Origin of the sequence: Pseudomonas sp. FH1 (assembly GCF_000510895.2) — a bacterium.
Lineage (GTDB): Bacteria > Pseudomonadota > Gammaproteobacteria > Pseudomonadales > Pseudomonadaceae > Aquipseudomonas > Aquipseudomonas azotoformans_A.
Window position 1 is genome coordinate 1 of the sequence record NZ_AOHM01000012.1, and the last position, 57,203, is coordinate 57,203.

Annotated in this window: 53 protein-coding genes and 1 pseudogene (1 of these 54 running past the window's edge); 34 read left to right on the forward strand and 20 right to left on the reverse strand. The window is 61.6% G+C overall.

Annotated elements, in window-relative coordinates; translation table 11 throughout:
• Window positions 1-149 precede the first annotated feature (149 nt).
• From H096_RS05225 to H096_RS05240, 4 genes are all read left to right on the forward strand, one after another.
• Complete coding sequence (locus H096_RS05225) at window positions 150-740, forward strand: antibiotic biosynthesis monooxygenase (RefSeq protein ID WP_033897151.1); 591 nt, start codon at window positions 150-152, stop codon at window positions 738-740.
• Entirely contained in the window at window positions 737-2,575 is a 1,839-nt protein-coding gene (locus H096_RS05230) for an amidohydrolase (RefSeq protein WP_033897152.1), read from the forward strand. Before H096_RS05225 ends, H096_RS05230 begins: the two co-directional genes overlap by 4 nt.
• A gap of 28 nt (window positions 2,576-2,603) precedes the next feature.
• Window positions 2,604-3,218, forward strand: coding sequence for an isochorismate family cysteine hydrolase YcaC (gene ycaC / locus H096_RS05235; protein ID WP_016980087.1), 615 nt, complete (start codon window positions 2,604-2,606; stop codon window positions 3,216-3,218).
• A 127-nt stretch (window positions 3,219-3,345) separates the two neighbouring features.
• A complete protein-coding gene (locus H096_RS05240; protein WP_033897153.1) occupies window positions 3,346-4,227 on the forward strand; it encodes a LysR family transcriptional regulator in 882 nt (293 codons plus the stop codon).
• On the opposite strand, the gene H096_RS05245 is transcribed toward H096_RS05240, so the two are convergent.
• Window positions 4,214-5,251 carry an AraC family transcriptional regulator gene (locus H096_RS05245; RefSeq protein WP_033897154.1) on the reverse strand — a complete coding sequence of 346 codons (1,038 nt, stop codon included), beginning with the start codon at window positions 5,249-5,251 and terminating at the stop codon, window positions 4,214-4,216. The genes H096_RS05240 and H096_RS05245 overlap by 14 nt on opposite strands.
• A 1-nt stretch (window position 5,252) precedes the next feature.
• The gene (locus tag H096_RS05250; protein ID WP_033897155.1) at window positions 5,253-6,167 is read right to left on the reverse strand and encodes a GGDEF domain-containing protein; all 915 of its coding nucleotides are present in this window, start codon (window positions 6,165-6,167) and stop codon (window positions 5,253-5,255) included.
• 389 nt (window positions 6,168-6,556) lie between these two features.
• On the opposite strand from H096_RS05250, the gene H096_RS05255 reads away from it, so the two are divergent.
• From H096_RS05255 to H096_RS05275, 5 genes are read left to right on the forward strand one after another with little or no spacing between them, the layout of a single operon-like run.
• Window positions 6,557-9,070, forward strand: a complete 2,514-nt coding sequence (locus tag H096_RS05255) for a TonB-dependent receptor (protein ID WP_033897156.1) — start codon at window positions 6,557-6,559, stop codon at window positions 9,068-9,070.
• Window positions 9,071-9,094: 24 nt separating this feature from the next.
• Entirely contained in the window at window positions 9,095-10,960 is a 1,866-nt protein-coding gene (locus tag H096_RS05260) for a phytase (RefSeq protein ID WP_033897157.1), read from the forward strand.
• A gap of 46 nt (window positions 10,961-11,006) precedes the next feature.
• Window positions 11,007-11,699, forward strand: a complete 693-nt coding sequence (tolQ, locus tag H096_RS05265) for a protein TolQ (RefSeq protein ID WP_033897158.1) — start codon at window positions 11,007-11,009, stop codon at window positions 11,697-11,699.
• Between the two features lie 15 nt (window positions 11,700-11,714).
• Window positions 11,715-12,161: a protein TolR gene (gene tolR, locus H096_RS05270; protein ID WP_033897159.1), complete on the forward strand. Its 447-nt coding sequence runs from the start codon at window positions 11,715-11,717 to the stop codon at window positions 12,159-12,161.
• Window positions 12,158-12,883, forward strand: a complete 726-nt coding sequence (locus H096_RS05275) for an energy transducer TonB (protein WP_033897160.1) — start codon at window positions 12,158-12,160, stop codon at window positions 12,881-12,883. Before tolR ends, H096_RS05275 begins: the two co-directional genes overlap by 4 nt.
• Window positions 12,884-12,890: 7 nt before the next feature.
• On the opposite strand, the gene H096_RS05280 is transcribed toward H096_RS05275, so the two are convergent.
• The 11 genes from H096_RS05280 to H096_RS05330 form a co-directional block, all read right to left on the reverse strand.
• Window positions 12,891-13,832, reverse strand: coding sequence for a D-isomer specific 2-hydroxyacid dehydrogenase family protein (locus H096_RS05280; protein WP_033897161.1), 942 nt, complete (start codon window positions 13,830-13,832; stop codon window positions 12,891-12,893).
• Window positions 13,829-15,007: an acyl-CoA dehydrogenase family protein gene (locus tag H096_RS05285; RefSeq protein WP_033897162.1), complete on the reverse strand. Its 1,179-nt coding sequence runs from the start codon at window positions 15,005-15,007 to the stop codon at window positions 13,829-13,831. The genes H096_RS05280 and H096_RS05285 overlap by 4 nt, the downstream gene beginning before the upstream one ends.
• A gap of 10 nt (window positions 15,008-15,017) precedes the next feature.
• On the reverse strand, window positions 15,018-15,701 hold the full coding sequence (locus tag H096_RS05290; RefSeq protein WP_033897163.1) for a peroxiredoxin-like family protein: 684 nt from the start codon (window positions 15,699-15,701) through the stop codon (window positions 15,018-15,020).
• The gene (locus H096_RS05295) at window positions 15,698-17,047 is read right to left on the reverse strand and encodes an LLM class flavin-dependent oxidoreductase (RefSeq protein ID WP_033897164.1); all 1,350 of its coding nucleotides are present in this window, start codon (window positions 17,045-17,047) and stop codon (window positions 15,698-15,700) included. The genes H096_RS05290 and H096_RS05295 overlap by 4 nt, the downstream gene beginning before the upstream one ends.
• 13 nt (window positions 17,048-17,060) lie before the next feature.
• Window positions 17,061-18,035 carry an ABC transporter substrate-binding protein gene (locus tag H096_RS05300; protein ID WP_033897165.1) on the reverse strand — a complete coding sequence of 325 codons (975 nt, stop codon included), beginning with the start codon at window positions 18,033-18,035 and terminating at the stop codon, window positions 17,061-17,063.
• A 156-nt stretch (window positions 18,036-18,191) separates the two neighbouring features.
• The gene (locus H096_RS05305; RefSeq protein WP_033897166.1) at window positions 18,192-18,557 is read right to left on the reverse strand and encodes a ferredoxin family protein; all 366 of its coding nucleotides are present in this window, start codon (window positions 18,555-18,557) and stop codon (window positions 18,192-18,194) included.
• Window positions 18,554-20,080: an FAD-binding protein gene (locus H096_RS05310; RefSeq protein ID WP_033897167.1), complete on the reverse strand. Its 1,527-nt coding sequence runs from the start codon at window positions 20,078-20,080 to the stop codon at window positions 18,554-18,556. Before H096_RS05310 ends, H096_RS05305 begins: the two co-directional genes overlap by 4 nt.
• A gap of 10 nt (window positions 20,081-20,090) precedes the next feature.
• Entirely contained in the window at window positions 20,091-22,544 is a 2,454-nt protein-coding gene (locus H096_RS05315) for a TonB-dependent receptor (protein ID WP_033897168.1), read from the reverse strand.
• A gap of 96 nt (window positions 22,545-22,640) precedes the next feature.
• A complete protein-coding gene (locus tag H096_RS05320; protein ID WP_033897169.1) occupies window positions 22,641-23,471 on the reverse strand; it encodes a TauD/TfdA family dioxygenase in 831 nt (276 codons plus the stop codon).
• 94 nt (window positions 23,472-23,565) lie between these two features.
• Entirely contained in the window at window positions 23,566-25,149 is a 1,584-nt protein-coding gene (locus H096_RS05325; RefSeq protein ID WP_033897170.1) for a rhodanese-related sulfurtransferase, read from the reverse strand.
• Entirely contained in the window at window positions 25,146-25,757 is a 612-nt protein-coding gene (locus H096_RS05330) for a cysteine dioxygenase (RefSeq protein ID WP_033897171.1), read from the reverse strand. Before H096_RS05330 ends, H096_RS05325 begins: the two co-directional genes overlap by 4 nt.
• A 212-nt stretch (window positions 25,758-25,969) precedes the next feature.
• Here H096_RS05330 and H096_RS05335 point away from each other — a divergent pair, with 212 nt between their 5' ends.
• Together H096_RS05335 and H096_RS05340 are read left to right on the forward strand one after the other, a co-directional pair.
• Window positions 25,970-26,875, forward strand: coding sequence for a LysR family transcriptional regulator (locus H096_RS05335; RefSeq protein WP_016980074.1), 906 nt, complete (start codon window positions 25,970-25,972; stop codon window positions 26,873-26,875).
• A gap of 107 nt (window positions 26,876-26,982) precedes the next feature.
• A complete protein-coding gene (locus H096_RS05340; RefSeq protein WP_033897172.1) occupies window positions 26,983-27,777 on the forward strand; it encodes a class II aldolase/adducin family protein in 795 nt (264 codons plus the stop codon).
• Window positions 27,778-27,817: 40 nt separating this feature from the next.
• Here the strand turns inward: H096_RS05340 and H096_RS05345 are convergent, their stop codons facing one another.
• The gene (locus tag H096_RS05345; protein WP_033897173.1) at window positions 27,818-28,900 is read right to left on the reverse strand and encodes an LLM class flavin-dependent oxidoreductase; all 1,083 of its coding nucleotides are present in this window, start codon (window positions 28,898-28,900) and stop codon (window positions 27,818-27,820) included.
• 325 nt (window positions 28,901-29,225) lie between these two features.
• Here H096_RS05345 and H096_RS05350 point away from each other — a divergent pair.
• The 3 genes and pseudogenes from H096_RS05350 to H096_RS05360 form a co-directional block, all read left to right on the forward strand.
• A pseudogene (locus H096_RS05350) lies at window positions 29,226-29,996 on the forward strand (ABC transporter permease); the annotation flags it as partial.
• Between the two features lies 1 nt (window position 29,997).
• Window positions 29,998-30,756, forward strand: coding sequence for an ABC transporter ATP-binding protein (locus H096_RS05355; protein ID WP_033897175.1), 759 nt, complete (start codon window positions 29,998-30,000; stop codon window positions 30,754-30,756).
• A gap of 76 nt (window positions 30,757-30,832) precedes the next feature.
• Window positions 30,833-31,453, forward strand: a complete 621-nt coding sequence (locus tag H096_RS05360) for a hypothetical protein (protein ID WP_033897176.1) — start codon at window positions 30,833-30,835, stop codon at window positions 31,451-31,453.
• Here the strand turns inward: H096_RS05360 and H096_RS05365 are convergent.
• Both H096_RS05365 and H096_RS05370 read right to left on the reverse strand, forming a co-directional pair.
• On the reverse strand, window positions 31,405-31,737 hold the full coding sequence (locus tag H096_RS05365; protein WP_033897177.1) for a hypothetical protein: 333 nt from the start codon (window positions 31,735-31,737) through the stop codon (window positions 31,405-31,407). The genes H096_RS05360 and H096_RS05365 overlap by 49 nt on opposite strands.
• Complete coding sequence (locus H096_RS05370) at window positions 31,734-32,042, reverse strand: phosphomannomutase (protein ID WP_241495483.1); 309 nt, start codon at window positions 32,040-32,042, stop codon at window positions 31,734-31,736. Before H096_RS05370 ends, H096_RS05365 begins: the two co-directional genes overlap by 4 nt.
• Before the next feature lie 219 nt (window positions 32,043-32,261).
• Here H096_RS05370 and H096_RS05375 point away from each other — a divergent pair, with 219 nt between their 5' ends.
• The 20 genes from H096_RS05375 (at window position 32,262) to H096_RS05470 (ending at window position 53,940) form a co-directional block, all read left to right on the forward strand.
• On the forward strand, window positions 32,262-32,702 hold the full coding sequence (locus tag H096_RS05375; RefSeq protein WP_051421950.1) for a low molecular weight protein-tyrosine-phosphatase: 441 nt from the start codon (window positions 32,262-32,264) through the stop codon (window positions 32,700-32,702).
• Window positions 32,703-32,824: 122 nt separating this feature from the next.
• On the forward strand, window positions 32,825-35,047 hold the full coding sequence (locus tag H096_RS05380; protein ID WP_033897180.1) for a polysaccharide biosynthesis tyrosine autokinase: 2,223 nt from the start codon (window positions 32,825-32,827) through the stop codon (window positions 35,045-35,047).
• Between the two features lie 73 nt (window positions 35,048-35,120).
• Entirely contained in the window at window positions 35,121-36,455 is a 1,335-nt protein-coding gene (locus H096_RS05385) for a UDP-glucose/GDP-mannose dehydrogenase family protein (RefSeq protein WP_033897181.1), read from the forward strand.
• Window positions 36,452-37,753: a flippase gene (locus H096_RS05390; RefSeq protein ID WP_033897182.1), complete on the forward strand. Its 1,302-nt coding sequence runs from the start codon at window positions 36,452-36,454 to the stop codon at window positions 37,751-37,753. Before H096_RS05385 ends, H096_RS05390 begins: the two co-directional genes overlap by 4 nt.
• Complete coding sequence (locus tag H096_RS34715) at window positions 37,743-38,336, forward strand: acyltransferase (RefSeq protein WP_269465578.1); 594 nt, start codon at window positions 37,743-37,745, stop codon at window positions 38,334-38,336. The genes H096_RS05390 and H096_RS34715 overlap by 11 nt, the downstream gene beginning before the upstream one ends.
• Before the next feature lies 1 nt (window position 38,337).
• Entirely contained in the window at window positions 38,338-39,570 is a 1,233-nt protein-coding gene (locus H096_RS05400; protein ID WP_033897183.1) for a glycosyltransferase family 4 protein, read from the forward strand.
• A complete protein-coding gene (locus H096_RS05405) occupies window positions 39,548-40,870 on the forward strand; it encodes an O-antigen ligase family protein (protein ID WP_033897184.1) in 1,323 nt (440 codons plus the stop codon). The genes H096_RS05400 and H096_RS05405 overlap by 23 nt, the downstream gene beginning before the upstream one ends.
• Window positions 40,871-40,901: 31 nt before the next feature.
• Window positions 40,902-42,047 carry a glycosyltransferase gene (locus tag H096_RS05410; protein WP_033897185.1) on the forward strand — a complete coding sequence of 382 codons (1,146 nt, stop codon included), beginning with the start codon at window positions 40,902-40,904 and terminating at the stop codon, window positions 42,045-42,047.
• Entirely contained in the window at window positions 42,044-42,613 is a 570-nt protein-coding gene (locus H096_RS05415; protein WP_033897202.1) for an acetyltransferase, read from the forward strand. Before H096_RS05410 ends, H096_RS05415 begins: the two co-directional genes overlap by 4 nt.
• On the forward strand, window positions 42,610-43,545 hold the full coding sequence (locus H096_RS05420) for a glycosyltransferase family 2 protein (protein WP_033897186.1): 936 nt from the start codon (window positions 42,610-42,612) through the stop codon (window positions 43,543-43,545). The genes H096_RS05415 and H096_RS05420 overlap by 4 nt, the downstream gene beginning before the upstream one ends.
• A 69-nt stretch (window positions 43,546-43,614) precedes the next feature.
• Window positions 43,615-44,736, forward strand: a complete 1,122-nt coding sequence (gmd, locus tag H096_RS05425; protein WP_033897187.1) for a GDP-mannose 4,6-dehydratase — start codon at window positions 43,615-43,617, stop codon at window positions 44,734-44,736.
• 2 nt (window positions 44,737-44,738) lie between these two features.
• A complete protein-coding gene (locus H096_RS05430) occupies window positions 44,739-45,716 on the forward strand; it encodes a GDP-L-fucose synthase (protein WP_033897188.1) in 978 nt (325 codons plus the stop codon).
• Entirely contained in the window at window positions 45,716-46,924 is a 1,209-nt protein-coding gene (locus H096_RS05435; RefSeq protein ID WP_033897189.1) for a glycosyltransferase WbuB, read from the forward strand. The genes H096_RS05430 and H096_RS05435 overlap by 1 nt, the downstream gene beginning before the upstream one ends.
• A gap of 5 nt (window positions 46,925-46,929) precedes the next feature.
• Window positions 46,930-47,415 (forward strand): GDP-mannose mannosyl hydrolase, encoded by a 486-nt coding sequence (locus H096_RS05440; protein ID WP_033897203.1) that lies wholly within the window; start codon window positions 46,930-46,932, stop codon window positions 47,413-47,415.
• Window positions 47,409-48,818: a mannose-1-phosphate guanylyltransferase/mannose-6-phosphate isomerase gene (locus H096_RS05445; RefSeq protein ID WP_033897190.1), complete on the forward strand. Its 1,410-nt coding sequence runs from the start codon at window positions 47,409-47,411 to the stop codon at window positions 48,816-48,818. The genes H096_RS05440 and H096_RS05445 overlap by 7 nt, the downstream gene beginning before the upstream one ends.
• Before the next feature lie 180 nt (window positions 48,819-48,998).
• Window positions 48,999-49,238 (forward strand): hypothetical protein, encoded by a 240-nt coding sequence (locus H096_RS05450; RefSeq protein WP_033897191.1) that lies wholly within the window; start codon window positions 48,999-49,001, stop codon window positions 49,236-49,238.
• Window positions 49,239-49,325: 87 nt separating this feature from the next.
• Window positions 49,326-50,438: a polysaccharide biosynthesis/export family protein gene (locus tag H096_RS05455; RefSeq protein ID WP_033897192.1), complete on the forward strand. Its 1,113-nt coding sequence runs from the start codon at window positions 49,326-49,328 to the stop codon at window positions 50,436-50,438.
• A 12-nt stretch (window positions 50,439-50,450) separates the two neighbouring features.
• Window positions 50,451-51,104, forward strand: coding sequence for a YjbF family lipoprotein (locus H096_RS05460; RefSeq protein WP_277621468.1), 654 nt, complete (start codon window positions 50,451-50,453; stop codon window positions 51,102-51,104).
• Window positions 51,101-51,868, forward strand: a complete 768-nt coding sequence (locus H096_RS05465) for a capsule biosynthesis GfcC family protein (RefSeq protein ID WP_033897193.1) — start codon at window positions 51,101-51,103, stop codon at window positions 51,866-51,868. Before H096_RS05460 ends, H096_RS05465 begins: the two co-directional genes overlap by 4 nt.
• The gene (locus H096_RS05470; RefSeq protein WP_033897194.1) at window positions 51,865-53,940 is read left to right on the forward strand and encodes a YjbH domain-containing protein; all 2,076 of its coding nucleotides are present in this window, start codon (window positions 51,865-51,867) and stop codon (window positions 53,938-53,940) included. The genes H096_RS05465 and H096_RS05470 overlap by 4 nt, the downstream gene beginning before the upstream one ends.
• A gap of 35 nt (window positions 53,941-53,975) precedes the next feature.
• Here H096_RS05470 and H096_RS05475 read toward each other — a convergent pair whose 3' ends face one another.
• The 4 genes from H096_RS05475 to H096_RS05490 form a co-directional block, all read right to left on the reverse strand.
• A complete protein-coding gene (locus tag H096_RS05475) occupies window positions 53,976-55,367 on the reverse strand; it encodes an undecaprenyl-phosphate glucose phosphotransferase (RefSeq protein ID WP_033897195.1) in 1,392 nt (463 codons plus the stop codon).
• A 240-nt stretch (window positions 55,368-55,607) separates the two neighbouring features.
• Entirely contained in the window at window positions 55,608-56,267 is a 660-nt protein-coding gene (locus H096_RS05480; RefSeq protein ID WP_033897196.1) for a winged helix-turn-helix domain-containing protein, read from the reverse strand.
• Window positions 56,268-56,298: 31 nt separating this feature from the next.
• On the reverse strand, window positions 56,299-56,994 hold the full coding sequence (locus H096_RS05485; protein ID WP_033897197.1) for a hypothetical protein: 696 nt from the start codon (window positions 56,992-56,994) through the stop codon (window positions 56,299-56,301).
• Window positions 56,987-57,203, reverse strand: the end of a protein-coding gene (locus H096_RS05490) for a winged helix-turn-helix domain-containing protein (protein WP_033897198.1). Its footprint extends 512 nt past the window's final position; the window shows 217 of its 729 coding nt (coding positions 513-729); its start codon lies off the right edge, out of view; its stop codon occupies window positions 56,987-56,989. The genes H096_RS05485 and H096_RS05490 overlap by 8 nt, the downstream gene beginning before the upstream one ends.

Consider the following 57,203-nt stretch of genomic DNA (forward strand, 5'->3'; position numbering starts at 1 on the left):
GTAAGGGCGGAACCAATACCAGCCGTTACCCAAATAACGGATATGTACTCAACCCAACCCAACCCCAAACAGCACGTACATCCAATTTTCCCAACCCCACACCCCGCAAACTCCCTCATCGCTGAAACATCAAGGCAGAGGGACACCCCATGGACCCAGCAACAAAACCAGCCCCCGACGAAGTCGTCACCCTGGTGGTCAAACACCTCATCAAACCAGGCCGGGAAGCCGACTACGAAGCCTGGCTACGCCGCATCGTACGCATCGCCGGCGACCGCCCAGGCCACCTCGGTGTCGACGTGGTGCGCGGCAAGCAAGGCAACCTTGCGCTGTTCACCTGCGTATTACGCTACCGCTCCACTGAAGACCTCGAAACCTGGCTCGACTCCCCCGAACGCAAAACCCTGGTCGCCGAAGCCACCCCCATGCTCGCCGACGGCGACAACACCGAAATCGGTGCGGTCAACGAATTCTGGTTCAACCCCATAACCGAAAACGCCGCCAAGCCGCCACGCTGGAAGCAGGCCGTGGTCACCCTGTTCGTGATCCTGCCGCTGACCCTGCTGGTGCCGATCATCTGGGGCCCGGTACTGCGCCTGCACCCGTTCCTCTCCCATTACGTGGTCGCCACCTTCCTGATCACCCTGACTATCGTGTTGCTGGTGGTTTACCTGTTGATGCCGGCCGCCACCCGCCTGTTCGCCCCCTGGCTTGAAGCCTCTGCAAAGGAAACCCTATGAACGCCGATCTAATTCTGTTCAATGGCCAGTTCCACACCGTGGACCGTGAAAACCCCCGTGCTACTGCCGTCGCCATTCACCAGGGGCGCTTCGTCGCCGTGGGCACCGACGGTGAAGCCATGGCCCTGCGCGGCAGTGGCACCCAGGTCATCGACCTCAAGGGCCGCACCGTCATCCCCGGCCTCAACGACTCGCACCTGCACCTGATCCGTGGCGGTCTGAACTACAACCTGGAACTGCGTTGGGAAGGCGTGCCCTCACTGGCCGATGCCTTGCGCATGCTCAAGGACCAGGCGGACCGCACGCCGACGCCGCAATGGGTGCGCGTGGTGGGTGGCTGGAACGAATTCCAGTTTGCCGAGAAGCGTATGCCGACCCTGGAAGAGCTCAACCAGGCCGCACCGGACACCCCGGTGTTCGTGCTGCACCTGTACGACCGTGCCTTGCTCAACCGCGCCGCGCTGCGTGTGGCTGGCTACACCAAGGACACGCCGAACCCGCCGGGCGGCGAGATCGTGCGGGATAGCAACGGCAATCCCACCGGCATGCTGGTGGCGCGTCCCAACGCGATGATCCTGTATTCGACCCTGGCCAAAGGCCCCAAACTGCCCCTGGAGTATCAGGTCAACTCGACCCGCCAGTTCATGCGTGAACTCAATCGCCTGGGCCTGACCAGCGCCATCGATGCCGGCGGTGGTTTCCAGAACTACCCCGATGACTACGCGGTGATCGAGCAGTTGGCCAAGGACGAACAGTTGACGGTGCGCATCGCCTACAACCTGTTCACCCAGAAGCCCAAGGAAGAACTCAGCGACTTCAAGAACTGGACCGGCAGTGTCACCCTGCACCAGGGCGATGACTACCTGCGCCACAACGGCGCGGGCGAGATGCTGGTGTTCTCGGCGGCGGATTTCGAGGACTTTCTGGAGCCGCGTCCGGACCTGCCGTTGACCATGGAGCAGGAACTGGAACCGGTGGTACGCCACCTGGTGGAGCAGCGCTGGCCGTTCCGTTTGCACGCGACCTATGACGAGTCCATCTCGCGTATGCTCGACGTGTTCGAGAAGGTCAACCGCGACATTCCGTTCAATGGCTTGCCGTGGTTCTTCGACCACGCTGAAACCATCACACCGAAAAATATCGAGCGGGTGCGTGCCCTCGGCGGTGGCATTGCGATCCAGGACCGCATGGCGTTCCAGGGCGAGTACTTCGTCGAGCGTTACGGCGCCAAGGCGGCCGAAGCCACGCCGCCGATCAAGCGCATGCTTGCCGAAGGCGTGCCGGTCGGCGCGGGCACCGATGCGACGCGGGTGTCGAGCTACAACCCGTGGACTTCGCTGTACTGGATGGTCAGCGGTCGCACCGTTGGCGGCCTGGAGCTGCACGCCGAAGGCCTGCCGCGCCTCACTGCGTTGGAACTGTTCACCCATGGCAGCGCCTGGTTCTCGTCCGAGCAGGGCAAGAAGGGCCAGATCAAGGTTGGTCAACTGGCGGACGTAGCCGCGTTGTCAGCGGACTTCTTCAGTGTCGATGAAGAAGCCATCAAGTGGATCGAATCGGTACTCACCGTAGTCGGCGGCAAGGTGGTCTACGGCGCCGGTGACTTCGAAGATTTCGCACCGCCCCGCGTGCCGGTGCTGCCGGACTGGTCGCCGGTGGTCAAGGTGCCGGGTCACTGGCGCCCGAGTTCGCCGTTGCAGGCTCAAGTTCACCAATGCAGCGGCCCGTGCGGCGTGCATGCCCACGGCCACGAAAAAGCGCGGCTCTCCAGCGTGCCGGTCAGCGACTTCCAGGGATTCTGGGGTGCGTTTGGCTGTTCGTGCTTTGCTTTCTGATTTCCCATCCCCCGTAAGGAGTTGAACCATGGCTAGCCCTCGTTTGAACAAAGATGACGCTGTTGTACTGTTGGTCGACCACCAGACTGGCCTGATCTCCCTGGTACAGGATTTCTCACCCAACGAATTCAAGAACAACGTCCTGGCCCTCGCCGATGTGGCGAAGTTCTTCAACCTGCCGACCATCCTCACCACCAGCTTCGAAAGCGGTCCCAACGGCCCACTGGTGCCCGAGCTCAAAGAGCTGTTCCCGGACGCGCCGTACATCGCCCGCCCTGGCCAGATCAACGCCTGGGACAACGAAGATTTCGTCAAGGCCGTCAAGGCCACCGGCCGCAAGCAGATCATCATCGCCGGTGTGGTGACGGACGTGTGCGTCGCGTTCCCGACCTTGTGCGCCCTGGAGGAAGGCTTTGAAGTGTTCGTGGTCACCGATGCGTCGGGCACCTTCAACGAAACCGTGCAACAGGCGGCCTGGGCACGCATGACCGCCGCTGGGGCACAACTGGTGAACTGGTTCGCGGTTGCCTGCGAATTGCAGCGCGACTGGCGCAACGACATGGAAGGCCTGGCCAACCTGCTGTCGCCGCGCATTCCCAACTACCGCAACCTGATGAACAGCTACTCGGCGTTTACCAAGTAAGCGATTCTGCATCACACCGCTGAACCCTGTGGGAGCCGGGCTTGTGTGAGAGCGGGCTCCCACATTTGCTTTGTGGTGTTGCGACTAACCGGTTATAAAACAGCCCATCGTCCACCGAGAAGCGACAATGAACCCCTTCGAAGACATGCGCCTGTTCTGCCAGGTCATGGAGTCCGGCAGTTTCACCGCTGCCGCCGAGCAACTGGGCCTGTCCAAGCAGTTCGTCAGCCGCCGCCTGATCCAGCTGGAAGACCGCCTCGGCGTGCGTCTGCTCAACCGCTCCACACGCCGCCTGGATGTCACCCCACTCGGCCAGAGTTACTACGAGTCCGCCTTGCGCCTGCTCGGTGAAGTCGAGCAAGTGGAGCAGGGCATCGCCGGGCAGAACAGCGAGCCCCGTGGCACCCTCCGCCTCAGCGCGCCGTTGTCGTTTGCCATGGCCCACCTGGGCTGCCTGTTGCCGCTGTTTCTGCAGCGCCATCCCCAGGTGTCGGTGGAGGTCGACTTGAGCGACCGCCCCGTGGACCTGATCGGCGAAGGCTACGACCTGGTGCTGCGCATCGGCACCCTGGAAGATTCCACCTTGATTGCCCGGCGTATCGCCAGCATCCCACGGGTGTACTGTGCCAGCCCCGACTACCTGGCCCTGCGCGGTACGCCGCAAAAACCGGAAGACCTTGCCGACCACGACTGCCTGCCCTACGGCCATGGCCGCCAGGTGCAATGGCGTTTCAAGGGTAAGGTGCAGGCGCTGAATGTGAGCGGGCGTATGCGCGTGAACAACGGCGACTTGCTGCGCGACACCGCCATCGCTGGCTTGGGTGTGACCTACCTGCCGACCTTTATCGTCGGCGATGCCTTGAAGGATGGCCGCCTGGTCACCGTCCTCGACGAGTTCGCCCCCGAAGCACTGACCTTGTCGGCGGTGTACCCGCAACACCGGCAAAGCTCGCGGCCGGTGCAGGCGCTGGTGGAGTTCCTGCGTGAACGCCTGGCTAGCGGCTGTTGAACAGCTGGCGGATCAGGTTGGGCGTGCTGCCGGTCCAGCGCTTGAATGAGCGGCGAAAGTTCGCCGCGTCGTTGAAGTTAAGGTACGCCGCCACTTCGTCATTGCTGTAGCCCTTGACCTGATACAGGTGCAGCGCCACTTGTTTGCGCACACGGTCGACCTGCTGCTGAAAACCGGTGTCGTGCTTGTGCAGCTTGCGCTTGAGGGTCGCCGGGCTCATGGCGAAAGCGTGCGCGGCGTGTTCCAGGCTCGGCGGCTGGCGCACCTGCTCGCGCAGGTAGTCGTAGAGACAATCCAGAAAACTGCCGGTGAAACCCAGCTGTTCGATCTGCTCGCGCGCTTGTTGGCGCGCCACCTGGCCGGCGGTGGCCGAGGCGCCCGGCCAGGCGCGGGTGAGGTATTGGCGGGGGATGCTCAGCATGTCCAGTGGTCGCTCGAAACGCGTGTCTTCCCCCAAGTTCACCCAGTATTGCTCGACATAGCGCGGCTCAGCATGGCTGAAGCTGGCCGTCCATGGCAGGCGCTCGCCACTGAGCCATTGGCTCATGGCAACCAGTGAGGTCATGCTGGCTTCCAGCAAGAAGCGCCAGTGTTCACCGGCACCGCAACTGTCCAGCCAGTACAGGTAGGCGTGGTGCTCATCCAGTTCCAGTTGCAGCGTCACCAACGGGCTGAGCAGCACCTGTTGCTGGATCAGGATGTCGAGTGCCTGGTGCAGGTTCTGTGCATGGCCCAACGCGTGACTGGCGGCGCCGTAATAGCCGGGCAACAGGCGTTGGCCAAACAGGAAGCTGCTGTCGTCGGCGTCGAGCAGTTTGCGGCTGTTGCCGATCAAACCGAGGAACTGCTGCGGGCTCAGCCGCGCCGTGCCGGCCAGGATGTCTTCGTGGAACAAGCCGGTGCCGCGCAGCAGGCGGTGGCTGTCGATGTCCCGGGACAGGGCCAGGTCGATCAGCGTGGCGGGTTGGTAGTGCCCGGGGATGAAGCGACTGTCCGCTTCATACCAACTGGTCTTGACGGCCATCTCAGGCACTTTTCGCCAGGGGTTGCTTGGCCCTGGCCAGGGCCAGGTTGAGGCGCTTGAGCAAGTCGTGGGGCGGCTCGTCCAGCGCCATGACCACGGCGGTGGTCGCCGCCAGTTGCAGGCGCTCACCGTGCAGCCGGGTCTTGTGGGCCAGGCCGCGCACGGCCTGCTGCAACTCCAGCGCCAGCTCCTTGGCCTGGCGCTCGCCGGTGTTGGGCAACAGCACCACAAACCGGTCACCGGCCAGGCGGCACAGCAGGTCCTGGCGGCGCAGGTTGAGCAGCAGCAAATGGCTGAGCGCCTGCAACACCGCATCGCCTTCGGCATGCCCGTAGGCCTGGTTGATGGCGGCGAAGTTGTCCAGGTCCAGGGCCAGCAACGACAGCGGCTGTTGCTGCGCGTGGCTGTCGTGCAGGCTGTCGGCCAACTGGCGCTTGAGGTAGTCGGCACCGGCCAGCGGCGTGAGTTTGTCGAACAGCCGGTGTTCGCGGAACAACCGCTCGCGCTTTTCCATCTGCGCGCTGATCGCCAGTTGTTCGCGGTGCCAGTGGTAGATGCCGATGGTCAGCAGGATCATGCCCACCGGCATCGGCCCGGACTCCAGCCAGTGATCCCAGGTGATGCTGTCGGGCAGGCGGATGAACTCATCGAGGCTGTCGATCCACCAGGAGAAAAATATGCACGACAGGCCCAGCGCCAGGTAGTTGGTGACGCGCCCGGCAGGGCGGCTTTTCAGCACCAGGCCCAGCCACACCAACGCCAACAGCGCAGAGCCGCCTTCGCCGAAGATATCCAGCCACACCCATTCGCTGAAGCTCTTGAGCTCCCCACAGGCCAGGTGCAGGATCAGCCCGAGGTTGGCGGCGATCAGCAGCAGGGAGAGTTTCCAGCGGTGGGGTTTGAGCACGGAAAACATGGCCGCGAGTCCTTGGGCAAAAAAGCGATGGGCGCCAGCACAGCAGATGGATGTGACGGTTGCGTGACGGTGGGGAGGGGTCGAATCAGCTCATGGCATACACACAATCTCCTGCCAAACACAAAACAAATGTGGGAGCGGGCTTGCTCGCGAATACGGTGGATCAGCCACACATGTGCTAGCTGCAATACCGCATTCGCGAGCAAGCCCGCTCCCACATTTTGATCGAGGTCATTTCAGCTCATTTGCTCGCCGGAACAAGCTAAAAACCGCGATTTACGTGGCTTTGCGCCAACCCCTGTCACAGAACCGTCATCCCCCACCCCTAGCGTGCCCTCCCAGTTGCCGGGCCTCTTGCCTGGCGCCAATGGATTCTTGGGGAGGATTGCATGTACAAGCGCACCGGGCTCGTCGGCTTCACGCTTACTGCCTTGGCCCTGGCGATGGCCAGCGAGCGGCTTTGGGCGGCCGAAGTGGCTAACACCGAGCACGTCGAAGTGGTCGGCCAGGCGGCAGCCATTGATCAGGCGCTCAAGGAGCAACGCAGCGCCGACAGCATCAAGAGCGTGGTGCATGCCGACGGCGTGGCCCAGTTGCCGGATGAGAACGTCGCGGAAGCAGCGCAGCGCCTGCCGGGTATCAGCGTGGAGCGCGACCAGGGCGAAGGGCGCTTTGTCAGCGTGCGCGGCCTCGGCCCGGACCTCAACAGCGTGACCATCAACGGCACCCTGGTGCCCGCCCCGGAAAGCGCACGCCGCGCGGTGGCCCTCGATGTGCTGCCCTCGGAGTTGGTGCAGTCGCTGTCGGTGATCAAGACCCTTACCCCGGACATGGACGCCAACTCCCTGGGCGGCACCGTTGATGTGCAAAGCCTGTCGGCCTTCGACCACAAGGGCCTGTTCTACACCGGCAGCACCGAGGCCAGCTACGACAAGAACACAAGCCAGACCAGCCCCAAGTTTTCCGGCGCCGCCAGTAACCGTTTCAGCCTCGGCGACGGCATCGACAACTTCGGCGTGGCCGCCGCGTTGAGTTGGCAGAAGCGTGACTTTGGCTCGGACAACGTCGAAACCGGCGGCGCCTGGGATTTCACCAATGGTGCCAAGCTCAATGAATTCGAGCAGCGCGACTACGACATCAGCCGCGAACGTGCCGGTGGCGGCCTTAACTTCGACTACAAGCCCGATGACCTCAGCAGCTACTACCTGCGCACCCTCTACAGCCGCTACAAAGACACCGAGACCCGCAACGCCACCAGCCTCGAATTTGCCGACCCCCTAGCGCCCGGCGAGCTGGGCGATGCCGAGGCCAAGCGCAAGCTGAAGAACCGCGAAGAAACCCAGGAGATTCAGTCCTACGTATTCGGCGGCGAGCGCATGCTCGGCCTGTGGACCCTGAGCGGCCAGGCCGGCTACAGCCAGTCCAGCGAAGACAGTCCGGCGCACATCGCCGGTGCCACCTTCGACGGCGGCGACTTTGCCAACAGCGGCTTCTACGACAAGGACAAGCCACGCCCGATCATCGGCAGCGGTTTCTACGACGCGCGCAACTTCACCCTCGACAAGGTCGACTGGGAAAAACAGAACACTAAAGACACCGAGAAAAACCTGCGCCTGGACCTGGCCCGCGACTACGACCTGAGCGGTTATGCCTCCCAGGTGAAGTTCGGCGGCAAGGTCAGTCGTCGCAACAAGGACAACGACCTGGAAGCCTGGGTCTACAAAGACTTCGACACCCTCGGTTTTACCGCCGACCAGCTCAACCTCAGCCAGTTCCAGAAAGGCAACGTCGACTATCGCCTGGGCAACTACGGGCCGGGCATCAGCCCCAGCAGCATCAAGCAGCTGATCGGCAGCCTCAACGCTGCGGACTTCTATGACGAGACCGAGTCCCGGGTCAACGACTTCACCATCCGTGAAGACATCAACGCCGGCTACCTGATGAACACCGTTGATATCGACGACTGGCGTTTCATCGCCGGCCTGCGTTACGAGGGCACCGAGTTCGAAGCCAAGGGGACTGGCGCTACCGATGGTGTGTTCACACCTACCGAGACCAAGCGCCGCTATCACCACTGGCTGCCGGGCCTGCATGCGCGCTACCAGATCGACAAGAACACCCAGGTGCGTGCGGCCTGGACCAAATCGGTGGTGCGCCCGACCTTCGGCCAGTTGGCGCCGGGGTTCGTGATCGACGATGACGAAGCCACTTTTGGCAACCCGGACCTCAAGCCCCTGGAATCGAGCAACCTGGACCTGGGCATCGAACATTTCATGGGCCGCGCCGGCACCGTATCGGCATTCGTGTTCTACAAGGACATCAAGAACTTCGTCTACAACACCGACCTGGCCGGCACCGGGGCCTGGACCAACTTTTCCGAGGCGCATACCTACGCCAACGGCGACAGCGCCAAGCTCTACGGCCTGGAACTGGCCTACTCACAGAAATTCGATTGGCTGCCGGCACCGTGGAACGGCCTGCTGGTCGGTGCCAACACCACGTTCAGCCGCTCCAGTGCTGACATCGAAGGCTTCGACAGCGCCAGCGGCACGAATCGCAAGCGCAATATCAGCCTGCCCAACCAATCGGACACCGTCGGTAACCTGATGCTGGGTTGGGAAAACGACAAGCTCAGCCTGCGTCTCTCGGCCAACTACAAATCGGCCTACCTCTTTGAGCTGGCCTCGATCAACGACAAGGCCCACGACCTGCATGTCGACGCCCAGACCTTCGTCGATTTCAGCGCGCGCTATTCGCTGACCAAGAACCTGCAAGTCAGCTTCGAGGCCCAGAACCTTACCGATGAGTCCTACTTCGTCTACACCGGCCACCGCAGCTACAACGGCCAGTACGAAGAGTATGGCCCGACCTACAAGCTGGGCCTGACCTTCACCCATTTCTGATTGACCCAAGGATTTTGATTGTTCATGAGAATTTCCAAGCTGTACCTGCTGATCGCGTTGGCCGCTTGCTCGCCGGTCATGGCCGCTGACCTGGCGCTGACTCCTTGGGCGCCGAGCCTGAATGCGCAGGCGGTGGCTTTTCTGCCGGGTCGCACTGAACGCGTGGCCACCAGCACCCGCGACGGCCTGCAACTGCTCGACCATCAAGGTGCTGAACTGGCCCGCTTCAAAGGCAATTTCAGCAGCCTCGACACCCGCGGCGCCGGTGCCCAGGTGCTGGTGGCCAGCCTCGACAACGACCGCCAGCAGGCGCTGTTGGTGAGCCTTGATGCCGCGAGCAAGACCTTTGGCAAACCGCTGTACCTGCCCACCCGCGATTACCCGGTCAATGGCCTGTGCCTGTTCCGCGACGCAGCCGCCAACCTGTTTGTATTCCTGGTGGGGGAAGAGGGCAAGGGCGAGCAATGGCTGGTAGGCAACGGTTCGACGTTGTTAGGCGAGCCTCAGCGCGTGCGCGGTTTGCCATTGCCGCCGTCGGCACAGTTCTGCCAGGTGGATGATGCGACCCAGCAGTTGCTGGTCAATGAAGAAAACGTCGGCTGGTGGGCCTACCCGGCGCACCCCGAGGCGGAGGTGAAACGCACGCCGGTAGCACTGTTCGACAACCCCAAACGCGAGGCCGGCGCCATGGCGCTGGTGCCGGGCGGGGTGGTGACGCTGGATCCTAAGACGGCCCAACTGCATCTGTTCCAGCAAACCGGCGAGCGCTGGGTCGAACAGGGCAGCCTGACGCTGCCAGGCTTGAAAGAGCCGGAGCAACTGAGCGTCAACGGCCAGCACGTGCTGGTGCGGGATGACGACACCGGCAGGCTCTACCAGGGCAAACTCGACTGGAAGGCAACGCCTGTGGCCGCCGAGCCGGTAGTGCCGGAAGTCGCTGCCCTGCGCCAGACCGACCCGGTCGGTCGCCAGGGGGATGCGGCGGATGACCCGGCGATCTGGATTCACCCCGAACAACCGGCCAAAAGCCGCGTGCTCGGCACCAACAAAAAGCAGGGCCTGCTGGCCTATGACCTCGACGGCAAGCTGCTGCAGGAACTGGCGGTCGGCCGCCTGAATAACGTCGATGTGCGCCCCAACTTCAAGCTCGGCGCGCAAACAGTCGACCTGGCCGTGGCGAGCAATCGCGATCACAACAGCCTGAGCCTGTTCAGCATTGACCGCCAGAGCGGCGAACTGCGCGAAGCCGGTGAAGTGCCGACGCCGCTCAAGGAAATCTACGGCATCTGCCTGTTCCAGCCTGCCAGCGGTGAGATCTACGCGATCGCCAATGGCAAGGACGGCACCTTCCTGCAATACCGCCTGAGTGCGCCGGACGGCCGAGTGCAGGGCGAGTTGGTGCGCCAGTTCAAAGTCGACAGCCAACCCGAGGGCTGCGTGGCCGATGACCAGCGCCAGCGCCTGTTCATTGGTGAAGAAGACGTCGGCGTCTGGGCGGTGGATGCCCGTGCTGACCAACCGGCCACGCTCACCAGCGTGATCAAGGTCGGCCCGCAGTTGCATGCGGATGTCGAGGGCCTGGCGCTCTACCAGAGCCATGAACGCGACTACCTGGTGATCTCCAGCCAAGGCAATGACAGCTACCTGGTGTTGGATGCCGAGCCACCGTTCGCCACCCACGGCACCTTCCGTGTCGGCCTGAATGCGGCAGCGGGGATTGATGGTGCTTCGGAAACCGATGGTCTGGAAGTCACCGCCATCAACCTCGGCGGACCCTGGAGCAAGGGCCTGCTGGTGGTGCAGGACGGCCGCAAACGCATGCCCGAGCAGACCCAGAACTTCAAGTTCGTGCCTTGGGCTGAGGTGACCCGCGCACTTAAATTGCCGTAGGCGTCATCACCCGGTCATCACTTTTTAATCGAATAGGAGCTTAACCATGCACGCGACGATGGAACATATGACGATCTGGGGTTTGATCAGTGAAGCCAGCCTGTTGGTCAAGGCGGTGATGGTGACGTTGCTGCTGGCCTCCTTGCTCAGCTGGTACCTGATCATCCAGCGCGCCAGTGTGTTGCGCCGCCTGGAGCGCCAGTTGAAGGGTTTTTTGCTGCGCTTTCGTCGCGCTGCGGACTTGCAGCCGCTGTACCGCGAAACCGTGCAGGCGGGCGAGGGCGGCATTGCGCCGATCTTTATCGCGGGGGTGCAGGAGTGCCAGCACCTGCAGGGCCACGATCCGGCCGTGCTGGAAGGGGTCGAGCGCGCGTTGCAGGTAGCGATCACCGAGCAGGAAATCGAGCTGGAAAAGGGCCTGCAATTTCTGGCGACCGTGGGTTCGGTGAGCCCCTACATCGGTTTGTTCGGCACGGTGTGGGGCATCATGAATTCCTTTATCGGCTTGTCCCAAGTGCAGCAGGCCACGCTGTCCACCGTGGCGCCTGGCATCGCTGAAGCACTGATCGCCACCGCCATTGGCTTGTTTGCGGCCATCCCGGCGGTGATTGCCTACAACCGTTTCGCCGCACGTGGCCAGACTCTGCTGACCCGCTACTACGCCTTCGGCAACGAGCTGCAAGTGCGCCTGCACCGCACCTTGCGCGGTACGCCGATCAACCTGGCCGTGGCCGCCTGAGCAAGGAGCAAACCGATGTTGACCAGGCCGCAACGCAAGCACGGGCCCAAGGCCGAGATGAACGTGGTGCCTTACATCGACGTGATGCTGGTGCTGCTGGTGATCTTCATGGTCACCGCGCCGATGCTGACCCAAGGCGTAAAAATCGAGCTGCCCAAGGTCGCCGCCGAGGCCCTGGCCACCGACACCCGCCAACAGATCCTCACGCTGTCGGTAAAGGCCGACGGCGGCTACTACTGGAACCTGGGCGGCGAACTCGACACCACCCACCAGACCGACAGCGCCGTGACCCTCGACGAAATGGGCGCCAAGGTCATGCAGGTGGTGGCGGCGCGCAGCGACACCCAGGTGTATATCCGCGCCGACGACAACGCGGGCTACGGCCGGGTCGTGGCGGCCATGGCGGTGTTGCAGAAGGGCGGTGTCAGCCATCTGGGGTTGGTGACCGAGGCCCCGCAATGACGGCGATGATCATGCACAGTCCGATGCTGGCGGTAGCACCTGGGGAGCCTTCCGGGTTCTGGAGAAACAGCGTGGCGGCCAGCCTCGCGGTGGCGCTGCATGTGGGCGTCCTGGCGGCGCTGATGCTGGGCGGGTCGACAGATAGACCGCCGATGGAAACGCCGAGGGTGATGCATACCCAGTTGGTGATGATGCCGCCAGCGCCGACGCCAGCTCCCGTGCCTGAGCCTGTGGCCGTCGCAGCGCCTGCGCCGGAGCCTGTGGTCGTTCCCGTGCCGGCGAAACCGGTGATCGATCCACAGATCCAGGCACAAAAGCTGGAAAAAGCCGCGTTGGCGAGCAAGCGGGTCGAGGAAAAGAAGCTGGAACAGCAACAGGAGCGCCTGGCCCAGGAGCGCCTCGCTGCGGAACGCGCGCGCCCCACCGCACCGGCCGCCGCGCCGGCCTTCGACAGCCGCCAGTACCAACCCTTGAGCAAAGAGGCGCCGGACTATCCGGAGCGTGCCCTGGACAAAAACATCGAAGGCGATTGTTCGGTGGAGTACACCGTCAACACCCAAGGGCGTGTCGAAAACCCCAAGGTGCTGGACGGCTGCCATCCGCTGTTCATGCGGCCCTCACTGGCGGCGGCGAATACCTTTCGCTACCAGCCGAGGATCGTCGATGGAAAGCCCGTGCCGGTGCCGGCAGTACGCAATACCTTCCACTACCGCATCAAGTAGACGGCGATCAATTGGCGCGGTTGTAGAGCTCAACATTGGCCACATACCGCTCCAGATTCGCCAAGAACGTCTCGGCAATCTCCTCTTTGCTGTTGGTCGAAATGGCCGAGGTATGCGGTGACAACCGCACACGCGGGTGGCTGTACAACCGATGCCCATCCGGCAGCGGCTCCGGCTCGGTCACATCCAGCGATGCCAGCCCGATCTGCCCATTGTCCAGTGCTTCCAACAGCGCCTCCTGATCCAGCAAACCACCCCGCGCGATGTTGATCAGGTGCAACCCCGGCTTGGCGCTGCCCAGCACGTCACGGTTGATGAGCTGCCGCGTGGACTCGGTCAGCGGTGCCGCCACCACCAGGTGATCGGCGCGGGCGAATAGGTCGTGGATGTCGTTGGCAGCTTCTACGCCCGCGCTGAACGGCGCCTGGCTTTGGCGCAGCGCTACGACCTTGATCCCCAGGGCCAGGGCTTTTTGCGCGAGGCGTTCGCCTATCGCACCAAACCCCAGGATGCCCAGGGTGGTGCCCTTCAGTGGATGCAACGCGGTGAAATTCCACTGCGAATCCTTTACCCAGATGTCCGGCAAATGCTTGGAGGCGGCAAAGATCGCGGCCAAGGCAAACTCGGCCAGGTTGTCAGCGGCACTGCCACGGGAGGTGGTCACCGGCGGGCCGTTGAACAGCCATTGCGGATAGAAATCGATGCCCGACGACACCAGGTGCACCCATTGCGCGCCGTACGGCCAACCCGGTGGCGGGGTGTCCGGCGCGGTGTAGCCGCGCACATTGATCGGGCGCAGCAGCAGGATATTCGCCTGGGGCGGCAGGTCGCTCGGTACGCCAACGGGCACGCCGATCACCTGGGCCTCGGGATGGATCTTTGCCAGGCGGTCGCGAATCACTTCATTGAAATCTTCGTCCAGCTGGCTGGCGATAATCACCTGACTCATGTGCGTTCCTTCTGGCGTTGGGCGAAGACGGCTTTGCCGACGCCTTGCAATACGGCGTCGTTCTGCGGGGTATGTACGCGGCTGCACAGCACGTCGCGGTAATGCCGTTGCAACGGGCTATGGCGCGACAGGCCAGGGTTGCCCGAGGCTTCGATGGCCAGCTCCACGGCGCGGATCGCATTGTTGGTCACCAGGTACTTCAACTGCGCCGCATGGGCGGCGGGGGTGTGGCCTTCGGCGGCTGCGTCGAGCAGGCTGCGGTTGGCGAACAGCAGGGTGTCGATATGGCCGACGGTTTCCTGGAAGCGCGGTAAGGTCGACAGGGCAGCACCGAGGTTGGACGGCGCGCGTTCTTCCAGCCAGTTCACCAGCCAGTCCCGCGCAGCCTGGGCTACGGCGTCGTATACCGAGGACAACAACACCGACATCCACAGGAAACCTTCGCCATCCAGCTCCGGCGACGGCGCGCTCCAGGGGCTGACGCTGACGGCGTGGTCCAGCGGCACCAGCACGTTGTCGAGCACCACTTCATGGCTACAGGTGGCGCGCATGCCCAGGTGGTCCCAGGTGTCGATGATGGTCACGCCGGGACTGTTTTTGGGCACCAGCCAGGCGCCTACCAGTGGGTCGGCATCGTCACTGCGGCCCCACACGCTGAACCAGCTCAGGCCATGGCTGCCGGTGGAGTAGATCTTGCGGCCGCTGATGCGCCAACCCTCGGCGGTGCGCACCGCAGTGGTCGCCGGCAGGCCGCCACGGGCCGGGGTGCCAAGGTCGGGTTCGACGCGCAGGGCGTTGATCAGTGCGCCGTTGCGCACGGCGTCTTCGGCCACTTGGGTGCGCAGGTGGGCGGGCCAGGTCTTGCTGTCTTGCAGGCGTGTGTGTTGCAGGTACTGCATCACCAGGATCAGCGCGGTGGACGGTTCGCCCTTGGCAATCGCACTGATGGCCTTGCGCGCCTGGGGCAGGCTGGCACCGCCGCCGCCCAGGGCCTTGGGCACGGTGAGGGCGACCAGGCCATGCTGGTGCAGCAATTGGAAGTTGGCATGGGGGAAGGCGCCGCTTTCGTCATAGACGTGCGCGGTGCTGGCCAGCTCGGTGGTGAGGTGTTCGAGCAGGGCGTCGAAGTGGGCGACTTCCACGGAGCGTAAGGAAGGTTGCGAGGATTGGCTCATGGGGGTGTCCTTAAATCGCGAGTTGCACAGGCTGTTGGGCAAGTAGCTGTTCAACGGCTTGCAACACCGGCTCAGCTTCCGTGCGCACCAACCAATCCGGGCTCACTTCCACAAACGCCACGCTGCCATCCCTGGCAATCACCACCACCGTTGGTTGCGGCAATTCCCAGGTGCCGGTACCCGTGGTTTCTCCGATGGGGTTGCCCTTGGCCAATGCGGCGTTGCGCGACGCCTCATCAAAACTGTAGAGAATGCCAAGGCGTCGGCCGAGGTTGTTATCGGGGTCGCTGGCCACCAGCAACTGCAGGTTATGACGGGTCTTGATCTCCACCAGGCGCTCCGGCACCTGCGGGCTCACCGCTACCAGCGGCACACCGAGTTCGCGCAAGCGTGGGTAGAGTTGGCGCTCGTAATAGGGCAGGGCGATGTTGCAGGCCGGGCAGCCGGCAAAGCGGAAGAACACCAGCACTGCCGGGCCGTCGGCCAGCAGCAGCTCACGGTTCAACTCGCCGCCTTCTACAGTGAGCAGGGTGAACGGGTCCAGTTCGTCGCCCACCTGTACGTAGTCGTCGGGTCGCGCTTCATCCACCAGGCGCTGGCGCTGGTCGATATTGATCTTCAGCGACTCCGGCGCCCAGGTCGCAACGCGCTCGGCGTGCAGGTCGGCCAACTGACGGTTGAGGGATTCACTCATGCCAGCGCCTCCTGCTGCTCTTCAACCTCGGCGGCGACGCTGTAGCGGTTGACCGGCACCGCCAGGCCCAGGTTGTCACGCAGGGTCTGGCCGCTGTAGTCGGTGCGGAACAGGCCGCGTTGCTGCAACACCGGCACCACCAGCTCGGTGAAGTACTGCAAGCCATCCGGCAGGACCGAATTGATGATGAAACCATCGCTGGCGCCGGTTTCGAACCAGGTCTGGATCGCATCGGCGACTTGCTCCGGGGTGCCGACAAAATCGCGCTTGGGTCGCGAGAAACGCAGGGCCACTTCACGCAGGGTCAGGCCTTCGTCCTTGGCCAGTTGCTTGATGCGGTCGGAACCGCCTTTCTGGCTGTTGGAACCGAGGTCACCGAGTTCCGGGAACGGCGCGTCCAATGGGTACTTGCTGAAGTCGTGGTCGTTGAATGGGCGGCCGAGGGCGACGATCGCATCCTCTACGGTGACCAGGTCCACGGCCTGCTGGTAGCGGCTTTCCACTTCGGCCTCGTCGCGGCCGACAATCGGGCGGATACCCGGCAGGATCGACAGGCTGTTGGCGTCGCGCCCAAAGCCTTTGGCACGGCGCTTCAGGTCTTGGGCATAGGCCAGGCCTTCCTCGATGCTGTCCACATGCACAAAGATCGCGTCGGAGTTTTCTGCGGCGAAGTTGCGGCCATCTTCGGAGGTGCCGGCCTGAAAAATCACCGGCTGGCCCTGACGTGAACGCGCGATATTCAGCGGGCCTTTTACCGAGAAGAACTCGCCCTTGTGGTTCAGCGCATGCAGCTTGCTTGGAGTGAAGAATTCGCCGGATTGCTTGTTGTAGGCAAAGGCGTCGTCTTCCCAGGAATCCCACAGGCCCTTGACCGCGTTCACGTGTTCCTTGGCGATGCGGTAGCGCACGGCATGGGGTGGGTGCTCGGCCTTGCCGAAGTTGTCGGCGGTGCCGCTCAGCCACGAGGTGACCACGTTCCAGCCAGCGCGGCCGCCGCTGATATGGTCCAGGGACGAGAACTGGCGCGCCACCTGGTAGGGCTCGGTGTAGCTGACGGTCACGGTCGCCACCAGGCCGATGTGGGTGGTGATCGCTGCGAGCGCCGACAGAATGGTCAGCGGCTCGAAACGGTTGAGGTAATGCGGGCTGGATTTGGCGTGGATATGCAGGCTGTCGGCGATGAACACGAAGTCGAACTTGGCAGCTTCGGCCAGTTCAGTCTGCTGTTTGTAGAAACCAAAGCTGGTGCTGGCGTTGGGTTGGGCGTTCGGGTGGCGCCATTCGCCCCAGCCGTGACCGACACCGTGGACCATTGCACCCAATTTTAAATGGCGTGGCTTGCTCATGTTCTGCTCCTGATTAGCGCGAGGCTTGGGAAAGGGGGACACGCTTGGCGTTGAAGCTCTTGTCGAAGCCCTGTGACACGTCGATATGCTTGAGCAACAGGCCTTCTTTTTGGTAGGTGTCGGCGGTCGCTTGCAGGCCGCTGATGACCGCGTCGTCGATGGCGACTGGGGTCAGGTGGGTGTCCTTGGCGACTTCCACATGCACGGCCAGCGGCAGGCCGGTGATCTTGGCCTGGGCGGCCGCGTATTCATTGGGGTGCACGTTGGCCCAGGCATAGGCGCGATCAAGACGGGCGACAAAGTCATCCAGTTGCGCGCGCTTGTCGGCGATAGCCTGGCTGGTAGCCGCGAGGTACAGGTGATTGCTCAACAGCTTGTTGCCGCTGATCAGCACGCGGGCCTGGCTTTGCGAGGTGACCACGGTGGTGTACGGGTCCCAGGTGGCCCAGGCGTCGGCGGTGCCGTTATCCAGCACCAGGCGCGACTCGCTCGGCAGCAGGAAAATGAATTGCACATCCTGGGTGGTCAGCCCGGCCGTGGCCAGGGCCTTGATCGCCAGGTAATGGCCGATGGAACCGCGCCCGGTGACGATTTTCTTGCCCTTGAGATCGGCGACAGTTTTGATCGGCGAGTCCTTGGGCACCAGTACGGCCGTGGTGTTGCGGCCTTCGGCGTGAATGATGCTGACCACCTTGAGCGACGCACCGGCCCCCAGGGCGAACACGTAGGGCGCGTCACCGAGGGCACCGATGTCCACGGCGCCAGCGTTCAGTGCTTCGCCCAGCGGAGAGGCAGAAGGGAACTCCGACCATTGAATCTGATAAGGCACATTTTTGGCTTCGCCGGAGACTTCCAGCAGCGCCTTGATCGTGGATTTCTGATTGGCCACGCGCAGCGGTTGCAGGTCGGCGGCATGGCTGCTGCCGATCAGCCCGAAGGCGAGGGCGGTGCCCAGGAGCAGGCGCTTGAAGGGGGTGGTAAAGACCATGGGATACAGGCTCCAGGCAGATCAAGAAGGGGTTCGTTTACCTCCGCCTGGAGAAGGGGTCGGTGAGTGAGTTAACGTTATTCCCATAAAAACCCGCTGTGAAGTTCTTTTTGGTTATATGTTAATTATCAAAATAATTCATTATGAGTTGATTGATTATTCACTAATTGCATTTGTTGATGGGGTGCGGGCGAGCGCGAAGATGCCATCCATGCGCCAGTGCTCGTTGCGATGGGCAGGATCATCGGCCCATTCGTCCCACCCGGAGTCGCGGCGGTATTGGCCGAGCAAGCCGGCTTCACGCACTGCCACGGGGTCAGGATGACGCAGGTGTTCGACGTCCGGGTCGACGTACAGCGCGTCGCTGCTGCAATACAGCTCGCACATGAAGCAGGTCTGGCAGGCGTGTTGGTCGGCAATCAGCGGTTTGCCGGCTGTGTCGGCGGCAAGCACATTGGTGGGGCACACCGCGACGCATTGGCCGCAGCCGTTGCACAGGTCGGAGTAGATCAGTTCGATCATTGGGGTTGGCCTAGATGGATTGAGTCAAAGCGCGCCTGTATCTGGTCCACGCCCGACAGCCGCAGATGCGCGTCGTACTGCGAGCGCTGTCCAGGCGTATCGCTGCGCTGATGCATGCCACGACTTTCCTTGCGTAGTGCGGCGGCGGTGTAGCACCAGCGCGCAGTGGCAGCCATGGCGGCGGTTTCGCGGGCGCGCAGGGGGTTGCCGGTGAGGGGCGTGGATTGCAACTGGTCCCAAACGTTGTCGAGTTCACGCAACGAACGCTCCAGTTGATGGCCGCTGCGAAACAGATTCTTGTCCAATGGATGCACTTCGGCCTGGATACGCTGGACCAGCTCTGCGCTGCCCCCCGAGGCACCCTCGAACCCGCGTAGCGCGCCGTGATACGCGGCCCTCTGCCGTGCCAGTCGCGCCGCCCCACGGCCCGCCCATTGCCCGGTCGACAGGGCCCACGCCGAGTTCTGCGCACCACCGCCGGAGGTGGCGCCTGCAATCGGTTCACGGCTGGCGGCATCACCGGCGGCGAAAACGCCGGGCACGCTGGTCTGGCAGTCGTCATCCGCCAGCCTCAGCCCGCCGACGCCACGGATGGTGCCCTCAGGGTGGAGGGTCACGGCAAATCGCTCGCGGTAAGGATCAACCCCGCGTCGGTCAAACGGCAGCATCAGGTTCGGCTGGATACTCGGCAGTTGCGCACGGATGTCCGCAGGCACTCTATTCAAGCGGCAATACACCGGGCCATTGAGCAGTGCCTTGGCCAGGTCCTCGGTAAAACTCGGTCCACCATTGATGCTTAACGGACGATCCGCCGCATCGAAGTACTCACCAAAGCTGTACACCATCGAACGGGTCATGCTGCTGCCGGCCACCGCGATGCAGTAGTAGTTGGAGAACTCCATGCCCGACAGTTCGGCGCCGGCTTCGGCCGCCATCAGGTAACCGTCGCCGGTGTTGGTGTGGCTGCCCAGCAAGCGGGAGAGAAACGCACACCCTCCGGTGGCGAGTACCACGGCGCCGGCGCGGATCAACCAGTCGCCGCCGGCCTGGCGCCGCCAGCCACGGGCGCCGACGACGCTGCCGTGGTCGTCGCGCAGCAGTTCCAGGGCGGGGTGGTGATCGAGAATCTTCACGCCGCTGTCCAGCACCCGACGGCGTAGGCCGCGCAGGTATTCCGGTCCGCGCAGGCCACGGTATTGGGTCTGGCCCTGTTCGTTTTGCGGGAAGGCGTAGTAGTCGCTCAAGCCTGGCAGGCTGGTCCAGGTGGTCTCGATGGCGCGGGCCATCCAGCGTGCATCCGCCAGGCCGTAGGCGGTGCCTAGGCGTTTGTCGATGGCGGCTTCGCGGGCGCCGGGTGGCACCCACCAATGGCCAGGCCCGGCGGTGGCGGTGACGCCGCTGGTGCCGCAGTAGCCCTTGTCTACCAGGATCACGCTCACGCCTTCGCGTGCAGCGGCGATGGCGGCCCAGGTGCCGGCCAATCCACCGCCGACAATCAATACGTCACAGCTCAATTCAGTCATCGCCCAGGCCTCAGAAGTTGTACGCCAGGCGCGTGTAGTAATACGCGCCGCCAAAGCCGAAGGGCGAGAACTGCCCGTATTCGTAACCACCAGCCCAGTCCTTGATGCCTTTTTTGTCGGGGTAGACGTCGAACAGGTTGTTGGCGCCCAGGGCGATGGTGAAGTGCTGGTTGATGTCGTAGGCGGCGTCGATATCGCTGATCCACTTGGCGCTGAACGTGCGGTCGTTGATCGGGTTGTTGTCGCCTTCGGTGTAGCTGCCGAAGCGGGTCAGGGCCAGGTTGAGGGTGTAGGCGGTGACTTTCCAGTTGGCCGCCAGGATTAATTTGGATTGCGGTGTGGCGACGGTCAGGTCCTTTTGCAGGCGGCGGTCGAAAATCTGGTAGTTGGCGCCCAGCCCGGCCAACGCGGGCGGGGTGTCCTGGAGTTTTTCGATCTTGGTCTGGTTCCAGTTGTAGGCCAGGCTCCAGCGCACTTGGCCGTACAGGTCCAGTTGCTGGCGGTATTCGTTGATGATGTCGACGCCTCGGGTACGGGTGTCCACCGCGTTGGTGTAGTACTGCGCGTACAACCCGGGCGACAGGCCGTTGGCAACCAGCACCTGGGACACCGCCGGCCCGCCCAGCAGGCTGGTGGACACGATGCGGTCGCGGATGCCGATCTGGTACAGGTCGGTGGTCAACCGGTAGTTCTGCGTGGGTTCGTAGGTGAAGCCGAAGCTGTAGTTCAGCGATTTCTCCGGCTTGAGTTTCTCGGCGCCCAACGCCTGGGCTTCAGGCGTATCCACCGGCAACACCTTGACCGGCACCGAGACCTGCTGGCCGTTGACCACGCCGCCGGAAGTAAAGGTGGATGACGCGTAAATCGTCTGCGCCAGCGAGGGCGCACGGAAGCCGTTGTTGATCGTGCCGCGCAGGGCAAACTCAGGCGTGAGCTTGAAGCGTGTCGACAACTTGCCGCTCCAGGTGCTGCCGATGTCCTGGGTGTAGCGCTCGTAACGCGCAGCGGCGCCGACGTACCAGCGGTCGGTCACGTCCAGGCCCAGGTCGACATAGCTGGCGACGTTGCTGCGGCTGATCTCCCCGGCATCCGCTGTGCTGGTGCCGTTGTACGAGGCCAGCCCCGGCAGCGGCGTCTGCCCGGCGAACGGCCCGCTCGGCAGCACGTAGTTGCCGGGCGTATAGGACGCATAGTCACCGGCTTCGATCTGGTACTTCTCCCAGCGATACTCAAAGCCGAACGCGGTTTGCAGCGGGTGGGCAAGGCCGATATCAAAGCGGCGGCTGAGGTCCAGGTTGTTGGTCCACTGGTCAAAGATCTGCGAGGCCAGGTTGAACGAGGTCGGGCTGGTGGGACCCCAGGACGGGTTCAGCGTGTTGTTGGCATTGAGCGTGGAGTCGTCTTCGCCCCAGGTCGAGCTGATGTCGTAATCCCAACCGCCGACCAAGCCTTTGAAGCCACCGGCCACCTGGAAGTCCTTGGTGCGGTTGCGCCGTTGCGCGTGGATGCCGTCGGGGTAGGGTGTGTTCGGGTCGCCGGCCAGGGCGGTGATTTCGTTGGGGCGGTAGTTGCCGGTGACCTTGGTGGTTTCCAGGTAGCTGGCGGTGGAGAACGAGTAGAACTTGAGGTCGTCCTGCAGCGGCAGTTCCAGGTTATAGCTGGCGTTGGTGACCTTCTCGCGGCCCAGGCCATAGCTGGGGTTCCAGCCGTGGCGGTTGACGGTCTGGTCGCGGCTGTCGGGTGCGGCGGCGGTGCCGTACAGACGCCCGGTGGCGCTGCCGGTACGGTCGAAGGGTTCCTGTTCCTTGACGTCCAGCGCCAGGTTGGCGAAGCCGTCGTTGGGCAGCGCCAGGCCGTAGTTGACAGTCTGGTGCACGGTGTCGCCGTCGCCCGCACCGTAGCGGCCGAACGAGGTTTCGGCGCTGCCACCGCTGTCGTTTTCCTTGAGGATGATATTGATCACCCCGGCGATTGCATCCGAGCCGTACTGGGCGGACGCACCGTCGCGCAGTACTTCGATATGGTCGATGGCCGACACCGGGATCAGGTCCAGGTTGACCGGCACCGCCGCCGTACCGATGCGCGCGAGGTTGTTGATCAGCGCGGTGTTGTGGCGGCGCTTGCCGTTGACCAGCACCAATACCTGGTCACCGGAAAGCCCGCGCATGGTCACGCCGCGGACCGACCATGAGGTGCCACCGCCGTTGATCGCCGGCAGGTTGAACGACGGCAGCAGACGCGCCAGCAGTTCCTTGAGGCCGACCTTGCCGCTGGCTTGCAGCTGCTCGGCGCTGATCACGTCGATGGGCGACGGGCTGTCGGCGAGGGTGCGGGCCTGGTTGCCTCGGTTGCCGGTGACGACGACGGTGCCGAGGGTTTTGTCGGGGTCTTCGGCTTGGGCTGGGAAGTTGATGGCGAGCAGGCTCAGCGCTGCTGCGCAATAGTGAAAGCGCGATGGAGGCATGGGACTATTTCCGAAGGACGAGAGAGCGCCGCCGACCCTTTGTGGGAGCGGGCAAGCCCACTCCCACAGGGGATCTTTGTTGTGGTTGAAAGGGCGTCAGGCCGCGTTGGCCGCTCTTACCCGATGCGGAATATCGTCATAGGCAATCAGCACCCGCTCCATGCGACGTGGGTAGTCGCCATAGTTGTAGACCGGATAATGCAGGGTGGAGCGGTTGTCCCAGAACGCCACCGAACCGGGGCGCCATTTGAAACGCACCTGGTGTTCCGGCTTGTTGAATTCCAGCAGCAGACGGTCGATCAGTTGCTTGCTCTGTTGCGGCGTCCAGCCGATCACCGAAGGGTTCTGCGAGAAGTTGATGAACAGGCCGTCTTCGCCGGTTTCCGGGTGGGTGCGTACCAGCGGGTGGGCGAGGATCGGGTAATCGTAGCCGACCTTGTCCAGGGACTTCTTGAAGTCGTGCACCACGTGCAGGTCGTCGATTTCGGCGCGCAGTTCATCCGGTAAGGCACGGTACACCGCACCGGCATCAGCCCACAGGGTGTCGCCGCCGACTTCTGGCAAATCCACCGCACGCAAGACCGCGCCAAGGGTGGGTTGCAGCAACCAGCTGGTGTCGGTGTGCCAACGGCCACTGATGCGCGGGCCGTAGAGCTTGCGTTCGTCCTGGGCTTCGATCAGGTGCGCGTGCGGCAGCGTCGGGTCGTTCTGCTGGGTGGTGGGATGTACGTACAGTTCGCCGAATTCCTTGGCGAAGGCGATCTGCTGCTCGGTGTTGATCGCCTGATCGCGGAAGAACAGCACCTTGTGCTTGAGCAGCAGTTCGCGCAGCTCGTCACGCAGGGCGGTGGTCAGCGGCTGGCGCAGGTCGATGCCGGCGATTTCGGCGCCGATCGTGGGTTCCAGGCGGGTGATGTGCAGGGTCATGCGGGTGTCCTCTCGTATGTGGGTTCAGCCTCCGCCTGGAGAGGGGTCGGATGTCGGGCCTGCACCCGGTGTGGGGGCAGGCAGGTTGGGTGAGTCAGATCACGTAGAAACCATGGGTGCCGTCGCGGGCCAGTTGGTCGACCAGGCCGAATTCCCAATCCAGATAGGCCTGCATGGCTTCCTTGGGGTTGTCGGTGCCTTCGTACGGGCGGCGGTAGCGGTCGATGCGCGGTGAGGCCAACTGAGTTTCACCTTCTTCCAGCGGCAGTTGCGCGTTGATCCAGCCAGCGGTGCCGTCCTGTAGCAGGAACACTTGCTTGCCGGTGAGGGCTTCGACTTCGGCCACCGCCAGGCGCGCCAACTGGCTGCTGCCGCAGGTCAGCACGTAGCGTTGGGCGGCGGGCACCTTGCCCAGGGCCTGGGGCAGTTGTGCGCGCAGGGCCCACCAGGCACCGGGGATGTGGCGCTTGACGTAGTTGGCGCTTGCGGTGAAGTCCAGCACCACGGTGTCGCCATGGCCGAGCCAGTCGCTGAGGGTTTGCGGGCTGATCAGTTCGGCTTGGGCGGGCGCCGGAACCGGCGCGACCCAGGCGCCTTTCTCGCTGAAGTGCGCCGGTTGCAGGTTATCCAGCACATGCACTTCCCAGCCCAGTTGCGCCAGCCAGGAGGCGGACATGTTGGCGCGCACACCGTCGTCATCCGCGAGTACCAGGCGTGCGCCACGCACACTGGCGACGTGGTCGGTTTCCTGCACCAACTGGCCGCCGGGTGTGGAGCGTGCGCCGGGCAGATGGCCGGCTTCAAATTCTTCCGGCGTGCGTACGTCGAACAGGTAAGTAGTACGCGTCGCTTCCTGCTGCCAGGTGTGCAGATCGGCCAGGGTCGCACGACCCACGCGGGCTTTGTCGGCAACGCGGCGCGCATCGGCGGCGGCGACCTGGCGATGTTCTTCCGAGGTCGGCGCAAAGCGGCGTGACTGGCCATGGGCGAGTTTCTGCCCGGCCAGGGTCCAGCCGATGGTGCCGTTGCGCAGCGCTGACACCGGGTTGGCCACGCCGGCATTGATCAGCGACTGGGTGCCGATAATGCTGCGGGTGCGTCCGGCGCAGTTGACGATAATGCGCGTGGCCGGGTCCGGCGCCAGCTCGCGGGCGCGCAACACCAGCTCGGCACCGGGCACGCTGATGCCGGTGGGGATGCTCATGGTCTGGTATTCGTCGAAACGCCGCGCATCGAGCACCACCACATCGGCCTGGCTGTCGAGCAGGGCCTGTACTTCCTCGGCGGCCAGCGACGGTGTGTGCCGCTCGCTCTCTACCAGTTCGCCAAACGCCTTGCTCGGCACGTTCACGTCGATGAACAGCTCGCCACCGGCCTTGCGCCAACCGTCCAATCCGCCTTCAAGCAGGCTGACCTGGGTGTAGCCCAAGGCGACCAGGCGCTCGGCAGCACGGGCCGCGAGGCCTTCGCCGTTGTCGTAGACGGTGACCTGGGTATCGCGCCGTGGAATGCGCGAATACACCTCCAGCTCCAGTTTGGACAGCGGTATGTTCGCGGCGAACAGCGGGTGGGATTCGGCAAACGGCGCCTCTTCGCGCACGTCGATCAGGGCCACTTCTTGATGGTCCAACAGGGCCTGGCGAAGCTGGGCAAAGCTGCGGGTGGATACAGTCGTCATAGGGCAGGGCTCTTTTCTTTGGACAAATCCCAGATATTCGGGAGGAAGGCGTTGGAATAACCGGAGATAAACAGTTTCTCGCTGCCGTCGGGCTGGTACACCGCCCGGCGCACCGCACCGATATTGGCGCCGTACACATGGATACTGATGGACACCTGGTCGCTGTGGGCATTGCTCACCTGGTGGATGTCGCCGACCTTGGGCGACACGGCTTCAACCTGGCCCGGCACCAACTGGATCGGTTTGCCTTCAGCCACCAGGCGGCCATCCGGCGCGCGCTCGAAGCCTTGGGAAAATTCCGCACCGCGCAGCATGCCGATCAGGCCCCACACCCGGTGGTCATGGATCGGTGTGCTTTGCCCCGGCCCCCACACAAAACTGACGATGCTGAAGCGCTGGCGCGAGTCGGCATGCAGCAGAAATTGCTGATAGCGCTCGGGATCGGGCTGGGCGAACGCATCGGGCAGCCAGTCGTCATGGCTGACCAGTTGCGCCAGTAGCTTGCCGCCACGGTGCAACAGGTCGCCTTCGCGTGGATTGCCGTCGATCAATTCCGCCAGGGCGCCGATGAAGGCTCTGAGTCTTTCGGGGTGCTTGGCCTGGGTCATGACAAATCCATGGTCGGTGGTGATGGGATTATCTAAGCATAATGTTTATAGTTAATATGCTATTTTTTAATGATTAGCTTATAGCTGAAGGTAATTTAGAACCGGTCTGAATAGCGTTAGACGTTATCGATCACAGCGTGGGCTATCCAGACAGCGTTCCTGCAACTATGCTTCGCACACATCTTAATGACTGTTCTCTATGTGCGGCCCAAATGAAAATTGACGATATCGATGCCTTTGTCGAAGTGATTCGTTGCCAGTCCATCAGCCATGCCGCCGAGTCGTTGCAACTGACCCAGCCGGCCATCACCCGCCGCGTGCAGAACTTCGAGCAGGCGCTGGGCGTGGAGCTGTTCGACCGCAACACCAAGCCCCTCAAGCCTACGCTGATCGGCACCCGCGTCTACGAGCAGTGCCGGCTGATCCTGCGCGAGATGGATGCGCTGCGTGAACTGGTGGCGACCGACGCACCGCCCACCGGCGTGCTGCGCCTGGGTGTGCCGCAGACCATCGGTGATGTGGTGCTGCTGGATGCGCTCAAGCACCTGCGTACCGAATACCCGGACCTGCGCGCCCAGGTCGCCACGGGCTGGGGCAGCCAATTGGTCGGCAAGATCGAGCGCGGCGAGCTGGATGCGGCGGCGGCGTTGTTCCCGGCGGGCAAGATCTTCCCGGACAACATCATCGGCGAGTCCATCGGCAAGATGGAACTGGTGGTGGTCTGCGCCAAGGCCCAACTGCCCAAGAAGCCTTGCAAGCTGGCGGATGTGTACCAGAATGGCTGGATCCTCAACCCGGACGGCTGCGGTTTCCGCGCGGGGTTGCAGCGGACCCTGTCCGATCAGGGCCTGGCATTGCGGGTGAACCTGGAGACGTTCGGTACTGAGCTGCAATTGGGCCTGGTGGCGGACGGCCTCGGCCTTGGCCTGGTGCCACGTCCGTTGCTGGAACGCAGCGCACACCGCGAGCAACTGGCGGTGATGCCGCTCAAGGACTTCAAGCCGGTGATGGACCTGTGGCTGATCTATCCGCACTTCCTCGGTAACCTGCAGGGGCCGGTGGATGCGTTTGGCAAGTGGGTCGCGGCCTCGTTGCACAAGATCAAGGATGCAGCCTGATATGAAAAAAAATAATAATTAGCTTAGATTAAAATGTGCTTTTTATTATTTTTTTGCATCCCCTAGGCTTGCCTGGAAGTCCTTAAGGCCATCCAGGAAGTTTTGCCATGAGCAGCGTCACCTCGATTTCCAGCGTTTCCACCAATGTTCGTCAGCGCGTCACTCCGGAAGAATGGGAAGTGCGCGTCAAACTGGCCGCCGCCTATCGCCTGGCGGCCTTGTACAAGTGGACTGACCATATCTACACCCACTTCTCCGCCCGCGTACCGGGCCCGGACGAGCATTTCCTGATCAACGCCTTTGGCTTGTTGTTCGATGAAATCAGCGCGTCCAACCTGGTCAAGGTCGACCTTGACGGCACCATCGTCGACGACCCTACCGGCCTGGGCATCAACTATGCCGGCTATGTGATCCACAGCGCCATTCACGGCGCACGCCACGACCTGCAAGCGGTGCTGCACACCCACACCCGCGACGGTATTGCGGTGTCGGCGCAAAAAGACGGCCTGCTGCCGATCTCCCAGCATTCCATCGGTTTCTCCGGGCGCGTGGCGTACCACGGGTATGAAGGCGTTGCCCTCGACCTTGACGAGCGTGAGCGGCTGGTCGCGGATTTGGGTGATAAGAGTGTGATGATCCTGCGTAACCATGGGTTGTTGACGGCGGGCGTCAGTGTTGAACATGCGTTCCAGCAGCTGCAGCAGTTGGAGCGTGCGTGCAATATCCAGGTCGCAGCGCAGGCTGCGGGGAATGCGGAGTTGATTTTCCCGCCGAGGGAGGTGGTGGAGAAGGTTGAGCAGCAGGCCAAGGTGTTTGCCAGTGGCGAAGGACCGGGTGTGGCGCGGCATTGGAATGCGTTGATCCGGCAGTTGGAGCGCAGTGATACCGACTACAAGAACTGAATCTTCAATGGGGGAGTTGGCTCACCAACTCCCCTGGGGATCAAGCCACTTGCTGGGCCTGCTCGCGTTCAGCGATCAACTGGCGGGTGAGAGGAATCAGGCGCTTGCCATAGTCAATGGCATCATTCAACGGATCAAACCCACGGATCAGGAACGTGGTGATCCCCAGATCGTAGTAATCCACCAACGCCTCCGCGACTTGCTCAGCGGTGCCTACCAGCGAAGTGGAGTTACCCTGTGCACCGAGCAACCCCGCAATCCCCGTCCACAAACGCTTATCCAGCCGCGATCCCTGCGCGGCCGCCGCGAGCAACCGGCGTGAGCCTTCATTCGGCGGTTCACGCCGCACAAAGCCATTTTTTTCGGCCAACTCGGTGGCCTGCTGCAAGATGCGCTCAGCCCGTGCCCACGCCAGTTCTTCGGTCTCGGCAAGGATCGGCCGCAACGACAAACTAAAACGAATCGTACGCCCATGCTTGGCCGCTTCGGCGCGCACCTGGGTCACGATCTCACGCACTTGTTCGTAAGTTTCGCCCCACAACGCGTACACATCGGCGTGCTTGCCCGCCACTTCGATCGCGGCTTTGGACGAACCACCAAAATACAGCGGGATATGCGGTTGTTGCGGCGACTTCACCGTGGAATGCGCGCCTTGGACCTGATAGTAGGTGCCCGAAAAATCGAAGGGCTGTTCGCGGGTCCATTCCTGGCGCACCACGCTCAGGTATTCGTCGGTACGGGCGTAGCGTTCGTCTTTACCGATGTGGCTGCCGTCGGCGCGCAATTCGCGATCATCGCCGCCGGTGATGATGTGCACCGCCGTGCGTCCACCGTTGAACACGTCCAAGGTGGCGAACTGGCGTGCCGCCAACGTGGGCTGGGCGAAACCTGGGCGGTGCGCAATGAGGAATTGAAGTTTTTGGGTCACGCTGGCGGCGTGGGACGCGATCAGCGTGCTGTCCGGGCTGTTGGAGTGGAAGGCCACCAGCGCGCGGTCGAAACCAGCCTCTTCGTGGGCGCGGGCCACGGTCTCCACATAGTCGGGTTGCAGGGTAGGGCCGCTGCGCGGGTGGATCTCGGAAGCGTGATGGCCGCCGATATAGCCGATGAATTCGATGCTCATGGTCTGTCCTTGTCTTGGGTGTGATTGGCACCTCCACCGGGCAGGGGGTCGGTTATTCGCGTCCAAAGTAGGGGCAGGGGGCAGGGCTGTAAAATGCCGATTGGTTCTAACCTAATTATTAAAATGTAGAATCATGATTTAGCTTTTGTATCAGTAATTTGCATTTTGTGCGCATTAGGTTATTCCTACAAAGACTTTCACGTCGGTTTTTTATGCGATTAGCATGACCCTGCAACGGCGTGCCTGGCCGTGACTTTTAGGGAATGAAAGCCTGATGAGCGAGACGATCACCGTCAACAAACGCGAGAGCGCAGCGAAAGTGGTGCGCACCTGGCGCCCTCCCGATGCCCTGCTACGGCTGATCAGTCCTATTGTGTTGTTGCTGCTGTGGGAGCTGGCGTCGCAAGTGGGCTGGATTCCTGCACGAGTCATCGCGGCGCCCTCGCAGATTGGCGGGACGTTATGGGCGATGATCGCCTCCGGCGAGCTGGGCAAGCACCTGCTGGTGTCGTTGCAGCGAGCGTTGTTTGGTTTGAGTATCGGCGTAAGCATAGGTGTGGTCGCGGCGCTGATTTGCGGCCTGTCCAAGCGCGGCGAGGTGGTCCTCGATTCGCCAATGCAGATGCTGCGCACCATCCCGTCCCTGGCCCTGGTGCCGCTGTTTATCCTGTGGTTCGGCATCGGTGAGTTCACCAAGATCGCGCTGATCGTAACGGGCACGACCTTCCCGGTTTATCTCAACCTGTTCGCCGGTATCCGCAATATCGATCCCAAATTGATCGAGGCGGCCAACACGCTGGGCCTCAACCGGCGTGAGCTGATCTGGCATGTGATTCTGCCGGGTTCGCTGCCGTCGTTCTTCGTCGGCCTGCGCTACGCCCTGGGCATTTCCTGGCTGGCCCTGGTGTTTGTCGAACAGATCAACACCACTGCCGGTATCGGCTTCCTCGCCAGTGACGCGCGCGACTTCATGCGCACCGACGTCATCGTCATTTGCCTGTTGATCTACAGCGTGCTCGGCCTGTTGATCGACGGCCTGATCCGCACCCTCGAACGCTTCGCCCTGGCCTGGCGGCCATCCTTTGTGAGGAACTGACATGTCGACGCTAGAAGCTCCCGTACAACTGCGCAACGTGGTTCGCCAGTTCGGCCAGCAGCGGGTCATCGATGGCCTGGACCTGGACATCGCCCCCGGCGAATTCGTGGCCTTGCTCGGCGCCAGCGGTTCCGGCAAGACCACGTTGCTGCGCAGCCTGGCCGGCCTCGACAGTATCGACAGCGGCCAACTGCGTGTGCCCAAGGCGCGAGCGGCGGTGTTCCAGGAGCCGCGCCTGATGCCGTGGAAGCGCGCCTGGAAAAACGTGGTGCTCGGCTTGCGCATTCCCGACGCCAAGGCCCGTGCCGTGCAAGCCTTGACCGAAGTCGGCCTGGCTCATCGCCTGGAGGCCTACCCGGCCACCCTGTCCGGCGGCGAAGCCCAGCGCGTGGCCCTGGCCCGTGGCTTGGTGCGCGAGCCCAAGTTGTTGCTGTTGGATGAACCGTTCGCCGCCCTCGACGCTCTGACCCGCATCAAAATGCACCGCCTGATCATCGAGCTATGGCGCAAGCACACCCCGGCGGTGTTGTTGGTGACCCATGATGTGGACGAGGCGATCCTGTTGGCCGACCGGGTGATCGTGCTGGCGGATGGCAAGGTGGCCGAGCAACTGACGATTGATCTTCCCCGCGCACGGGACACCGGCCAGGACGGCTTCCAGGCCATCCGCGCGCGCCTGCTGCACCTGCTCGGCGTGGAAGTGGGCATACCGGCGGCTCGGCCGACAGCAGTCAGCCTGCGACGGGTGGCCCAAGGCTGACCCTCGATAACGTTGTATTTCCCTCGACACTGAGGTCTGATGGGCGCCGAAAACGGCCACGTCAGATTGGGGATATATGCGGGCAGAACTTGCGCAATATGGCGGTATCACCGTCATGATTCCGGCCGCCATCATCATTGCCGTGTGGCTCAGGTATTCCAACCCTTGGGCGCTTCGAGCCTGGGTCATTACCGTCGGTGTCACGTATTCGATCGTCGCGTTCAGCAAGTTGCTGTTCAAGGGCTGGGGCTTGTCCTTCCAGCACCTGGACATTGCCGTGCTCAGTGGTCATGCCATGAATACGAGCTTGATGGTCACCGTGGCACTCAGCCTGGTGGCGCGCCAGTTCAACCCGGCGCTGCGCTGGCCGGCGGCAGGCGTGGGAGTGTTCGCCAGTCTCTGGTTCAGTGCCTATTGCGTCGCACCTTATATCCATCCACTCAACGAGGCCGTGGCCGGAGGCCTGTTGGGCGCCAGCGCGGCTATTGCGTTTCTGTGGCGTATTGAAGCCACCCCGATCAAGGTGTCACCCTCTTTTATCAGCGGTGGCCTGGTGGTCTTGCTGGTGTGCGCCCTGATGCCCAAATACAACGCCGAGTTGTTGCTCAACCGGGTGGCAATCGCCTTGTCAGGCGCCGATCAAGCCCATCAAGCGCCTTCGTGGCGGTTGGACTCGGCGCACAGAGACGCCGAGTAATTCACCAGGTCCAATGCCCGGTTGCTGTCCACCAACAGTTCCAGCAGCACCGTTTGTGCGTTGAAGCGCCGCACATCGCCTCGACGCCGCGCTTCCTTCATCTGCTTGAACAGCGTGTGGGTGATTTGCTGCGGGGAACTGCCCTGCAGTTGATTGAGCCAACGGCCGATGGCCTGGGTATTACGCCGGTACTGCGCGCCCGCTGCCGGCTCGGCGAAGGCTTCGAACATCCCCGTGAGTTTCCTCAGCGCGTAGCTGCGTATCACCTCATCCAACAGGCTCATGGCCGTTCCTCGGTGCCGGAGATGTTCGCCAGCAACTCGGCCGTCTTGACCTGCATGAACTGGCTATCACCCCGACTTTCCACGCACAGGCATACCGACAACGGGTCACTCACCTGCAACTTGAAACGCCAATCGGCAAACACCATGGACAGCCCGGAACAGGACTCGTCGCTGGCCAGCGAGTTGTCGCTGTACAACACCTGCATGCGCTGGACGACGCACGTCGAGTTATTCACTTCGATATGAATATTCCCCGAAGAGGGGAACAGGCCAATACGTTCTACCAATAACTTTGAAGTGTTCATGGCCGACCCTTGTTGTTACGGATGGGCGGCACTTTATTATGCAAAGGACTAAAAGTACTGGAATGTTATTTTTCGTCGGTGAATACGATTTTGTTATTTTTAGTCTGTTTCGATGAGTGGTCGAAGTTCCTGGCTTGTGAGCATAATCGTCTCGCTGCTTGAAGTAAGGTCATCCCTTTTACTACCGGGTTAATACTGTACGGCGCGTGGGAGGTTGCCTTGTTCAATAGGATTTTGATTGTGTGCGTCGGCAATATCTGTCGAAGCCCCACGGCAGAACAATTACTGCGCAATGCACTTGCGTCCTCCGCCATTGAAGTCAGTTCGGCGGGGCTCGCGGCATTGCGTGACAGCCCGTTGGAGCCCACGGCTTCACGCGTGCTTGAAGAGCATGGTCATGCGCCAGGCTCACACAAGGCGCGGCAACTGACCAGCGACGCGGTCAGTGATGCGGACCTCATCCTGGTGATGGAGCAGCGGCACATCGAAGGGGTGCTCAGTCTCGCTCCGCAGGCGCGGGGCAAAGTGTTTCTGTTGGGTAAATGGCAGTCCGATCGGGAAATCATGGACCCTTATCGTCAGGGCAAGTCGGCCTTTGTTCATGCTTATACGCTGATAGAACAAGCGACACAGGCGTGGGCGCGAAGATTGATCAGTTGAATATTTATGCACGTTAATTGAACGTGTATGTAGTGAGTGAAGCCGTTAAATGTGCATGGAGCCGGGCGACTTATCATCCTGTGCCATTGCTTGACTATCTGTTAGAAAAAAAGAACTGACTTATGCAATCAGCACCTGCAGTAACGTCGCACAACGGCGAAGAAACAGATCTGGATTTCATGATGTTGCTGGGCACTTTGCTGGACCATAAGTGGCTTATCGGTGGGATCAGTCTTGTCTTTATGGCGCTGGGTGTGACCTATGCCGTGTTGACACCTCCCGTCTATCAGGCGACTGCGCTGGTCCAGGTCGAGCCGAAGAAAAGCGACATGCTGGGCTTTTCGGATGTCGGCAGCCTGCTCGGCAAAGAGTCGCCCACCGTCACCGAAATCGAGCTGATCCGCTCGCGAATCACCATTGGTACCGCCGTCGACAACCTCAACCTGGACCTTGAGGTGAAGCCCAAGCGTTTTCCGTTGATCGGTGATTTCATGGCGCGCCGTTTCAAACCTGCACAGGCTGACGCTGTGGCGAGCCCATGGCTGGGTCTGGACAGCTACGGTTGGGGTGGCGAGGACCTGAAGTTCTCGCAGTTTCGGCTTCCAGCAGACCTGTTGGGCCAGGAACTGACCTTGACCGCCGACAGTGGCAACCGCTTTACCCTGACAGATCAGGACAACAGGGTTTTGCTGACAGGGCAGGTGGGGCGCTTCTACGAAAGTAATGGCATCCAGCTGCAGGTCGAGACGCTGCAAGCCAACCCTGGCATGCAATTCAGCGTGGTCCGTTCGCCACGCCTGACCAGTATTCTGCGCTATCAGAAGTTGCTCGATGTCGCGGAGCGCGGCAAGGAATCGGGCATCATCGGCCTGGCGCTGGAAAGCACACGACCGGCCGCGGCCATTCAAGTGCTCAACGAAGTGGCACGCATCTATGTGCGTCAGAACATCGAGCGCACGTCCGCTGAGGCGGCCCAGAGCCTGGCCTTCCTCAAGGATCAACTGCCCCAGGTGCGCAAGGATGTCGAACAGGCCGAGACAGCGCTGAATAAGTTTCAGATCCGCAACAAGACCATCGACATCAGCCTTGAGGCCAAGGCGATTCTTGACCAGATTGTCGCACTGGACGCCAGCATCTCGGAACTCAAGATGCAGCAGGCCGAGATCGAACGTAAGTTCACGCCCCAGCACCCGGTGTATCGGGCACTGCTGACGCAATTGGCAGAACTCACTGCACGTCAGAATGAGCTGGCCAAGAAGGTCGAGAGCCTGCCCACCACTCAGCAAGAGCTGCTGAGCCTGACCCGAGACCTCAAAGTCAGCACCGAGATCTACACGCAACTGCTGAACAAATATCAGGAACTGGACGTAATGCGTGCCGGCACAGTCGGCAACGTGCGCTTGATCGACACTGCCGATGTCGACCTGCGCAACCCGATCAGGCCGCAAAAAGCCCTGATTGTGGTGATCGCCACCCTGCTCGGTGCCTTTGTCGCGATTGCCCTGGTGTTGTTTCGCAAGGCGCTCAATCGCGGCGTTGCCAACCCCAGTGAACTGGAAAAGCTCGGCTTGCCGGTCTATGCGGCGATCCCGTTCAGCGCCATTCAGAAGGACATGGACCAGAAGCTTTCGCGTGGCGGCAAGGCTGACTCAACGCAACTGCTCGCCCTCAGTCATCCAACCGACCTGGCCATTGAAGGGCTGCGCAGCCTGCGCACCAGCCTGCATTTCGCGATGCTGGAAGCCAGCAACAACCGCCTGATGATTTCCGGGCCCAGCCCACAAGTCGGCAAGACATTCGTCTCGGCGAACCTGGCGGCGGTGGTTGCCCACTCGGGCCAGCGGGTGTTGTTGGTGGACGTGGACATGCGCAAGGGCTACTTGCACAAAGTCTTTGGTGTGCCGGCTGACAACGGTCTGTCCGATCTGCTGGCCAAGCGTTGCGAGCTCAGTTCGGTCATCCACCCCACGGCGGTGGAAAACCTGCACGTCCTGGCCCGTGGGCGCATTCCGCCGAACCCTTCGGAGCTGTTGATGCACGCCAATTTCAGCGCGTTCCTCGAACAGGTCAGTGGGCTCTACGACCTGGTGATCCTGGATACGCCGCCGTTCCTGGCCGTCACCGACGCAACCATCGTTGGACGCCAGTCCGGCACCAACCTGATCGTGGCCCGATTCGAACTGAACTCGGCGCGCGAAGTGGAGCTGACGATGCGCCGCTACCAACAGAACGGCATCGAGCTCAAAGGCGCGATCTTCAACGGCATCGAGAAGCGCTCATCCGCCAAGTACGGGTATGGCGCCTACAGCTATTACCACTACGAGTACAAGTCAGACAGCGTTTGATCCCTGATGGCAGGCAATTGAAATCCAACGCGCAGCACGTCTACCACTGGCCGCAGGTTCAAAGAGAAACGTTATGAAAGTCACTGTTTTTGGGATTGGTTATGTGGGGTTGGTCCAGGGCGCAGTGCTCGCCGAAGTCGGCCACGATGTGCTGTGCGTCGACATCGACGCCCAGCGGGTCGAGCGCCTGAAACAGGGACACATCCCGATTTACGAACCCGGCCTGGAGACTCTCGTCAGGGAAAATCATGCGGCCGGCCGCTTGAATTTCACCACCGACGCCGTGGCCGCGGTCCAGCATGGTGAGGTGCAGTTTATCGCCGTGGGCACGCCGCCGGATGAAGACGGTTCGGCCGACTTGAAGTATGTGCTGGCGGTGGCCGAGACCATTGGGCAGCACATGCAGGCGCCGCTGACGGTTATCGATAAATCCACCGTTCCGGTGGGCACGGCTGACAAGGTCAGCGCGCGCGTTGCCGCCATGCTCGCGCTGCGTGCGCGTACCGACTTGGCCTTCGACGTGGTGTCCAACCCGGAGTTTCTCAAGGAAGGCTGCGCGGTGACGGACTGCATCCGGCCGGACCGCATCGTCATCGGCACCGCCAGTGGGCATGCGGAAGCGGTGATGCGCGAGCTTTACGCACCGTTTAATCGCAACCGCGAAAAGATCATCGTGATGGACGTGCGCAGCGCGGAGTTGACCAAGTACGCCGCCAATTGCCTGCTCGCCACCAAGATCAGCTTCATGAACGAGATGGCCAACCTGGCCGAGCGACTCGGTGCGGATATCGAGATGGTGCGCCAGGGTATCGGTTCCGATCCGCGCATCGGCTATCAGTTCCTGTATGCGGGCGTGGGGTACGGAGGCTCGTGTTTTCCAAAGGACGTGCAGGCCTTGATCCAGACCGCCGAGACCCTCGACTTTGACGCCACGTTGCTCAAGGCGGTGGAACGGCGCAACGCTGACCAGAAGAACAGCCTGTTCAACAAGATCTCCACTCATTTCAAGGGTGAGTTGGCAGGCAAGACCTTCGCGCTCTGGGGGCTTAGTTTCAAGCCCAATACCGATGACATGCGCGAGGCGCCAAGCCGTGTGTTGATGGAGGCCCTCTGGCGTGCGGGGGCAAAGGTGCAAGCCTTTGACCCGGAAGCCATGGAAGAAACCCAGCGCCTGTATGGCGACCGCGATGACCTGCGCCTGTGCGGCACCAAGGAGGCCTGCCTCAAAGGTGCCGACGCCTTGCTGATCGTCACCGAGTGGCAGGTGTTCAAGGCGCCGGACTTCAGGGTGATCCAGCAGCAACTCCAGCAACCGCTGATTTTCGACGGGCGCAACCTGTTCGACCCGGTCAGCATGAACAAGAAGGGCATTCACTACGTCTCCATTGGGCGACCCCTGAACCCATGAGCGTGCTCAAAAGAATCGTCAGCGGCATTGGCGCCAATTCGTTCGGCCAGGTAGTGAACCTGCTGATTCAACTGGTGAGTGTCCCGGTGCTGATCGCCAGTTGGGGGTTTGGCGCCTACAGCGAGTGGGTGGTGCTGTCGGCAATTCCGACCTACCTGGCGCTGTCCGACCTGGGCGTGACCACGGCGGCTTCGAGCAAAGTGGTGATCTGGCATGAACGCGGGCGGTTGAGGGGCGCGCGGGCGGTCTACAGCACCAGCTTTGCGTTCCTGCTGCTGGCCGGACTCAGCGTGTTGTTACTGGCCGTGGGATCGCTGGCGTTTTTCGACCTGTTCAGCCTGCTCAATCTCAAGTCGATCAGGAGCGGCGACGGGGTGTTGATCCTGTCGGCGCTGACGGGCTATTCGTTGCTGTGCCTGTTGACCAACATGATCTCGATCCGCTATCGGGCCTTCAAGGTGTTGCCATTGTCCTCGTTCATCATGAACGTCATTCGCATGCTGGAATGGTCGGCCGCCTTGTTGTGCGCTTATCTCACCCAGAGCTTGGTCGCCACCAGCCTGATGCTGTTGGCTGTACGCCTGGTTGGCCTGGTGAGCAAGAACCTGATCGCCAACCGATTGGGCATCACCTTGCGATTCAACCCCTCGATGATCGGCAAACGCGCGTTCGTCACCTTGATCAAACCGTCGATTGCCTCGCTGGCTTTCCCGATTGGCCTGGCGCTGAACGTGCAGGGGTTGATCATTTTGTTGTCGGTGCTGCTGTCTCCGGCCCATGCGGCGATATTCGGGCTTTACCGCACCATTTCTCGGGTGCTGGTGCAGTTTTCGACCGTGGTGAACCAGTCGCTGTGGCCGGAAATTTCCTATGCGTTCTCCATCGGCGATAACCAGCTGGTCAGGAAAATGATCCGTTACGCGTTGAAATTCTCCTTGCCCATCGCCTGTGTGATGGGGGCGCTGGTGGTGGTGTACGGCGGGACGATTTTTGATGTGTGGTCGGGACGCAAGGATGATTACTCATCGAGCATCATGCTGGTGCTGATCATCGGCGCGCTGACCCACGTGGCCTGGCAAGTCTATTGGGTCGCGCTGATGGCGACGGCGTCTTATGCATCCTTTGCCGTGGTGTTCATGCTGGTGTCGATCGCCAGCAGCCTGGCGGTGTTTTGCCTGGCGCAGGACTACGGTCTGCTGGGCGTCTGCTATGTGCTGGTGGCCACCGAAGTGGTGCTGTTCGGCTTCGCCAAGCGCGGGTTCCATCGCCTTGAAGTGAGGATGGCCCGTGCTGATTGATCACCTGGTCCGCCATCGACTCAAAGTCAGCCTGCTGACGCCACAAGGGCTCAAGTACCTGGCCAAACGCGTGCTGTTGCTGGGCCGGCTGCTAACGGCCAGTCGCCGGCAGCGCGCCTTGCGCCGACAGGGGGCCATGCTGGGTGAGTTGGTCATGATCAACGCCGTGGAGTTCGAAGGCACCCTGCGTTGTTTCAGCCTCGGCACCGGCAGTTTTATCGGCAAGCGCAGCTTTATCCAATTGCATGCCCCCGTTCGCGTGGGCGCCCATGTGGCGATCAATGAGGGGGTGCGCATTCTGACCGGCACCCATGGCCTGGATGATCCTGCATGGCGGTTGAAGGTGGCGCCGGTGGTGATCGGCGATTACGCGTGGATTGCCACCGACGCGATCATCTTGCCGGGGGTGACGATTGGCGAAGGTGCCGTGGTTGGCGCGGGCAGCGTGGTCGGTCGCGATGTGCAGCCCTACACCGTCGTGGCGGGTAATCCGGCGCGGTTCATTCGCGCGCGCGCTGCGCAGACCTTCACCTACAGCCCGGTACGCTCCAGTGCCGTGGTCGAAGCCTGGATGGGGAAATAAGATGATCCTGGTCGCCCATCCGGTTGGTAATCAGAATGTCCGCGCATTGCTGCGCGCGTTGAATCAGCGGCAGTTGCTGCACTCGTTTCATACCTCGCTGGCCTTGCACAAGGATTCATTCCTCTGTCGCCTCCCCGTGATCGGCAAGGAGTGCCTGCGGCGCACCTTTGATCAAGTGGACGGCGCCTTGCTGCACAGCTACCCACGGGTTGATGTGCCGCGTGTGCTGTGTGACAAGCTGAAGTGGTATCGCTTCACGCAGCGCAACGTTGGAATGTTCTGTCCGGAAAATGTGTACCAGCACATTGACCAGGCCAGTGCCCACTTCCTGTACCGGACCCCGCGCAAACCCAGCCAGGTGTATGGCTATGACGGCAAGTGCCTGGGCTTGTTCAAAGCGGCCCGGCACATCGGCGGTATTGCCCTCAACTATGAGGCGGCCTTCGGCTCTATCGCCTACGCGTGCAACGTGCTGGAGCATGAGCGCGAGGCCAATCCGGCCTGGCGGGCGAGCATCCCGAATATCAGTGACGACACCCAGCGCAAGCAGACCGAGGAGTTGGCGCTGGCGGACCGGATCATCGTGGCGAGTACGTTTGCCAAGCGCACACTGGGTGACCATGGCATCGCTGCAGACAACATCTCGATCACCCCTTACGGTGCCCCCGCGCCGATGCTGTGCCATAAGGTCAATGCGCGGCGGGGCGGGCGCTTGAAGGTGATGTATATCGGCGCGCTGACCCAGCAAAAAGGCATCTCGTATTTCTTCGATGCGCTGAACCTTGCCGCGAGCAGCGTGGCTCTTGACGTCACGGTGATCGGCGGCGACTACGCCAATGGCCGCAACCCGGCACTCAACGCCGAGCTGAAGAAGTACCAGTGGTTCAGTTCAGCCTCCCACGATGAGGTGATCCAGCACTTGCTGGAGGCCGATGTATTGGTCCTGCCTTCACTCGCCGAGGCGTTTGGCCTGGTGGTGGGGGAGGCTCTATCGACGGGGACGGCGGTGATCGTGTCGCACAACTGCGGCGCGGCGGACCTGATCGTTGAGGGGGTCAATGGTTATGTGGTGCCGATCCGTTGCGCCGAGGCCATCGCCCGTCATCTGGTGGACCTGGCCGAGGACACACAAAAACTCAATGAGTTGAAGCACAACGCCGTCTTGTCCGCCGGTGGCACAACCTGGGAGAGCTACGCCAAGGGGGTGATGGATGCCATCCTTTGCCAGTCCTGAGCCGGTCAGCCTGCGTGAGCGCTACCGGTTGCGCGTGGTCAGTGCGTTCGTGCTCATCTACCTGTTCATCCTGTTCGAAGGGGTCTTGCGCAAGTGGGTGGTGCCGGGGCTCAGCTCAGTCATCTACTTCATCAAGGACCCGATCGTCCTTTACATTTATGGGTGCGCCTACCGGTTCGGGTTTTTCTCGAAGAACCTGGTATCGGCCTACTTTGTCGTGCTGGTGCTGGTGTTTTTCGTGCTGGTGTCGGCGTTTTTGTTGAGCAGCCCCGAAGGCGTTGTCATCTACGGCTATGGCGTGCGCAACTACTTGCTGTATTTCCCGTTGATCTTTGTTGCCGGCAAGACGCTCAGGCTGACGGATGTCTACCGGTTCGCGCGTATCACGCTGTTTGCGGCGATCCCGATCAGTGTCCTGGTGGTGCTGCAGTATTCGTCCGGGCCGCAGGCGTACGTGAACAAAGGCATTGGCGATGATGACTTCATCTTCATGATTGCCGACGGCGTGGTGCGGCCGTACGGGACCTTTACCTTCACGGCCGGACACGTGGTGTATGTGTCTGCCTGCTTTGCGTTCCTGGTCGCGGCGGTTTTCGACAAGGCCTTGTTCCGTGCGGTGTTTGCGCGGCGTTATGGGCTTTTTGCGCTGTCGGCGGCGTCCGTGGCGGTGATGTGCTTCCTCACGGGATCCAGGGCCATTTATGCGTATGCCGCGATCGTGCTGCTGGCCGCGCTGATGGTCGCCTTGATCAAGAAATCCCAGCGCAACCTGCTGTCGCTGTTTTTCTTGGCGGCCGCATTGTTTGTCAGCCTGCTGATTTTCATGTCCACCGACAGCTACCAGGTACTGGTGGAGCGCAACCGCAGTGCGGTGGCCAGTGAAGGGTCGCCGGTCACTCGTGCGTTCTCCAGCCTGTATGCCTTCACGCGTGTAGTCGACGACGCGCCGCTGTGGGGCCATGGCATCGGTTCAGGCACCAACGCCGCCTCGACAATCCTGCGCGCCGGGCGGGAACAGGGCGCGGGCTTTCTGCTGGCCGAGGATGAATGGTCACGCATCGTGCTGGAGATGGGCCTTCCCGCCGGATTGATGTTCATCCTGTTCAGGATCTTCGTCCTGCTCTGGTTGTTGCTCAAGTCCTACACGGCGCTGGTCAGGCAGGGCACCGGCGTGCCGTTGCTGCTGTGCGGGTTCCTGGCACCGATCCTGTTCAACGGCGTGATGACCATGCAGGGCACGTTCCTGGCGTTTGGCGTGTTCTACGCCTGCCTGATCCTCGCGGCCTGCAAGAAAACCTGAACCCACTCAACGCATCAGCGGACGACAGCACTTGAAGTTACTCAGAATCATCTCTTCGGTCAGACCGGAAAAGGGTGGGCCGATCAACGCGGCTCGGGAAATCGACACGCTGCTCATTCGGGACGGGCATCGTGTGGATGTGCTGACGCTGGATGGCGCGTTCGCGGTCGACTATCCCGGCACCGTGCATTTCATGGGCCCCAGCCGGTTTGGCTACGGGTTGAATGGCAACCTGCGCCCTTGGTTGGAGCAGCATGCCCGCGACTATGATTTTTTTATCATCAACGGCTTGTGGCAGTACCACGGGTTTGTCGCCCGCCAGGTACTGAACAAGCTCGGCCGGCCGTACATCGTGTATACCCACGGCATGCTTGATCCCTGGTTCAAGCACGAATACCCGCTCAAGCATTTAAAGAAATGGCTGTACTGGCCCTGGGGTGAATACCGCGTGCTGAGGGATGCGCGGCGCGTGGTGTTTACCAGTGAGGAAGAACAGATTCGCGCGCGCGAATCGTTCTGGCTCTATCGCGCCAATGAAACGATTACGGCCTATGGCACGTCCAGTCCGCCGGCGGACGAGGCACGGCTGGCACAAGACTTCGTTGCGGCGCACCCGCAGCTCAAGGGAAAGCGGGTGGTGCTGTACCTCAGCCGTATCCACCCGAAAAAGGGCTGTGACCACCTGTTGCAGGCGTTCGCCCAGGTAGCCGGGCTAGACGAGCGCCTACACCTGGTGATGGCGGGTCCGGATCAGGGCGGTTGGGTGCAGGCGCTGCGCAACCAGGCCGGGCAGTTGGGCATCGCCGAGCGTATCACCTGGCCCGGCATGCTGCAGGGCGCGGCCAAGTGGGGCGCGTTTTATGCCGCCGAGGTGTTCTGCCTGCCGTCGCACCAAGAGAATTTCGGCGTGGTGGTGGCGGAGGCGTTGGCCTGCGGCAAGCCCGTGCTGATCAGTGACAAGGTGAACATCTGGCGCGAAATCGAGAAGGACGCTGTGGGGTTTGTCAGCCCAGACACGGCGGCCGGTGCCGTGCAGAACCTGCAGCGCTGGTTGCAACTGGATGCGCCTGCTTATGCGCAGATGTCCGAACGGGCCAAAGTGTGTTTTGCCGAGCGCTTTCATATCCGCCGGGGGGCGCAGCGCCTGCTGGAAATTGTGCGGGAGTGCTTGCCGTGATTCTTCAAGGCAATGATCCGCATCGCTCGCCGTCTTTCTCACTGGGCCATCGTTTGCGTCGCCTGCTCTGGAACCTGGTGTACGTGGTGCTGTTTCGCACCAGCCCACGCCCGTTTCATGCCTGGAGGGCGTTCCTGCTCAGGTTGTTCGGTGCGCGGCTGGGCAAGGGCGTGCATGTGTATCCACGGGCCAAGGTCTGGGCCCCCTGGAACCTGGAACTGGGCGATCATGTCGGGATCGCCGACGGCACCACGCTGTACAACATGGCGTTGATCCGCATCGGGCGCTACAGCGTGGTGTCCCAGGGGGCGCACCTGTGCGGCGGCTCCCACGACTACAACAGCAAGAACTTCCAGCTGTATGCCAAGCCCATCGTACTGGGGGAACACGTGTGGGTGTGTGCCGAAGCCTTTGTCACCCTGGGTGTCAGCGTGGCCGACGGGGTGGTGGTGGGGGCCCGCTCCCTGGTGATCAAGAGCATCGCGCAGCCGTGGAGCGTGCACGCCGGGCATCCATCACGGCAGATTGGACTGCGTACCCAGCACGACCAGGCGGTGGAACCATGAAGCGCGAAACCGTCAGCGTGATCATCCTCACCTACAACGAAAGCCTGCACATCGCGCGGGCCATCGACTCGGTGCGCGCCTTCAGTGACGAAGTGCTGGTGGTGGACTCGTTTTCCACCGACAACACCTGCGACATCGCCCGCCGCCATGGGGCAATGGTGGTGCAGCACGCCTTCGTCAACCAGGCCAAGCAGTTCCAATGGGCGCTGGACAATTTGCCGATCACCGGCAATTGGACCCTGCGCCTGGACGCCGACGAAATCATCGAGGCCGACCTTGCCGCGCAGATCAATACGCGGCTGCCAGGCCTGGCCCGCGATATCACCGGCATCAACTTCAAGCGCAAGCATATTTTCATGGGCCGCTGGGTGCGCCATGGCGGCCGCTACCCGTTGAAAATGCTGCGGCTGTGGCGCACGGGCCTGGGGCGCATGGAAGACCGCTGGATGGACGAGCACATCTCGGTTGCCGAGGGTCGCACCATCACCCTGGAAGGTGGGTTTGCCGACCATAACCTGCATGACTTGACGTTCTTTACCCACAAGCACAACGGCTACGCCACTCGCGAGGCCATCGAAATACTCAATGCGCGGCTCGGGCTGTTTGCCATCCGCGATGAAGTGCACAGCGGCAAGAGTTCGTTCCAGGCCAAGGCCAAACGCCTGGTCAAGAACCGCGTGTACAACCGCGTGCCGTTCACCCTGAGTTCCACGGCGTATTTCTTGTGGCGCTACATCATTCAGCTGGGGTTTCTCGATGGCCGCAGCGGCCTGGTCTATCACCTGCTGCAAGGCTATTGGTACCGCTTCCTGGTGGGCGCGAAGGTGCTCGAACTGGAAACCGCAATTGCTCATTTAAACGATAAGGACGCCATTGTCCGCGAACTTTCAAAGTTGACCGGACATAACTTGAACCTGCCCACACAGCAGTAACTGACCGTTTTTAACAAACACCCAAGTTTGGGTGAAGGCCTTCGCTCGCCTATCAATCGGGAGACAGACATGAACAAAGTCGCGCTTATCACCGGGATTACCGGTCAGGATGGCTCGTACCTGGCGGAACTGCTGCTGGAAAAAGGCTATACCGTGCATGGTCTCAAGCGGCGCTCATCGTCGTTCAATACCCAGCGCATCGATCACATTTACCAGGACCCGCAAGCCCTGCATAAAAACCTGATCCTGCACTATGGCGACTTGGCCGATTCGTCGAACCTGACGCGCATCATCCAGCAGATCCAGCCCGACGAGATCTACAACCTCGGCGCCCAATCCCACGTGGCAGTGAGCTTCGACTCACCGGAGTACACCGCCGATGTGGACGCCCTGGGCACCTTGCGCATCCTTGAAGCGATCCGTCTGCTGGGCCTGGAAAAGAAGACCCGTTTCTATCAGGCCTCCACCTCTGAGTTGTATGGGTTGGTGCAGGAAACCCCGCAGAAGGAAACCACGCCGTTCTACCCGCGTTCGCCCTATGCAGTGGCCAAGCTCTACGCCTACTGGATCACCGTGAACTTTCGCGAAGCCTATGGCTTGTATGCCTGCAACGGCATCCTGTTCAACCATGAGTCGCCGCGTCGGGGTGAAACCTTCGTGACGCGCAAGATCACCCGCGCGCTGGCCAACATCGCCTTGGGTCTGGAGCCGTGCCTGTACATGGGCAACATGGACGCCCTGCGCGATTGGGGGCACGCCAAAGACTACGTGCGTATGCAGTGGATGATGCTGCAGCAGGACACACCCGAGGACTTCGTGATCGCCACCGGCCTGCAGTATTCGGTGCGCGACTTTATCCGCTGGTCGGCGGCGGAGCTAGGCCTGGGCTTGCGCTTTGTGGGGGAGGGCGTGGATGAGGTGGCGGTGGTCGAACACATCGACGGCGACCTGGCGCCCGGCATCCTCGTGGGCGATGTGATTGTGCGGGTGGACCCGCGTTACTTCCGTCCCGCAGAGGTAGAGACGTTGCTCGGTGATCCATCCAAAGCCAAGCGTTCTCTCGGTTGGGTGCCTGAGATCACGGCGCAGGCAATGTGTGCCGAGATGGTCCGCGAAGACCTGAAAATCGCCCAGCGCCACGCCCTGTTGCGCCTGCATGGGCACGACGCACCGATTGCGGTGGAGAACTGAGCATGGCACGTGATCTTGATGCACGGATCTTCGTCGCCGGCCATCGCGGCATGGTGGGTTCGGCTATTGTGCGCAGGCTATGGGCCCTGGGGTATACGCAGATCCTTACCGCCGCCCGCGATGAACTGGACCTGCTCGACCCGGCGGCCGTGCAGGCGTACTTCGCCCGCCAGCGTGTGGACCAGGTGTACCTGGCGGCCGCCAAGGTCGGCGGGATTCACGCCAATGCGACGTACCCGGCCGACTTCATCTACCAGAACCTGATGATCCAGGCCAACGTGATCCACGCTGCCCACAGCCACGGCGTGCAGCAGCTGTTGTTCCTCGGTTCGTCGTGCATCTACCCGGTGCATGCGCCGCAGCCGATGATCGAAGCGGTACTGCTCGATGGCGCGCTGGAACCGACCAACGAGCCCTATGCCGTGGCCAAAATCGCCGGGATCAAGCTGTGCGAGAGCTACAACCGTCAGCACGGCCGGGATTATCGCAGCGTGATGCCGACCAACCTGTACGGGCCAGGCGATAACTATCACCCGGAAAACAGCCATGTGATCGCGGCCCTCTTGCGACGCTTCCATGAAGCGACCCTGCGCGGTGATGACGAAGTGGTGATCTGGGGCAGCGGACGGCCACGACGGGAGTTTTTGCATGTGGATGACATGGCGGCAGCCAGCGTGCATGTGATGGAACTCGACGCCGTGCGCTACCGCGAACAGACCCTGCCGATGCGCTCGCACCTGAATGTCGGCACCGGGGTGGACTGCACGATTGCGCAAGTGGCTGAGGCGCTGGCGCGGGTCACCGGCTTTCGGGGGCGCTTGCGTTTCGACACCAGCAAGCCAGACGGCGCACCGCGCAAGCTGCTGGAGGTGAGCCGTATCAACGCCCTCGGTTGGGAAGCCTACGTGCCGCTGGAGGAAGGCTTGCGCGATACCTACAACGCTTATCTCGCAGCGCTTGAGCAGCCTCGGGGCCAGTGATGAAGATCCTTCTGTATGGCATCAATTACAGCCCGGAACTGACCGGCATCGGCAAATACAGCGGTGAGCAGGCGCGCTGGCTGGCCGCCCAGGGGCACGAGGTGCGGGTGGTGACGGCGCCGCCGTATTACCCGCAGTGGCAGGTGGGCGAGGGCTATTCGTCGTGGCGTTTTTGTACCGAGCAGGATGCCGGCGTGACGGTGGTTCGCTGCCCGCTGTACGTGCCGCGCCAGCCCACGGCGGTGACGCGCCTGCTGCACCTGGCGAGCTTTTCCGCCAGCTCGTTGTTGGCGGTGCTCGGGCAACTGCGCTGGAAACCGGACCTGGTGATGTTGGTGGTGCCCACGCTGTTCTGTGCGCCCCAGGCGCTGTTGCTGGCCAAGCTCAGTGGTGCGCGGTCGGTGTTACATATCCAGGACTATGAAGTGGACGCCATGTTTGGCCTGGGCATCGGTGGCAGTTCTGTGTTGCGGCGCTTGGCGCTGGGCGTCGAGCGTTGGCTGTTGCGGCGCTTTGACCGGGTGTCGACGATTTCCAGCGGCATGCTCGACAAGGCGCGCGGCAAGGGCGTGCACGGCCGGCGCCTGGTGTTCTTCCCCAATTGGTCGGAAACCGCACGTTTCCGTCAGGTAACGCGCAACCAGGTTTTGCTTGAACGCCTCGGCGTGCCGCCAGGCGCGAGGGTGGTGTTGTACTCCGGCAACATTGGTGAAAAACAGGGGCTGGAGTTGATCCTCGACGCAGCCCAGGCCCACGCCCATCACCCGGAGCGGGTGTTTTTGATCGTCGGCCAGGGCACCGGCAAGGCGCGCCTGCTTGAGCGGGCGCAGCGCGACGGCCTGCGCAATGTGCTGTTTGCGCCGTTGCAGCCCTACGAGGATCTACCGGCGCTGTTGGCCTCGGCCGACGCGCACTTGGTGATCCAGAAGCGCGGTGCGGCGGATTCGGTGCTGCCCTCCAAGCTCACCAACATCCTGGCCGTGGGGGGCAACGCCATCATCACCGCCGACCCCGACACCACCCTCGGACGCCTGTGCGAAGAGCATCCAGGCATTGCGGTGTTGGTTGAACCGGAGTCCGTCGCGGCATTGAACGCGGGGATCGAGCGGGTGTTGGCATTGCCGTCGCGCAATGAAGTGGCGTTGAACTACGCCAAGGAGTTCCTCGATAAGGAACGCATTCTGCAACGTTTTCTGGCACAGGTCTGATGGGTATGTGGCTTGATTTACCGACCTTCCAAACGGTCGTGGCGTCGACGCCCCTGGTGGCGATTGATCTGGTGGTCAGAAACGGCCGTGGTGAGGTTTTTCTCGGCCTGCGCGTCAATCGACCGGCCTATGGCTTCTGGTTCGTGCCCGGTGGGCGCATCCGGAAAAACGAGAGCCTGGACAGCGCATTCCGGCGCATCACCCAGGATGAGCTGGGGCGTCCATTCGAGCGCGCCACGGCACGGCTGCTGGGGGTGTACGAGCACTTTTACGAGGACAGTGTTTTCGCCAATGCCGGGTTCGGGCCGGACACCCACTATGTGGTGCTCAGCTATTGCCTGGAGCTGGACGACTCAACCCTGCAGCCGCCCGCCGAGCAACACCAGCAGTACCGTTGGTGGCCACAGGATGAGCTGCGCTTCAGTTCGCGGGTGCATGAAAACACCCGCGCCTACTTCACAAACCCTGTCCCAAGGATGCTCTCATGTTGATACCCGTGATCATGGCTGGCGGTTCGGGGTCGCGCCTGTGGCCGCTCTCGCGGCAGTTGAACCCCAAGCAGTTCTTGCGCCTGACCGATGCGCACTTGTCGATGCTGCAGCAAACCATCACCCGGCTGACGGGCGCCAACGTGGCCCTGCCGCAGTTGATCTGCAACGAACAGCACCGCTTCCTGGTTGCCGAGCAATTGCGTCAGCTGGGCATGGAGCAGGCGAGCATTCTGCTGGAGCCGGTGGGGCGCAACACGGCACCCGCCATCGCGTTGGCGGCATGCCAGGCGCTTGCCGCGTCAGAGGACCCGATCCTGCTGGTGCTGGCGGCGGACCACCTGATCGAAGACATCCCGGCGTTTCATGCCAGCCTGGAAGTGGCGCTACCCCTGGCCAGGGAGGGCAAGCTGGTGACCTTTGGCATCACCCCCACCCGCGCGCACACCGGTTATGGCTACATCGAGCAAGGCGCGGCGGTGGGCGAGGGCGGCTACCGGGTCAAGCGCTTCGTCGAGAAGCCGGACGCCGCCACGGCCGCGCAGTATGTGGCCAGCGGAGACTACGCCTGGAACAGCGGCATGTTCATGTTTCGTGCCCGTCGCTACCTGGAGGAACTCGAACGGTTCCAGCCGGCGATTCTCCAAGCCTGCCGTGCCGCGCTGGAGGGCGGCAGCCAGGATCTGCCGTTCACCCGCGTGCATGCCGCGACGTTTGCCGCGTGCCCGGACAACTCCATCGACTACGCCGTGATGGAGAAAACCCGCGACGCCGTGATGGTGCCGTTGCACGCCGGCTGGAGTGATATCGGCTCATGGTCGGCGCTGTGGGAGGCCAGTGAGAAAGATGCCTGTGGCAACGTGCTGCGCGGCGATGGTTTGCTGTTGGAGACGCGCGATACCTACGTGCACGCTGACAGCCGGCTGGTCGCCACCGTCGGGGTGCAGGACCTGATCATTGTCGAGACCAAAGACGCCGTGTTGGTGGCCCACAAGGACCAGGTGCAGCAGGTCAAGGGCATTGTCGACCAGCTCAAGCAGGCTGGGCGCCATGAGCATCTCAATCACCGAGAAGTGTATCGGCCGTGGGGCATGTATGACTCGGTGGATAACGGCCAGCGCTATCAGGTCAAGCGCATCACCGTAAAGCCGGGGGCCAAACTCTCGGTGCAGATGCATCACCATCGTGCCGAGCACTGGATCGTAGTCAGCGGCACGGCTCGCGTCACCAATGGCGAGCAGACCTACCTGGTCTCGGAAAACCAGTCGACCTATATCCCCATCGGCCAGGTGCATGCGCTGGAAAATCCGGGCGTGATTGCCCTGGAATTGATCGAGGTGCAATCGGGGTCTTATTTGGGCGAAGACGACATCGTGCGCTTCGAAGATAAGTACGGCCGCGCTTGAGGTTTCCGACAATTAATAACGTTGTATATAACTTCGGCGGCGAGCAACACATTGAGGGCCGGGCGGTTTATCGGCAAAACGTTATTTTCAACTAAGCCGGTTAGACATTATCTGTCTGGTGCGCTGTTTAGTTGGATGGCACTATCGGAATGACTACTCACTGACGATAAGGAGTCTGGTATGAAAACAGCACTGGCTATTATTGGGCTGAGTATCATGAGTGGTTCTGCACTGGCGGCCGAGGCGCCGTTGGGGCTCGACACCGCTGTGGTGGGGTCGGTGACGGTAGGGGAAACCCTGCTGGTCGGCAGCGCCATCGTTGCTGGTGTTGTCGCGGCTTCCAACAGCGGCGGCAGCTCCAACGGGGGCACCACCACGGGCACCACGGGCACGACCGGCACCACGGGGACCGGTAACTAAGTTGTAAATCTTGCGCTTTTCGACTGCTTGGATTCCCCGCCCAAGTGGTCTTTTTTTCTTGTCGTTTATCACGAGTGTCCTAGCACCATGATGCGTATTTTTTCTGTGGCGGCCCTGGCCGCCGCATTGTTGCAAGGCTGCATGTTTGCCCCGGGCCAATATATGGACACGGCGGCGTTGACCGAGCGCGGCAGTGCTGAAAACAGTCGGGTGGATTTGATTCCAATCACGCCAAAGTTGCTGGCGATGGAGGCGGCAACCCAAGTGCCTTATTCCATCCCGGCCGAACTATTGAGTTATAAGCCGGGGCCCTATTTGATCGGCGCTAATGACGCGTTGTATATCACCGTGTGGGATCACCCCGAACTGACGGCACCCTCAGGCCCGCAACAACAGATCGACGCCAACGGCCGCTTGGTCAGCCCCGACGGCAACCTGTTTTACCCCTACGTCGGTGAATTGGTCGCCAAGGGGCGCTCTATCGAAGCGCTGCGCAGCGAGATCACCGACAAGCTGCGCCAATACATCGACAGCCCCCAGGTGGATGTGAGTGTGTTGCGGTTTGCCAGCCAGCGTGTGGTGATCACCGGCGCGGTGGCCAAGGCCGGGCCGGTGCCGATCACCACCATCCCCCTGAATGTGATGGAGGCCATGGGCGCCGCAGGGATCGACCCGCTCAATGCCGACTTGTCGAACCTCACGCTCACTCGCGGCGGCAAGCGCTACACCCTCGACCTCGACACGCTTAACCTCGCGCAGTCGCGGGTGAACGACATCTACCTCAAGGATGGCGACCAACTGTACCTGGCCTACAACGACCGCAAACGCATCTATGTGATGGGTGAGGTCATGCAACCGCGCGCGCTGAGTTTCAAGACCCGCAGCATGAACCTTTCCGACGTGCTGGGCTCGGTCGGCGGGGTGAACCAGAACACCTCCAACGCCGACGCCGTCTACGTGATTCGTGGCGCGCAGAACAGCGCTGCCGAGCCGGCCAAGGTGTTCCAGCTGGAAGCGGCTTCACCTTCGGCCATGGCGCTGGCCACGCGCTTTGAGGTGCAGCCCCAGGATGTGGTGTTTGTCGGTCCAGCCAATATCACGCGCTGGAACCGCTTCATCAGCCAGTTGATTCCTTCCGCCACGATCGTCGGTATCGGTGCGTCCACTCAGAACAATCTGAGCGAAGCCAGCAACCGATAGGGTGGAACCTGCGTGAACACTCTGAAACTCGCGACGTGCATGGGATTGGCGTGGCTGCTAGCCGGCTGCAATCCGCTGATGACAGCCTCACTCGATACCTTCAAGGCGGCCGTGAGCGGCCCAGCGCCGCTGACGTTGAGCCAGGCCCAGGTGGATGCTGTGCCGTACCCGCAGATCAAGGTCACCACGCTGTCCAGCGAAGGGGTGATGGCGCTGATCCGCCAACGTGGCGATCTGCAGTTCTGGGTCGCTTCCGGCAAGCAGGTGCTGCTGCTGCGTGACGGCCTGGTGGTCCGTACGGTCGGCCTCGGCGTCGACCTGGATGGCACGCGCTGGCAGGGGCAATCGCCGTTCGAGCTTGGCCTGCACCGCGTGCCGGAGGGCTATCGCAGTACGCGGCAGATCGACGTCGTGGACGGCTATCGCATGGGCGTCACGCTCACCAGCCGCATGACCCGCAAGGGTTTCGAAACCATCGAAATCCTCGACAAACCCTACACCTTGTTGCGGGTAGACGAAGACGTCGAGGCGCCTGGGTTTCAGGCGCGCAACCGGTATTGGGTGAATCCCGGCGACGGCTTTATCGTGCAGAGCGAACAGCACCTCACACCGCGCCTGACGTTGTTCATTACTCAGTTGCAGCCCACGCGTAAGGATGCCCAATGAAGCGTCGAACAGTCACGGCGCTGGTGTTGTTGTGGAGTTGCGCCGGTACGAGTCACGCCGCCATGACGGTGAGTGGCCAGGTGCGCAACCCAGGCCCTGTCGCGCTGCAAGCCGAGGCGCGGTTGTTGGACGTGATCACCGCTGCGCAACCGGACGCCCAAGGTTATTGGCTCGGGGCGGCCTGGTTGCGTCAGCCTTTGCTGCAACGCCAGGCGCAGTTCAAGGCCGGTGTGCTGTTTGACTTGCAAACCTTGCAGCACGCCGCATTGGCCGCCGGGCTTGAGGGGCGCGCGCATGCGGCGGCCGAGCTTTATCGTCAGGTGCAGGCCTTGCCGGTGACGGGTCGCCAGGTCGCCATGCTGGACCCGGTGGCCGTGGAGGTGGGGTTTGCACCGAACCTGCCGGTCAGCGATGGCGACCGCCTGATGTACCCGTCGAGGCCCGACAGCGTACGGGTACTCGGCGCGGTTGCCGCTGGGTGCACGGTGCCGTTTGTGCCGTTGCGTCAGGCGCGCGACTACCTGGTCGCGTGCCCCTCGTCGAAAGAAGCAGATACCGATTACCTCTGGCTGGTCCAGCCCGACGGGCAGGTCACGCGCCTGGGCATTGCGCCCTGGAACCGCGAAGACGGCGTGCCGCCTGCACCCGGCAGCACCTTGCTGGTACCGATTCGCAGCGATGACCTGGACCCGCCCACCCCCCAACTGAATCAGCAATTGGCCGAGTTTCTCGCCACCCAACCCCTGGCCGAGGTCACGCCTTGAAATTATGTATTGCGGCCGTGCTGCTGGTGCCCTGTGGCGTCGTGCATGGCGATCCCCGTTACACCCAAAGCGACTTCGGCGGTGTGGGACTGCTGCAAACCCCCACCGCGCGCATGGCGCCCGCCGGCGAACTCAGCGTCAATGCCAACCGCACCGAGCCCTACAGCCGCTACAGTGTTTCGGCGCAGCCGCTGGATTGGCTGGAAGGCACCTTTCGCTACACCGCGATTACCAACCGTCCTTATGGCGCCGAGTCGTTCAGCGGCGGCCAGAGCTACAAGGACAAGGCCGTCGACGCTAAAGTGCGCCTGTATCAGGAAAGCCATTGGCTGCCGGAGGTCGCGCTGGGGTTCATGGACCTGGGCGGCACCGGGCTGTTTTCCAGCGAGTACCTGGTGGCCAACAAGCGCTATGGCGACGTGGATTTCAGCGCCGGTATCGCCTGGGGCTACCTGGGCAGTCGGGGTGACTTCGGCAACCCGCTGGGTGCGCTGGATGATCGCTTCAATGAGCGCCCTACCGCCGAGGGGTCCGGCAGTTTCTCCAATGGCTATTTTCGCGGGCGTCCCGCGCTGTTTGGCGGCATCGCCTACCAGACACCCTGGGCGCCGCTGAGCGTCAAGCTTGAAGTGGAAGGCAACGACTATAAGCATGAGCCACGAAGCAACAGCTTTCGCCAGGAGTCGCCGGTCAACGTCGGGGTGGTCTACAAGCTAGCCGATGCCATCGACGTGAGTGCGGCCTGGGAACGGGGCAACACCGCGATGTTCGGCATCACCCTGCACACCAACTTTGTCAGCCGCAAGGCACCGTTGAAAACCTACGATCCGCCGGCCCCCAAATTGCCAGCGCAGACGCCAGGCACACCGCCGGCTCAGGTGGACTGGGCGGCAGTGTCCCAGCGCCTGCATGACAACGCCGGCTACACCGTGCAGCGTATTGCGCAACGCGGGCCGGAGTTGGTGGTGTATGGCGAGCAGCAGCGCTATTTCTACAGCGCCAAAGCGGTAGGGCGGGCCAGTCGCATTCTAGATAACAGCGTGAATGACCAGATCGATTGGTTCACCCTGGTCAGCGAGCGGTATGCCATGCCGATCGAGGAAACCAGTGTGCCCCGCGCGACGTTTCGCGAGGTGGTCAACAACCGCGAAGACATAAAGGACCTGCACCGCCAGGTCGAGGTCAATCGCGCCAGCGAGCGCACGCAGACCGTGCTCTATACCCAGCCACCCAAGGCGTTCAGCTATGGGGTGGGGCTTGGCTACAAGCAGAACGTCGGCGGGCCGGATGGCTTGCTCTACCAGATTTCCGCCGATCTCGACGCCGAGTACCGCTTCACCCGCAACACCTGGTGGAGCGGCTTGCTGAGCGTCAACCTGTTGAATAACTACGACGGTTTCACCTACGACGCGCCGACTGGCTTGCCACGGGTGCGGACTGACCTGCGCCGCTATATGACCAGCGCCGACGTCACCTTGCCGACCTTCCAGCTCAACCATGCGCAGCGCCTGGACCAGGACCTGTATGGCATGGTCTACGGCGGTTTGCTGGAGTCGATGTATGCCGGTGTCGGCAGTGAAGTGCTGTACCGGCCGATGGGCCAGGGTTGGGCGCTGGGTGCGGACCTGAACTATGTGCGCCAGCGCGGTTTCGAGCAGGACTTCAGCCTGCGCGATTACCGCACAGTCACCGGGCACATCACCGGCTACACCGACTTGCCGTTCAACCTGCAAGGCGCATTGAGCGTAGGGCGCTACCTGGCCAGGGATTGGGGCGCAACGTTGGACCTGTCGCGGCAATTCGACAATGGCGCGCGTATCGGCGCGTGGATCACCCGTACCAACGTGTCTAAAGAAGCGTTTGGTGAAGGCAGTTTCGACAAAGGCCTCTACCTGTCGATACCCTTTGATGAGCTGATGAGCCTGTCGACCCTGCGCCGCGCCAACCTGGTGTGGGCACCGCTGACCCGCGATGGCGGGGCACGCCTCAACCGTGCGTATTCACTGCATTCGATGACGGATGGGCGGGACAGTGCGTTGTTCTACAAGAACATCGACAAGATCACGGAGTGAAGCGGGAAGGGGGACTTGAGGTCCCCCTTTTGATGTCAGTAGATATCTTTGGACAGCAACGTGAACGGCGTCTTCAGCAGGATCTTGATATCCAGCCACAGCGACCAGGTGTTGATGTAGCGCAGGTCGATGTCCACCCGTTGCTGCATTTTTTCCAGGGTTTCGGTCTCACCCCGGCAGCCGTTGATCTGCGCCAGGCCCGTGATACCGGGCTTGATGCGATGGCGCGCCATGTAGGCGTGAATCTTCCCCGAGTAGTAGTCGTTGTGTGCAATGGCATGGGGGCGTGGACCGACCAGGGCCATATGACCCTGCAGCACGTTGAACAACTGCGGCAATTCATCGATGGAAGTCCGGCGGATGAAGCGCCCGACCGGTGTGATGCGTGCGTCGTTGCGGCTGGCCTGGCGTACTTCGTGATCGTCATGCACGCGCATCGAGCGGAACTTCCAAACCTTGATCACTTCGCCGTTCCAGCCATGGCGGTCCTGTTTGAAAATCACCGGGCCGGGGGAGGTGAGCTTGATCAACAGCGCGAATATCAACAACAACGGGCTCAACACCAGGATCGCCAGCAAGGCCAGACTCTTGTCCAGCAACGATTTGCTCAGGGCGGCGGTGGGGCGGCTGGTCAGCGGGCTTTCATTGAGGAAGATCGCTGGCAGCCCATCCACTTCGGCCACGCAATGATTGAGCAGGAGCATGTTGTTGAGGTCGGGCACCCAGATTACGTCGACACTGATCTCCAGCAAGTTGAGGTACAGCGCCTCGATCTGTGTGGCGTCCTGCAAGGCGTGAGTGATGTAGAGGCGGCGAATGCCGTGCTGGCGGATCAGTTGGGGTAATTGCGGCAGTTCGCCGAGTATCTGTGGGTGTGCACCCTGGGCGGCATCGGCGTGACTGCCGACCAATCCCACCAGGGGGGAGCGCTTCTGGCGAGACAGGGTTTTAGCCAAGTCGACCGCCAGTTTGCCGGTGCCCACGATCAAGGATTTGTGCCGCTGGTGAAGTTGACGATGGTAATACCGGGACAGACTGTGCAGCGGGATATAACACACGGCCAACAAGGGGTAACTTACCGCTGCCCATAACAGTAAAATTTCAAGGGGAAACAATGAACTGGCATTGCAGGCGATACCCACCAGAGACACAATGCCTACGGTCAGTAGCCAGCCCATGAACAGGCGACCCAGGCCGACCCCATAGTCATCTTTTTTACTGTAGACATCACATAAGCTATAAGCAGGAAGCGATGCCAGTATGGTAAAAGCCGCCAAGACCCGATAGTTGTACTCAAGTTGACCGGTTTTAAACACTGCCAGCATAAACAGTACTGTAACGACCAAGCCCGATGCGAGCATCCACTGGCCCCAGAACGTCAAACCCTTGGGGGTCAGGTTGCGATGCATTCTAGTATTATTCAGCATAGTTCTGCTCCCGTTGGTGACCACGCGCGTGGTGGCAGGGTTTAATCACGCGGTGCAATACCGCACGCAAACGACAGGCACGCGCAGTCGCGTACCCGTGGATAGTAATGAACGGCAGGAAACAGTGGCTGACGACTTATAACAAGTTCAGTTCCATCGTGTTGGCGGGATGTTATAAAAGGGCAGGTATCAGCGTGTAGTAATAGGCAGGGTGAATAAAAAGTGTCAGGTGTCTTGTTTTTATCGGCGTGTCTGGGTCAATTCAAGAGGTTTTTTTATTTTCTGTGTAAGGCAATAACCACGGTTTCTTACTGCGCGGAACAAGCGTTCGCCGTCATTCGCCCGTTTGAACTTTTCCTGCAGTCGGCTCAGGCACATTTCCAGTCCGCGATATAAATCGGGCTCGCGTCCGATATTACGGATCAACTCTTCTTTGCTGACCACGCGTTCTTCATGGTGCAGCATCTTTTTAATCAGCGCGGACTCAATGGTGGTCAGTGAAATACGCAGGCCACCCTTGACCAAGGTTCGGTCATGCTGAGTCAGCAGCCAGAAGTCCTGAGGATACAGTTGAGTTCGATCAGATGCTGTCTCCGGATGAAACGTATGGTTTTTCGGTGCGCTGTCATCATCCTTGGGCGTGGGCATTCTGGATTCTTGTCGCACGGCGTTAAAAGGTTGTGAGGGTAAGGTGAGTGTATGGGTAATGACATAGGTATTCACCAGCCGATTTTCGCTGGGGTGGGCTTGTCGATGAGTGAATACCAGGTTGTTATCGGCAACGGCTGTTGTCGCGGGTGCGTTCAGATCGTAATGGAACAACTCTGCGTTGGGTGTGAAGTCTTGCAGTGCGATGGCCGGAAGTGTTGGTGTAAAGGCGTATTTCTTGAGGGAGCTCATAGTGTCCACCGATATCAGGAAGGTGCAGTTGTTATAAGCAGTCAGCAGGGGAGTAATAACCGCCCTGAAAATATTCGAATGGCAGGTTTTTAGCCAGCAGGGCACTGTCGGCAAACTCGACAGTGTCGGCAATGAAAGACACCTGGCTGGCATTGATCAGCTCTAGCATGCGGTCGTAGAGCCGATCAAACAGATCGGATCGGGTGTTGAGGCTCAGGCGCAGGGCGGAATCCGGGAACGGCATTTTAATGTAGTCATAGAGCTTGAGGTCGATCAGCAGATCGACCTGTTTTGTATCGAGTCTGTAGTTATTGTAGGCAAGCGTGATACTGCACTGGTCTTTCAGTTTATATAACTGGCGCACCATCGCCCGACGTTCAACCGGGCCCGGAAGGGCATCCAGCGAGTTGTCGATGGAGAGGGTGAACGTCTGTCGGTGCTTTTCCAGTGACTGGGCAGTCTGGATAATGCTTTTGTGAACGTTCTCGTTCATCAACGCTGCTTGATTGATCCGCAGAAACTGCTGGCCTGCTGCCGGGTGGGAGGTTTTACGGCGTGTGCCGATACGCTGTAGCGCCGCGTTGTAGGCACGTGGATGGTTTTCGTAAACGTCCTTGCAGGTCAGGCTGATTTCATTGCCCCAGAGTAAATGGTTGCGATCAACGATGGCCTGCCTGACAAGGTTGAATTCGCCTCTGGGCGTAGAGGACAGTTTCTCGTTATTCACGATTCGATCTCTCCTTGGCGGGTTGAAAGTAGCTGGCGCAAATAAGGCCGCGGCTTAGTTTGTATCCGTAACCGCGGATATTCTGAATAATATTGTCACCGTAGTGTGCCTTGATCTTGCTGCGCAGTCGGCTGATGGATTTCTCCAACGCTCGAGAGTCATAATACTTAGTGTTAAGGCCCATGACGGCGGCGATCTCAGTGTGACTG

What these genes read in the sequence shown, in the direction of transcription:
- H096_RS05225 (WP_033897151.1), top strand. Translation starts at nt 150, where the DNA reads ATGGACCCAGCAACAAAACCAGCCCCCGACGAAGTCGTCACCCTGGTG.
- H096_RS05230 (WP_033897152.1), top strand. Translation starts at nt 737, where the DNA reads ATGAACGCCGATCTAATTCTGTTCAATGGCCAGTTCCACACCGTGGAC.
- ycaC (WP_016980087.1), top strand. Translation starts at nt 2,604, where the DNA reads ATGGCTAGCCCTCGTTTGAACAAAGATGACGCTGTTGTACTGTTGGTC.
- H096_RS05240 (WP_033897153.1), top strand. Translation starts at nt 3,346, where the DNA reads ATGAACCCCTTCGAAGACATGCGCCTGTTCTGCCAGGTCATGGAGTCC.
- H096_RS05245 (WP_033897154.1), bottom strand. Translation starts at nt 5,251, where the DNA reads ATGGCCGTCAAGACCAGTTGGTATGAAGCGGACAGTCGCTTCATCCCC.
- H096_RS05250 (WP_033897155.1), bottom strand. Translation starts at nt 6,167, where the DNA reads ATGTTTTCCGTGCTCAAACCCCACCGCTGGAAACTCTCCCTGCTGCTG.
- H096_RS05255 (WP_033897156.1), top strand. Translation starts at nt 6,557, where the DNA reads ATGTACAAGCGCACCGGGCTCGTCGGCTTCACGCTTACTGCCTTGGCC.
- H096_RS05260 (WP_033897157.1), top strand. Translation starts at nt 9,095, where the DNA reads ATGAGAATTTCCAAGCTGTACCTGCTGATCGCGTTGGCCGCTTGCTCG.
- tolQ (WP_033897158.1), top strand. Translation starts at nt 11,007, where the DNA reads ATGCACGCGACGATGGAACATATGACGATCTGGGGTTTGATCAGTGAA.
- tolR (WP_033897159.1), top strand. Translation starts at nt 11,715, where the DNA reads ATGTTGACCAGGCCGCAACGCAAGCACGGGCCCAAGGCCGAGATGAAC.
- H096_RS05275 (WP_033897160.1), top strand. Translation starts at nt 12,158, where the DNA reads ATGACGGCGATGATCATGCACAGTCCGATGCTGGCGGTAGCACCTGGG.
- H096_RS05280 (WP_033897161.1), bottom strand. Translation starts at nt 13,832, where the DNA reads ATGAGTCAGGTGATTATCGCCAGCCAGCTGGACGAAGATTTCAATGAA.
- H096_RS05285 (WP_033897162.1), bottom strand. Translation starts at nt 15,007, where the DNA reads ATGAGCCAATCCTCGCAACCTTCCTTACGCTCCGTGGAAGTCGCCCAC.
- H096_RS05290 (WP_033897163.1), bottom strand. Translation starts at nt 15,701, where the DNA reads ATGAGTGAATCCCTCAACCGTCAGTTGGCCGACCTGCACGCCGAGCGC.
- H096_RS05295 (WP_033897164.1), bottom strand. Translation starts at nt 17,047, where the DNA reads ATGAGCAAGCCACGCCATTTAAAATTGGGTGCAATGGTCCACGGTGTC.
- H096_RS05300 (WP_033897165.1), bottom strand. Translation starts at nt 18,035, where the DNA reads ATGGTCTTTACCACCCCCTTCAAGCGCCTGCTCCTGGGCACCGCCCTC.
- H096_RS05305 (WP_033897166.1), bottom strand. Translation starts at nt 18,557, where the DNA reads ATGATCGAACTGATCTACTCCGACCTGTGCAACGGCTGCGGCCAATGC.
- H096_RS05310 (WP_033897167.1), bottom strand. Translation starts at nt 20,080, where the DNA reads ATGACTGAATTGAGCTGTGACGTATTGATTGTCGGCGGTGGATTGGCC.
- H096_RS05315 (WP_033897168.1), bottom strand. Translation starts at nt 22,544, where the DNA reads ATGCCTCCATCGCGCTTTCACTATTGCGCAGCAGCGCTGAGCCTGCTC.
- H096_RS05320 (WP_033897169.1), bottom strand. Translation starts at nt 23,471, where the DNA reads ATGACCCTGCACATCACCCGCCTGGAACCCACGATCGGCGCCGAAATC.
- H096_RS05325 (WP_033897170.1), bottom strand. Translation starts at nt 25,149, where the DNA reads ATGACGACTGTATCCACCCGCAGCTTTGCCCAGCTTCGCCAGGCCCTG.
- H096_RS05330 (WP_033897171.1), bottom strand. Translation starts at nt 25,757, where the DNA reads ATGACCCAGGCCAAGCACCCCGAAAGACTCAGAGCCTTCATCGGCGCC.
- H096_RS05335 (WP_016980074.1), top strand. Translation starts at nt 25,970, where the DNA reads ATGAAAATTGACGATATCGATGCCTTTGTCGAAGTGATTCGTTGCCAG.
- H096_RS05340 (WP_033897172.1), top strand. Translation starts at nt 26,983, where the DNA reads ATGAGCAGCGTCACCTCGATTTCCAGCGTTTCCACCAATGTTCGTCAG.
- H096_RS05345 (WP_033897173.1), bottom strand. Translation starts at nt 28,900, where the DNA reads ATGAGCATCGAATTCATCGGCTATATCGGCGGCCATCACGCTTCCGAG.
- H096_RS05355 (WP_033897175.1), top strand. Translation starts at nt 29,998, where the DNA reads ATGTCGACGCTAGAAGCTCCCGTACAACTGCGCAACGTGGTTCGCCAG.
- H096_RS05360 (WP_033897176.1), top strand. Translation starts at nt 30,833, where the DNA reads ATGCGGGCAGAACTTGCGCAATATGGCGGTATCACCGTCATGATTCCG.
- H096_RS05365 (WP_033897177.1), bottom strand. Translation starts at nt 31,737, where the DNA reads ATGAGCCTGTTGGATGAGGTGATACGCAGCTACGCGCTGAGGAAACTC.
- H096_RS05370 (WP_241495483.1), bottom strand. Translation starts at nt 32,042, where the DNA reads ATGAACACTTCAAAGTTATTGGTAGAACGTATTGGCCTGTTCCCCTCT.
- H096_RS05380 (WP_033897180.1), top strand. Translation starts at nt 32,825, where the DNA reads ATGCAATCAGCACCTGCAGTAACGTCGCACAACGGCGAAGAAACAGAT.
- H096_RS05385 (WP_033897181.1), top strand. Translation starts at nt 35,121, where the DNA reads ATGAAAGTCACTGTTTTTGGGATTGGTTATGTGGGGTTGGTCCAGGGC.
- H096_RS05390 (WP_033897182.1), top strand. Translation starts at nt 36,452, where the DNA reads ATGAGCGTGCTCAAAAGAATCGTCAGCGGCATTGGCGCCAATTCGTTC.
- H096_RS05400 (WP_033897183.1), top strand. Translation starts at nt 38,338, where the DNA reads ATGATCCTGGTCGCCCATCCGGTTGGTAATCAGAATGTCCGCGCATTG.
- H096_RS05405 (WP_033897184.1), top strand. Translation starts at nt 39,548, where the DNA reads ATGCCATCCTTTGCCAGTCCTGAGCCGGTCAGCCTGCGTGAGCGCTAC.
- H096_RS05420 (WP_033897186.1), top strand. Translation starts at nt 42,610, where the DNA reads ATGAAGCGCGAAACCGTCAGCGTGATCATCCTCACCTACAACGAAAGC.
- gmd (WP_033897187.1), top strand. Translation starts at nt 43,615, where the DNA reads ATGAACAAAGTCGCGCTTATCACCGGGATTACCGGTCAGGATGGCTCG.
- H096_RS05430 (WP_033897188.1), top strand. Translation starts at nt 44,739, where the DNA reads ATGGCACGTGATCTTGATGCACGGATCTTCGTCGCCGGCCATCGCGGC.
- H096_RS05435 (WP_033897189.1), top strand. Translation starts at nt 45,716, where the DNA reads ATGAAGATCCTTCTGTATGGCATCAATTACAGCCCGGAACTGACCGGC.
- H096_RS05440 (WP_033897203.1), top strand. Translation starts at nt 46,930, where the DNA reads ATGTGGCTTGATTTACCGACCTTCCAAACGGTCGTGGCGTCGACGCCC.
- H096_RS05445 (WP_033897190.1), top strand. Translation starts at nt 47,409, where the DNA reads ATGTTGATACCCGTGATCATGGCTGGCGGTTCGGGGTCGCGCCTGTGG.
- H096_RS05450 (WP_033897191.1), top strand. Translation starts at nt 48,999, where the DNA reads ATGAAAACAGCACTGGCTATTATTGGGCTGAGTATCATGAGTGGTTCT.
- H096_RS05455 (WP_033897192.1), top strand. Translation starts at nt 49,326, where the DNA reads ATGATGCGTATTTTTTCTGTGGCGGCCCTGGCCGCCGCATTGTTGCAA.
- H096_RS05465 (WP_033897193.1), top strand. Translation starts at nt 51,101, where the DNA reads ATGAAGCGTCGAACAGTCACGGCGCTGGTGTTGTTGTGGAGTTGCGCC.
- H096_RS05475 (WP_033897195.1), bottom strand. Translation starts at nt 55,367, where the DNA reads ATGCTGAATAATACTAGAATGCATCGCAACCTGACCCCCAAGGGTTTG.
- H096_RS05480 (WP_033897196.1), bottom strand. Translation starts at nt 56,267, where the DNA reads ATGAGCTCCCTCAAGAAATACGCCTTTACACCAACACTTCCGGCCATC.